Raw genomic sequence first — 54590 nt, 5'->3', positions numbered from 1 at the left:
GCACTGCCAGTGCTTCGGCGTGCGCCGCGGCTACCTCGGGAAGCGAGAGCTCGCGGTCCACGACCTTGCGGATCGTGGGAAGGTCCAGTCCCAGCTCGCGCAGGGTCCGCACGAGGTCCAGGCGTGCGACGGCGTCGATGCTGTAGAGGCGGTAGCCGGCCGGGCTACGGTCCGTCGGCGCCACGATTCCGCGATCGGAATAGAACCGGATGGTCTTGACCGTGAGACCGGTCCGCCGAGCCAGCTCGCCGATCGAGTAAAGCGTGTCGCCGTCCATGCCACCACCTTTGTGTCTCCCCCTAGTGGAGACTCAAGTCCATTCGATTGCCAGTAGCCAACCAGCATGGGTTGCTGAACGGCGGTCATCTGGCCGGGAGCTGTCGCATTCGACCGAGAGTCCAACGTTCGACAGGGCTCGAGTCGTCCGATGTCACTACTCCTGCACCTGAACGACAACTCCCTTCTCCAGTAGAGCAGTTAGAGCGGCACTCCCCTTGCGCGCCGTCGAGAATCGTTCAACAATCCTCCAAGGTGCAGGTTCTGGCGATCCATGGGGCCACATCACGGCCTCATGCCTGGGACAGGGGGATGCGATGAGTGTCGCGCGCGAGGGCATGCGGTTCGGGGGGTGGGTCGTGGGCGGGGTCGTCGCGCTCGCGGTGCTGTACGTGATCGGCGCCTTCGCCTTCGGGAGTGCGGCCTGGGTGACCGCGCCGTTCCGAGGAGACGTCGACGAACGCGAGCGGACCGTGGCGTCCGGTGCGTTCCGGCTGAGCACGTACGAGACGTTCTTCGATCTGTGCGCCGCCGTCCAGAACGCCGAGGGGACGATTCTGGCGCTCCAGGAGGAGCGGGCGGCCGCCTCGCCCGTACGCAGGGGGCAGATCGACCAGTCGATCACCGCGCTGCGCGCGTCGCGGATCGAGTCCGTCAACGAGTACAACGCGAAGGCCGCCCAGGAGCACCGCACGCCGTTCCTCGACAAGGGCCTGCCGTACCGCCTCGACGCCGGTGCGACGAAGACGACCTGCGCCGCCTGAATCCCGACATCTGACGTCGGATGCCGGATGTCGCATGCCGGATGTCGCATGCCGGGAAGGAAGGGACTCTCTGCCATGCACACGATCACGCGCATTGCCGCTACCGCCTGCTCCGCCCTCGCCCTCTGCCTCACTCTCGCCTCCTGTTCCGAGTCCAGCCAGGACAAGGAGGCCCAGGCCAAGCAGGAGGGCTACGACCATCTCGTCGCGCAGCAGCCGGCGGGCCGGATGGAGTACTCGCCCACCCGCGAGTCGATCAACCAGTGGGTCAAGACCTGGGGCAAGCGCGGCAAGCTCTCGTACGTCTACATCCAGAACGCCAAAGGCGAGTACGGGTACTTCGTGATGAAGGGACTTCCCGTGCCGCGCTGCAAGATGCTCACCCCGACCGAGCGCGTGGAGCGGGGCGAGAGCTGGTCGGCGGTGCTGCCGCAGCCCGGCATGGACGGCACGTACACGACGGGCTCCACCTGCAACGCGTACTACGGCTTCGACGCCACCACCGGCGCGTACATGGAGTTCACCGTCGGCACGAACCAGTCCTTCTTCCTCTTCGACCGGCCCATGGCACTGCCGGAGTACGCCGGCGCCACACGGCTTGGACCCACCTCCATGAAGGACGTCAAGTCCCCGCACTGACAGGAGCCCCCATGCCCTGGTGGAAGCGTCGCCGGACCTTCCATGGTCCGTTCTCGGTCGTCGACCGTCTGCAGGAGCGTGCCGACGAGCTGGCGCTCGCGCGTCCCGGTACGCCCAAGGCGCTGGCCGCCGCGCGGGACGCGGTCGCCGCTGCCGAGAAGCACGCACAGGACGAACGCCGTCGCGGGACCGGTGTGGGCCGCTCCGGCCAACGGCGGCTCGCACGAGCGCTGTGGCGCGAAACGTCCGCGCTGCTCGTCGCCGAGCGGGGACGCGAGACGGAGCGTCCGGCCCTGCGATGCTGGGACACCTGCACCCTGCTCCTGGATCTGCGCTTCGTCAGCGAAGCGACGGTGGCCGACGAGCTCACGGGAGAGGTTGTCGGCTACCTGGGAGTCCTCACCGCCGCCCTCGCCGAGCTCGGACGGCATGAGGACGTGCCGCGCCTGCTCGCGGCCGCGGAAGCCGCGGTGGCGGAGACGAACGGGCCGCGCACCGAGCAGGCGCGGGCACGTCTCGCCGTCTACCCGCTCGCGATGGCCGCCGACACCTACGCCGCCGCCAGGATCGCGGGCCAGTGGCCTCTGGTCGCCCTGGAGGCGACCCGGGCGACGTCCGCCGGACGGCAGGCTGTCGAGACCCTCCGGCGCCACTCCGCCGAAGGTCCGACCGAGATCGTCGAGTTCGCCCGCGCACTCCAGCTCGTCGGCCGGCTGCTGCTCGTCGCCGAACGGGTCGAGGAGTCCGCGACCGTGCTCGACGAGGCGATCGCCGCCCTCTCCGGCTGGGCCAGGCGCGGGCCCGCCCTCGCCGCCTTCCTCCAGGGCCTGCGCGCGGAGCGTGCGGGGCTGGACGACGTCCTCGCCCGGCGGCGGAGGTGACGAGAGCCTCCGTACGCACGGGCGCCCGTTCTCCACGGCTCCTGCCTAGACTCGTGGCCATGGCCCAGTCCCCCGCCGCCGACGTCGACTCCTACCTCGCCGCCATCACCGGTGAGCGCGCCCCCGCGCTCGCCCGGCTGCGGGAGCTGTGCCGGACCGAGCTGACCGGGTTCACCGAGTCCATCGCCTACGGCATGCCCGTGTACGCCCGCGACCGCGACGGGACCGCGGAGATCGCGTTCGCCAGCCAGAAGCAGTACATCTCCTTCTACCTGATGCGTTCGGACGTCGCCGAGGCCTTCGCCGACCGGCTCGCCGGCCAGGACATGGGCAAGAGCTGCCTCCGGTTCCGTCGGCCCGCCGCGATCGACTACGACCTCATCCGCGATCTTCTGGCGGCCGTGGCCCGCACGCCGGGACCCGTCTGCTGAGTCCTCGCGCTGGACCCGCCCGTCGTCGGATCGCCAGGGCGTTCGCCCTCCTGCATCCGGCTCCTTGGCCCCCGTCGTCCCGGGACGAACGGCCGGTCGCGTCGGTCCCTCCGCACGGCAGAGTGCGAGCATCGGCACGCCGAACCTGTGAGGTGGCCTCGCCCATGCGAGCAAACGCGGGGTTCCGGTACGCCGTGGGGCGCTCACTGCCCCTGCTGCTGATCTCCCTCGCCGCCGGGCTGGACGTGTGGACGCCCGACGAGGAGCGCTTCGACCGGTTCCTCTTCGCCGCTCCGGCACTGGCCGCGGCGACGTGGAGCGCCCTCAGCACGGCGGCCACCGGCCTTCTGGCCATGGTGGTGATGGCGGTCCTGGCCGCCGCACGCGGGCTCGACTTCACGCCCGGCGTGGTCGCCAACGAGGTGGTCCTGGCCGTCGTGACGGTCGCCGCGGCCTGGTCCAGCCACATGCGTCAGGAGCGTGAGGCCGAGCTCCGCGCGGTCTCCACCGTCGCCGAGGTACTCCAGCACGTGGTGCTGCGACCGCCCCCCGAACGGCTGGGCGACATCGATCTCCGCCTGCTGTACGAGCCCGTCACCCCGCCCGCCCGGATCGGGGGCGACTTCTACAAGGCGCTGAGCGTGCCCGGTACACCCGCCTGGTCGTCCAGGTCGCCGACCCCACGGCGACCGTCGCCCTCATCGAGCGGGCCGTCACCGCCGGGGCCGCCCGCTGACGGCCGGCCCCGTACACCCGGACTAGGCCGCGCCGCCGTCGCCGGGGCGGACCAGGCCCGTTTCGTAGGCCAGGATCACCAGTTGGGCGCGGTCGCGGACGTCGAGTTTGGCGATGGCCCGGGTCACGTGGGTCTTGGCGGTGAGCGGGCTGATGAAGAGCTGCGCGGCTATCTGGTCGTTGGACAGGCCGGTGGCGATCAGGCGGGTCACCTCCCGTTCCCGGGCGGTGAGCACCGCGAGTCGTTCGGCGGTGTCTCCGGCGGGGGCCGGGCGGCCGGCGAACTGTTCGATCACGCGGCGGGTGACGCTCGGGGAGAGCAGCGCGTCGCCGGCGGCCACCGCGCGGACGGCCTGGCGGAGGTCGTCCGGTTCGGTCTCCTTGGTGAGGAAGCCGCTGGCGCCCGCGCGCAGGGCCGCGAAGACGTACTCGTCGGTCTCGAAGGTCGTGAGGACGATGACCCGGCAGTCCGGCAGGTCGGGGTCCTCGACGATCGTCCTGGTCGCGGTGAGGCCGTCCATGCCGGGCATCCGGATGTCCATGAGGACGACGTCGGGGCGGAGCGCGCGAGCCGCACGGACGGCCTCGTCGCCCGTACCCGCCTCGCCGACGACATCGATGCCCTCGGCTCGGGCGAGGAGGCTGGTGAATCCGGCCCGTACCAGGGCCTGGTCGTCGGCGAGGAGCACCTTGATCGTCATGGGTGCAAGCCTGGCACGGGAAGGGCCGCCCGTACGACCCATCCGGCGCCGTCGGCGCGCGGTCCGGCGAAGAAGTCGCCGCCGAGGGCTCGTACCCGCTCGTCCATCCCCCGTATTCCATGACCGGGTGCGTGCGGTTTGTGGGGCTTGTGTGGTGTGTGCGTCGGGAGGCGACTGCCGTCGTCGGTGACGGTCACCTGCACCTGCCCGTCCCGCCCGTGGTCGTACCGGACCGTCACCTCCGCCCATGACGCCTCCGCGTGGCGGGCGGTGTTGGTGAGGGCCTCCTGGACGATCCGGTGGACGGCCAGGGAGACCGGTGCGGGGATGGAGGCCAGGTCGCTGCCGGACGTCTCCAGGCGTACGTCCAGTTCCGTCGACCGCATCCGGTCGACGAGCGCCGAGAGCTCCGGCACACCCGCCGCCGGGGTGTGCGGGGCCTCCCCCGGCGCGCGCAGTACGTGGACGAGCGCGCGCAGATCCCGTACCGCTTCCGTGCGGACCTGCTGGGCCGTCGTGAGCGCGGCCCGCGCCTCCTGCGGTGAGTCCTCCAGCGCCTCGACCGCGACGCGCAGCTGGATGCCGACGACGGTGAGCGTGTGCCCGACGACGTCGTGGAGTTCGCGGGCTATGTCGAGCCGCGCCTCCGCGATCCGCCGGCCGGCCTCCAGGTCCTGTTCCCGTACGGCTCGCAGCAGGCGCTCGTCCCGTTCGGCGCGCCAGCGCAGGCGGTCGCGGTAAGCGGTCGCGGCAGCGAGGAGCACCGCAAGCCAGAGAGTCTCGGCGCCCAGGGAGCCGAGGGCCTCGCGCGGCGCGGCACCGCCGACCGTCATGTCCCAGGTCGCGGCGAAGGCCAGTTCGGCGAGGCCGACGCCGGCGGCCCACAGCAGGCCGGGGCGGCGGCCGGGACGGTCGTCGGCGGCCAGCGTCGCGTACGCGGCGGACACCGGCCACACCCAGCCGACGTCGGTCAGTCCGGCGGTCCGGAACACGACGACCGCCTGGACGCTCAGCAGCAGCACGGCAAGCGGCCACCTGCGGCGCGCCAGGAGGAGCAGGCCCAGCCACAGGGCGAGCGGCAGGGCTCCGGCGACGTCCAGGCGGCCGCCGAGCCGGGCGGTGCCGGCCAGGACGGCGGCGACGGTGCCGGCCGCGAGGAGCCAGTCGATGGTTCGGGCAGCATGCGGGCGGGGAGTCGTACGGACGGTGGTGGTGGTGGCGCCGGATGCGAGGGATGCGGGGGATGCGGAGGATGCGGGGGCCTCGGTAGCAGGGGCGGCGGGTCGGTCCATGCGGTGATCATGCACGACGGGCTTTCCGTCCCTCCTCGTCACGGGTGGACGTCGCCACTACGGCGAGGGCGACCCACCCCAAGTCGGCGGCGAGCACGAGCCTTTCGACCAGGCCGACGAGCGTGGGCGCGCCGCCCAGGCCCAGCGACGGGCCGCCGTCCATCACGTCGACGAGGAAGACGGCGAGTGCCGCCGTGGTCGTGACCGACGCCGCGGTGAGGACGGTCAGGGCCGTACGGAGCCCGGGCCGCCGGGCCGCGAGCGCCTTGCGGAGCAGTACGGCGGCGGTCGGCAGGGCGGCGAAGGCGAGGAACGCGGCGTTGCCGTGGACGAGTTCGGACGTGGAGGGACGGTGCCAGTGACCGGGCGGGTCCGCCGGGAAGAGGCCCGCGACGAAGATGCCGACCGTCCAGACGCCGAGCGCCATCCGGCCCGCCCGCCGGTGCGTGCCGGCCAGCCGTATGACGAGGAGGGCGGAGGCGGCCGCGACGGCCAGGAGCGCCGCCGGGAGCAGCCAGCCGGCCGTACCGTGCACGTACCGGCTGAGCGTTTCGCTCACCAGGTCGTATCGCGGGTTGAGTGCCTCCACCGCGACCATCGCCAGGGCTCCCGCGCCGAGCAGCGCGAGCGAGGCCCGCGCTCCCCACGTCAGGGCCGAAGCCGTAGTCGAAGTCGAGGGCGTGTACGTCGCCGTCATGTCGTCCTCCTTGGAGTCGTTGTCGTTCCGGTGATCCAGAACCTACGGAGGAGGAGGCGCGGTGACGTCGTCCCGACGAGGTCATCCCGCCGTACACCACATGGTGTGCCGCACGAGGCGGGTACACCGTTCGGTGTAGTCGCGCGTCGTGCGACGCCTATGCCTACGTCTACCGCTGTTCCCAGGCGGTCCGCGTGAGCTCGTACTCGACTTCGCCGTGTTCCGATCCCTCGATCGCGTCCGGCCAGTCGCCGGTGAAGTTCCGGAGGAAGGACAGGCCCGACTTCTCCATGACGCGGCGGGAACGGGTGTTGACGGCCATCGTGTTCGCCGTGACCCGCTCGACCGCCAGTTCCGTGAACCCCTTGTGGATCAGCGCGCGTGACCCCTCCGTGGCGTAGCCGTGGCCCCAGGACGCCCGGTTCAGGCGGTAGCCCAGCTCGACCACGGCGGGGCTGTGCTCGTCCAGCGGCCGGAACTCGAACCAGCCCAGGAAGGTGCCGGTGGTCTTCTCCTGGGCGGCCCAGTAGCCACGGGAGTTCCAGCACGGGTAGTCGCGCATGAGCGCCGGCAGGACCCGCGTCTCGATCGCCTCCCGGGTGGTGGGACGTCCTCCGTTGATGAAGCGCATGACGTCGGGGTCGTCGTCCAAGGCGAGCAGGTGGTCGGCGTCGGCCGTCGTGAACGCGCGCAGGAGGAGTCGGTCGGTCTCGAGGAAGGCAGTCATCCCGAGATCCTCATCGTGGGAGGTCCGTGCCTGCCACCCAATATCCCGGCTCCGCCCGTCAGCCCGCCCGTCAGCCCGGTAGCCAGCCCGGTAGCCAGCTCGGTCGCGTCAGAGGAATCCGAGCACTTCGGCGAGTGCGGCGGGACGCCGCTCCACGGGGAGTGGATCCACCAGGTGGACCCGGCACCCGAGTGCCCCCGCACCGACGTCCGCGACTCGGTCGTCTCCCACCATGAGCGCGTCGCCCGGCTCGACTCCGAGCGCCTCGCAGGCCGCCTGGAAGATGCGGGGATGAGGCTTCTCCATCCCGCACTCGTACGAGAGGACGTACGCGTCCACGAGGTCGTCGATACCGTGTTCGCGGAAGACCGGGCGCAGGTCCCAGCCGATGTTGCTCACTACAGCGACCGGGATGCCTCGCGCACGCAAAGCACGGAGGGTCTTCTCGGTGTCGGGATACGGTCGCCACGCCTCCGGCATGCGAGAACGGTCGTAGAGCGCGTCCGCCAGGTCGGGCACGAGCAGGTCGGGCAGCGGGAGGTTGGCCTCCCGGACCAGGGAGGTGTACGCGGCCCGGTGCCGGTCGGCCGTCAGATCGCGCTCCCGCCACAGGGTCTCCAGGTGGGGCGGCACGCGGCGCGGCGGTACTCCTCCGGGCTGCGCCCCGAACTCCTCCAGCCGCGCCGCGTACGCATCGAGGTCTTCACCGGACACCGCCAGGCCGGCCCTCGCCGTCACCGCACCGAGCCACCGCACGGCCGGTTCGATACGGAAGAGAGTTCCGGAGAAGTCGAACATCACGCCCTTGGTCATGCCGTCGATCTTGACCGTACCGACGGAACGACGGCAACCCTCAGGGCGAAGGCGGCCGTGGCAACCGCGCGTTGTGGCGCCTGACGGGCCGCCATAGACTCACACGGCCCGGTAAGGACATGCGAACGGAGTGTTCCCCCCATGCCCAAGGTCACCGCGATCGCCCTGCTCAAGGCAGCCCCCGGCGCCGAGGACAAGGTCCGCGAACAGGCCCTGTCCCTGGTCGCGCCGTCGCGGGCCGAGCCGGGGAACATCAGCTACCAGGCGTACGTCCACCCCGAGGACCCGAGCGCGTGGCTCGTCTTCGAGGAGTGGGAGGACCGCGCCGCGTTCGAGGCGCACCTGTCGAGCCCGCATCTCACCGAGGCCCTGGCGGCGGGGCCGGGGCTCCTGGTCGCGCCGCCGGCCGAGCACGTGTTCACGGACGCTTCCGTGGAGTGATCCTCGCCTTCGCCTCTGTCCGTAACGGCCCCGCACCCAACGCCGACCAGGCCCGGCGCCGGCACGCTCACCTGGGTCATGCCCTCAGGTCCTCCGTTGCGGGCAGACACTCGGCGAGCAGGTCGACGACGTCGCGCCAGGCTCGCCGCGCGTGCTGCGGGTGGTAGCCGACGCCAGGGACCGTGGGGTGGTCGACCGGCGGGTGGTGGAAGGCGTGCAAGGCGCCTCCGTAGACCGTGAGGCGCCAGTCGACGCCCGCGGCCTGCATCTCGGCGGTGAACGCGTCCCGCTGCGCGGGCGGCATGATCGGGTCTTCCGACCCGACCCCGGCCCACACCGGGCAGCGAATGCGCGCCGCCTCGCCCGGTCGGCCCGTGGTCAGCGCGTTGACTGTCCCGATCGCGCGCAGGCTGGCGCCGTCGCGGCCGAGCTCCAGCCCGACGGCGCCCCCGGTGCCGTAGCCGACGACGGCGATCCGGTCGGGGTCGGTCCGCGGTTCGCTGCGCAACACGTCGAGTGCCGCATGGCCGATGCCCCGCATCCGGTCGGGATCAGCGAGCAGCGGCATGCAACGGGCCAGCATCTCCTCGGGGTCGCCCAAATAGCGCCCGCCGTGAAGGTCGAAGGCCAGCGCTATGTAGCCCAGTTCGGCAAGAGCGTCGGCCCGGCGGCGCTCGACGTCGCTCAGCCCCATGCCCTCTGGCCCGATCAGCACAGCAGGCCGGCGGTCGACACCGGCCGGGAGCGCGAGGTGCCCGATCATCGTCAAACCGTCGGCCGGGTACTCGACCGTACGCGTCGTCATCGTCGTCGTCACGAGACTGGACTGTAGTGATCGTCGATCCCGGTCCGGCCGGTGTTCCGCCACTGGCAGAACTCAACACGACCGCCAGCGGCGCCGAGCCGAATGGGCGATGGGGGCCGGGAGCTTGGGGCCGCGCGCGGGAGGGGATCTCTCGTGATCGAGGCGCCGACGCCCATGGAGCGCGTGATTCGATCGTCACCACTCTTGATTCACTCGCCAGCATGAGGCATCGTGCTTGATGCACGCCTCCAGGTCGCTGCTCCGGCAGGAGGCCATCCCGCCGTCGCCGTACCCGAGGACCCTCATGCCGCAGGACGAGTTCCGCACCTTCGACTTCTTCGCGGAGGGTGCGCTCCCCGTACCGCAGGTGACTCGCGAGCAAGCGGAACGCGTCGGCGCCGAACTGCTCGGTCACGCCGTCCGTGCCGAGGAGCTGGGCAGTCAGCAGGACGCCAACTTCCTCCTCCGCACCGCCGCCACGACCGATGACGACGGCGGCACGGTCCTCGCCGTTCTCAAGGTCGCCAATCCCGCGTTCGGTGTCGTGGAGGTCGAGGCGCAGGACGCCGCCGCCGACCTGATCGCGGCCGCCCACCCCGAGCTGCGCGTCGCCACCGTCCTGCGCCGTCCCGACGGCTCCCCCCGGCGGACGACCGTGGACACGGGCGGCGTGCCCGCCGTCGCGCGGCTGCTGCGCCACCTGCCCGGCGGCTCGCTCTCCGGACCCCGGCACCTGTCCCCCGACACCGTGGCGGCCATGGGTACGGTCGCCGCCCGGGTCAGCACCGCCCTGCGCGACTTCCGGCACCCCGGGCTCGACCGTGTCCTCCAGTGGGACCTCCGCCACGCGGGCCGGGTCGTCGACGCCCTCATCGGGTACGTCGGCGAGGACGACCAGCAGACCGCCGTGCGGGCCGCGGCCTCCGAGGCCCGCGCGCGGGTCGCGGAGCTCGCCGACGCGCTGCCCATGCAGGCCGTGCACCTGGACCTCACCGACGACAACCTGATCCGGGCCACCGGGTCGCGGCGGCCCGTACCCGACGGCGTCATCGACTTCGGCGACCTCACCACCAGCTGGGCCGTCGGCGAGCTCGCCGTGACCCTGTCCTGCCTCCTCCACCACGACGGCACCGAGCCGCACCACGTCCTCCCCGCCGTCCGCGCCTTCCACGCCGTCCGGCCGCTGTCCGCCGCCGAGGCGGAGGTTCTGTGGCCGCTGGTGGTCCTGCGCGCCGCCGTCCTCGTCGCCAGCGGGCGGCACCAGGCCGCCGTCGACGGCGGAACCAACGCGTACGTCGCCGCCGCGCTCGCACGCGAATCGCATGTCTTCGAGCAGGCCACCGCCGTCCCGCTGCCCGTGATGACCCACCTCCTCAAGGACGCGATCGGCCTGGCGGACACGCCCACCGCGACGACCGGCACGTCACCACTCCCGCTCCCGCTCCTGCGGGACCTGCCCGCCGACCGCGTCGCCCTCGTCGACCTGTCCGTAGACGCCGACGCCATGGACCACGGGGCCTGGCTCGACGCCGGCGCCGAGGAACGGCTCACGGCGGCGGCCCTCGCCGACGGCGCGGCGGCGGCCGTCACCGGCTACGGCCAGGTCCGCGTCACGCGGACACCGGCGCTGTCGGCCGTCTCCCCCGCCACCGTGCCCACCGGCATCGAGGTCCGGCTTGCCACTGACGACGTCGCACAGGCGCCTGCCCGGGGCACGGTCCTCGCCGCAGCACCGGGTCACCTGGAGGTCACCTGCGGCCCGCACGTCCTGACGCTGGACTTCCCCTCCACCGCGCACCCGTCGGTCGCCGTCGGCTCGTCGTTCGCGGCGGGCGAGGTTCTCGTACGCGTCCCCGCCGCGAGCCCCGTCCGCGTCACGCTGCGCGCTGCCGACGCCCCCGCCGTACCGCCCCTCGTCCGCCCCGAGTACGCCCCCGGCTGGCTGGCGCTCACCGCCGACCCCGCCCCGCTCCTGGGCCTCCCGGCCTCCGGAGGCACGTACCGCGACGACCTGCTCGGCCGCCGCGGCGCCGTGTTCGCGACCGTCCAGGGGCACTACTACGCCGAACCGCCCCTGATGGAACGCGGCTGGCGCCACCACCTGCTGTCCGCGGACGGCCGCTCGTACCTCGACATCGTCAACAACGTCACGCCGCTCGGCCACGCCCACCCCGGCGTCGAGCGGGCGGTGGCCCGCCAGTTGCGGCGGCTGAACACCAACTCCCGCTTCCACTACGCCTCCGTCGTCGAGTTCACCGAGCGCCTCGCCGCGCTCCTGCCCGACCCGCTCGACACGGTCTTCCTGGTCAACTCCGGCTCCGAGGCGGTCGACCTCGGCCTCCGGCTCGCCATCGGCGCCTCCGGCCGCCCCGATGTCGTCGCGCTGCGCGAGGCGTACCACGGCTGGACGTACGCCTCCGACGCGGTCTCCACCTCCCTCCAGGACAACCCGAACGCCCTCGCCACCCGCCCGGAGTGGGTGCACACCGTGGACTCGCCCAACTCCTACCGCGGCCGGTACCGGGGAGCGGAAGCCACCCGCTACGCCCCCGAGGCCGTCGCCGCCATCGACGCGCTGGCCGCGGCCGGCCGGCCGGCCGGGGCGTTCATCGGCGAGACCTACTACGGCAACGCCGGCGGGGTCGCCCTGCCCGACGGCTATCTCGCCGAGGTGTACGCGGCGGTACGCCGTCACGGCGGCCTGGCCGTCGCCGACGAGGTCCAGGTCGGCTACGGCCGGCTCGGGCACTGGTTCTGGGGCTTCGAGCAGCAGGGCGTCGTCCCCGACATCGTCTGCGTCGCGAAGGCCATGGGCAACGGCCACCCCCTCGGCGCCGTCATCACCTCCCGGGCCGTCGCCGACCGCTACCGCGAGCAGGGCTACTTCTTCTCCTCCACGGGCGGCAGCCCGGTCTCCAGCGTCGTCGGCCTCACCGTCCTGGACGCCCTGCGCGACGAGGACCTCCAGGGCAACGCGGTGCGGGTCGGCGGCCACCTGAAGCAGCGGCTCGCGGCCCTGGCCGACCGGTACGCCGTCGTCGGCGCCGTCCACGGATCGGGCCTCTACCTGGGCCTCGAACTCGTCCGGGACCGCACCACCCTGGAACCCGCGACCGAGGAGACCGCCGAACTCTGCGACCGGATGCTCGACCTCGGCGTCGTCGTGCAGCCCACCGGCGACCACCTCAACGTCCTGAAGATCAAGCCGCCGCTGTGCCTCGACACCGCAGCCGCCGATTTCTTCGCGGACACGCTCGACCTGGCGCTCGCGCAGCTGGGCCACGGCCGCTGACCGGGCGACGGCCCCGTACGGCCCTGCTTTGATCCCGGCGCGTGAATGCGGCAAGGTGCTCGGGACGGACAGACATCGGGAACAGCGAGCGGGAGCAGGAGCAGAGAGAGGTGTCCATGGACGAGATCGATCAGGCGATCCTGCGGGAACTGCAGGTCGACGGCCGCATCCCGTACTCCGACCTCGGGCCGAAGGTCGGCCTGTCGCCCTCGGCCGCGCGGCTCCGGCTCCAGCGGCTGATCGACAGCAAGGCCGTCCAGGTCGTCGGCGTGACCGACCCGATGACGCTGGGACAGCAGACCATGGCGCTCCTCGGCCTGCGCGTCGACGGGGACTCGCGGGCGGTCGCCGACGAGCTGTCCCGGCACGACGAGGTCGTGTACACGGTCCTGACGGCGGGCGGGTACGACCTGTTCGCCGAAGTGGTGTGCGACCGTCCCCACGACCTCCTCGACTTCGTCAACGACGTCGTACGCGCCGTCGAGGGCGTCGCCTCCGTGGACAACTTCCCGTACTTCGGGATCCACACCCACCGCTTCCTCTGGAACGCCGGCGCCTGACGTTCCCTCGCCCTCGCCGGTCTTCGGCCACGCAGGAGAATGGCCTTGCCCGCGCAGGCCTGGTCCTCGCATGATCTGCGGATGGACGACACACCGAGCAGCTTCCCGACCGCCCTGCCCGCGTTGCGTTCCCAGGCGCGCGACGCGGGCTTCGCCATGTCCAGCGAGGACCGCACAGGAAGCCTGCTGGCGGCCCTGGCCGCCGCCAGGCCCGCGGGCCGGATCCTGGAACTCGGCACCGGAGCCGGGGAGGGCACCGCCTGGCTCCTCGACGGCATGGACTCCGCCTCCCACCTGACCACCGTCGAACTCGACCCCACCGTCCAGGCCATCGCCCGGGAGCAGTTGGGTGCCGACCCACGGGTCACGTTCGTCGCCCAGGACGGCGGCACCTGGCTGGAGGAGTTCGACGGCGCTCCCTTCGACCTGGTCTTCGCGGACACCTGGCCGGGCAAGTTCACCCACCTCGACCGCGCCCTGGACCTCGTGGCTCCCGGCGGGACCTATCTGATCGACGATCTCCTCCCCCAGCCCGGCTGGCCGGAGGGGCACGAAGTCTCCGTGAAACGCCTGCTGGCAGAGCTGGACACACGCGAGGACTTCCGATGCGTCCGCCTGGCATGGGCAACCGGAGTACTGATGGCAGTACGGACAGCCTGACGCCCTCAGAGGTAATCCATCAGCGTCTCGAAGCCCACGGCGGCGCAGTACTCCGACACACGCCTCTCCGCCTCCTGGTCGCCGTGGGCGACCGCCTGGGACGTGTCGTACAGGATGTGACTGCCCGCGTGGTCGAGGTGCTCCCGATCAACCACCTTCGCCGCGGACATCACCGCCGCAGCGGTGATTACAGGCTCGTTGCCGTATCCCTTCTCGGGCGGATCATGGGTGACCCGCTGCCAAGCCCACAAGTCCCAGCAGTAGTCCTCCCGCCAGGACGCGACCCGTTCCGGGTCGGGCTCCTGCTCGCCGCAGGCCGAGAGGAGCCCCGTCAGGGCCACGACCAATAAGGCCGACACCTTCCGCCTGCCTGTTCTCCTCATGCGCAACACTCCCGTCGACAGCGGTTCGGCCCCACCATGGATCGCAGCCTGCCGGTCAGCCAACTGTTGTGGCTACTCGGCCAGTTCCCGCAGCCACGGATGGCCGGGGTGCACGCGGGTCAGCCAGCCGCTGAGGGCTTCGCGCCGTGGACGGTCGAGGAGCGGCAGGACTCCTTCGAAGTCCGCCTGGTCCTTCGGGCGGGACGCCTTGGCCTTGAAGAGGAGCACCAGCTCCGGTGCCAGGAACGGGATGCCGTCGGAGGTCCGCTCGATCAGGGCGTCGTAGGGCAGTCGCAGGCTCTCGTCGCGCCGGCAGATCCACGTTCCGCCCTCGTGCGGCTCCCGGAAGACGTCGAAGAGGTAGCGGTCGGTCGCCCGATCCCGTACCCAGGTCTGGTGCGTGGCGGCGAGCGCCTCGGCTCCCGGATCGGCCCAGACGCGTCCGGAGCCCACGGCGTCGAACGCGTACTCGGGGAAACGGTCCCGGATCTCCGCGAAGCCGGCGACGGGAACCGCGATCTCCAGGTCGCCGTGGGGCCGCGACTGCCCTCCGCGGAACAGGTCGAGCGCCCAGCCGGCCGCGACGTACCAGGGCGCGTCCGCATCGGCCAGTCGCTCCGCGACCTGCTCCGGCCGCCAGGCGTCCGCCCACCGGGCGTCGATCTCGTCCGGGTCGAGGACGGCGCCGCCCGGCGGCATGGTCTCGGTCATCGGACCAACGTATCCCGTCGGCAGGGGGGTTCGGAGCCCGTCCGGCGTGGACGTACCGGTTCGAGGGGTGTTCCGGTGAAAGCGCGAAACACCGGCACGAGGTCGCCAGGATGGCGGCATGAGCGACGATGCTGAGTGGACGGGAATGGGCGCGGGGGCGTGGCCGTGGCCGGTGTTGGTACGCGAACCGGTGGAGCCGGTGGAAACCCTGCTGGAGGCCGAGCGCGCCGACGCCGCTCGGCGGCACACCGGCGTCGCCGTGCGCGGCCCGCTGTTCGGAGTGGCGGCGAACAGTGAAAGCGACGGACTGCGATGGCGCGTGGTCATCGCGGTCAACGCCGGCTGCCCGCAGCTGGCCCGCGACAGCCTGAACTCCCTGTTCTGGTTCCGGGCGAAGGACGAGGCGAAGGACAGGGCCGAGCGGCGCGCGCTGCTCGCGGCGGTGGCCCGGCTTGAGACCGAGCGCGTCGACGAGCTCACCGTGCTCGGCACCCGGTACCGCGTGGTGCGGGCCGAGGAGTACGCGCGCGTCGACGCGCACGGGCGCATCGAGGCGCCTCGGCCCACCGATCCCGTGCCCCGCGTCATCAGCTGGAACCGTGCGGACCGCGGCCCGGAAATCGACGAAGGCCTCGTCGTGGACCCCGAGGCTCCCGTCAGCCCGCTCCAGGCGGCGGAGCGCCTGGGCATGCGGTCTCTCGCGTACACCGCGAAGAAGTTCCCCCGTCAGGTACGGGAGGATTCCGCGCGGGCCGTGGAGTCGCATCCGGACGTGGTGATGATGCCCGCCGCGTTCCTGGTCGTCGAGAAGGCCGGGAAGGGAAACTGGACACCGAGCAGCGGACTCCACGCCACCGCCCACGACGCCCGCAAGAGCCTCGACTTCAGCTTCACCTGGATGGAACCGCGCCGACGCGGCCTGATCCCCTTCGACACCGACCCCCATGCCGACGCCCGCAGCATCGTGGCCGAGAACTCCAGCGAGAAGGCGGGCGAACTCGCGGCGTACGTCGCCGCCTCGGACCGACTGCGCGAGGGGGTGGTCGACGAGATCGAGCTCCACGGCACCGTGTACCGGATCGGCCGCTCCCGCCGCCTGCTCCGCTGGGGCCCCGACGGCCCGGAGGGCCCCCGCCCGTCCGACGTCAACTCCCAGGACCCCATGGCCATGCATCCGCACATGGACGAGGACGGGGTGATCCACCGGGAATCCTCGGGCTCGGACTCCGGCGAGGACGACAGCGATGACGACTGACGGTCCGCCTCAGGTGCGTCACTACGTCTCAGTGACCTCCGCGGTCTCGTGAGCCGGGGGTCGTGAGCAGGTGGTCGTGCCCGGCCGATGGGGCACGACCACCACCTGAACCTCGTCCTCGTAGACGACCCGTCCCGGGTCGGCAGACCTCAGCGTCTCGCAGTCGACGCCGTGGGCGGTCAGGATCTCCACGTAACCCGGGACCCTGGCGAGGAGATGAGTGGCCGACGGCTTGAACCAGGCCGCCGCGCCGGGGTGGACGGCGTCGTCGTAGACGGTGGGGTCGACGCGTGAGGGGTCGGGGTAGGCGGCGTCGTACCACTTGTTGTTGCTGCGCCGGAAGGACTCCTGCTCGTCGGACAGTCTGCCTTCTCTCGCCAGGTTGTTGACCAGCCCGAACACGCCGGTGAAAGAGCCTCGGCTGTTGGGATGCGGCGACTGGAAGCGGACGTACTGGATGACTGCCTCGTCGGCACCCTCGGTCATGTCCATCGGCGCATCCTCCCATCCCGTCCCTTCGCGCTTCGCGTCTCGGGTCGTCAGCTGCCCTCGGCGAGGGTGTGGGCCACGAGGGCGTTCGCGTGGCCGTGGCCAAGTCCGTGCTCGGACTTGAGCCAGGCGACCAGCTCCATGTGCTTGGTCAGCGGAGAGGAGCGGATGAGGTCCTTCCACTCCGAGATCGGGCGGCCGTACTTCTTCTCGATGGACGGGAAGTAGCTGGCGGGGCCCTTCACTGCGTCGGTCATGGCGTGCTCCGTTCGTGCGGTGGGATGTTGATGATCTTGATTGCGAGGCTGACGCGAACCGTAGTCGGTCGATTAGCGTCCGGCGGTGGGGATCGCCAGGCGTGTTGTCACCGCGCTCAGCCACAGCAGGCCGAGGCCCGCGCCGGTCGTGAACGCCAGGACCGAGGCGGCCGAGGCCATGAAACCGGCGAGTACGACCACGGGGACGATACGGGTCGCGACCGCCCAGGCCCGCAGCCCCCGGGCGGCGAGCGCGCGGGCCAGGACCACGAAGGCGGCGCACAGGGCGAGGTAGCCGACCATCCCGCCGAACATGTGGACGGCGCCGTGCCCGCTCATCACCGTCGCCTCGGGAGCCCCGGCCGGGAAGCCCGCCCCCGCGTCGGCCGGGAAGGCCGCCGCCAGCCAGAAGGAAGCGCCGAAGACGGCGATCAGGGCCGGGCCCCAGGTCCCGCCGGGGCCGCCGCGGAGCACCCGCCGCAGCCCGGTCGCGGCGGCGAGCAACAGCGCACCGGCGAGGAGGAAGTTGACCGTCTGGACCCAGCCCGCCTCCCCGAGCGCGAGCTGGCTGATCGCGTTCCGCGTGAAGTCGAAGCCGTCACGGACCGCTCCCTGAGCGAGTCCGGCCGCCAGGAACAGCGGTCCAGCCGCTACACCGCCGATCAGGGCCCAACGCGCCGAGGCGGCAGTGTCGGGCCGCGAAGCGGGGACGGAGTCGGAGACGGCGGTCGTGAGTATGTCGGTCATGGCGGGGGCCTTCTTCCTCGGTGGGGCGTGGTCACCAGTCACCCCTTATGACCCTCGCCGACGAGGAAACTCATCGCTCCCAACGGATCCCGTCGAAACGGCTTCTCAGCCGAGGGCCAGCCAGCGGATGCCCAGCCGCTCGACCGTCGCCGCCTCCGCCTCCTCCAACGGCTCCCGCCCAGTGGCCTTGCGCAGGAAGCGGGCCCGGCTCCATCCGAGCTCGTCGATGGCGGGGACGTGCTCCGCGCCGAGGAGGAGTTCTGTCACGGCGTCACCGGCCACGGGCGTGAGCCAGGCCTCGCGGCCGAGCGCGTCGGCGAGGTCGAGGCCGTGGACGGCGACCTCGACGACGCGGGTGAGGAGGAACTCCGACAGGAGCATGGCGTCGCCATGGCGGGTCCGCACGGTACGGCCGCCGGGCTCGGCCCGGCACAGCCGGTCGGCCCGCCGCCACGTCGCGTCGAAGTCCTCGGAGGAGGAAGCGAAGGAGGAGGCGAGCCCTGCCCCGCGGTCCTGCGCCAGCGCGATCCGCTTGTCATTCGTCTGCGGCGAGAAGCGGTCGTCCGGACGGTAGTACCGCACGGCGGAGATCTCCGCCTCGTCGGGTGCGGGCGCGTCCAGCATGGCCGGCAGCCAGTCGATCACCACGCAGACGTGCCCGAGCAGGTCCCGTACGGTCCAGGGCGTGCACCGTGTCGGAAGGTCCCACTCGGCCTTGGTCAGGCCGGTGACGGAGTCGCCGAGCGCCTCGCATTCCCGCCGAAAGGCTTCGAGTACCTGGTCATGTCCCACGCCGCGCCGCCTCGCTTCGATTCCGATATCCAATATCCAATGTCCGATCACCAACACGCGCTTCGCGGTAGTCCCGGTTGCGGCTCGTCGGATAATGATCATGACGGCGGAGAGAGCGGAGACGTACGGCATGACGGACACAACGGTCAGTACGACGGCGGAGGAACTGGATTCTCTTCGGCCGGAATTGATCCGCTACTGCTACCGGATGCTCGGTTTCGCCGCCGAGGCCGAGGACGCCGCGCAGGAAGCGCTGGTCAAGGCCTGGCGGAACGCCGGCGGGTTCGAGGGCAGGTCGTCGCTCCGGTCCTGGGTGTACCGCATCGCCACCAACGTCTGTCTGGACGCGCTCGCCGCGGGCAAGCGGCGGGCACTGCCGGTGGACCTGTCCGGGCCGTCGGCCGGTGCCGTGCCGCCCGGAGCCCCGGCAGACGACGCCCTGTGGATCGATCCCCTGCCCGACGGCGGTCCGGAGTCCGTCGCGGAGGTCGCCGAGTCCGTACGGCTGGCCTTCGTCGCCGCGCTCCAGCACCTGCCGCCCCGGCAGCGGGCCACGCTGATCCTGCGGGACGTCCTGGGATTCTCGGCCCGCGAGGTCGCCGACCTGCACGGTTCGACGGTCGCCTCCGCCAACAGCGCCCTCCAGCGGGCCCGCGCCACGCTCGCGGAGCGGCGTACGGGAGGAGAGGGACCTGGCACCCCGGCGCCCGAGGGCGTCCGGCGGGTGCTGGCCGAGCGGTACGCCTCGGCCTTCTCGCGCTACGACATGGAGGAGATGAACCTCCTCCTCCACGTCGACGCCACCCTGTCCCTGCCGCCGTACGCGAAGTGGATGCGCGGCGTCGCCGACATCGCGTCGTGGCTGACCGGCCCCGCCGTCGGCTGCCGCGGATCGCGGCTCGTCCCGACTATCGCGAACGGCTCGCCCGCCTTCGGCCAGTACCGCCCCAACGCGGACGGGGACGGGTACGAGCCCTGGGCGCTCCAGGTCGTCGAGTTCTCCGGCGACCGGATCGCGAGCATCACGGCCTTCCGTGACACCGCGCGCCTGTTCCCGCGGTTCGGCCTGCCGGAGCGCCTCTCCGCCTGACCACATGCCTCTCAGACGTCGTTCGCGTCCGGGTCCGTGGTCATACGGGCCACGTGGAGCGCCAGGTACGAGACCTCGTCCTCGCTCAGGCGCTGGCCCAGGCGGAGTTCGACGATCGTCGCCAGCTGCTGCGCCGTCCGCGTCTCCTCGGGGTAGTGGCGCCGGATGCCCTGTCCGATCGTGGACTCGTGGCCCTTGAGCTGGCGGTGCTGCTCGATCCGTACGAAGAGGTAGCGGACGTGCGTGATGAAGCGGGCCGCCGTCATCGACTCCTGCGCGACCGACAGGCCGTGCCGCTCCCGTACGACGGCCAGCATCTGCTGGATGACCCCCGTCATCGTGTACGTGAAGGAGAGGTCGCCCGTCGCGAAGCCCGCGTTCACGAGGTGCAGCGCCAGGGCGATGGCCTCGGGTTCCTCCAGGCGGCCGTCGACCCGCTCGTTGATGGCCGTGAGGAGGCGCTGCGCCTGCGCGTACTCGGTGGCGTAGAGGGCCTGGACCTCGGCCTGGAGGGGGTACTCGATGACGATGCCGCGCTTGGCCCGCTCCAGCGCCCCCGCCACGTGGTCGGCCACGGCGATGGCGAGGGTCGGGCGGGTCGACTCGCGGCCCTCGATGCCGGCCTCGTCGAGCGCGATCACGACGGCCCGCAGGACCTCCTCGTCGATCAGCGCGAGGACCTCGCTGAGGTGGTCCGGGTCGCGGCCGTCGGCGGGCACGAAGACCCGCACGATCAGGCTGGGGTCGACCGGCTTGCCCTGTCGGGAGCTGAACCCGATGCCCCGCCCCGTGAGGATGACCTCCTGGCCCTTGTCGTCACGCGCGAGGACCACGTTGTTGTTCAGGACACGCAGCGCCTTCAACCCCTACCCTCCCTGCTCGCCCATGGTCCGATTTCTCCCCCATCATCCCGCATCCGTGACACTGCCCGGCGGCGGGTACGAGCTCCGCGAGCCCGTACCCGCCGCCGAACGGGGTGCCGTGCGTCACCGCCGTACCGTCACCACAGGGGTCCCGGCCGTGACGTCCTGTCCAGTGCGGGGCTCGACCGAGGCGAGTTCCGCCGTGTTGGTCACCGTCATCAGGGTGACGGTCGGGTGGTCCGCAGCGCGTACGGCGTCCAGGTCGACCTCGGCGAGGAGGTCGCCGACCGCGACCTGGCTGCCCGCCTCGACGCGGACGTCGAAGCCCTCGCCATTCATCCGTACGGTGTCGATGCCGATGTGGATCAGTACCTCGACGCCGTCGGCCGTGCGGATACCGAAGGCGTGGCCGGTCTCGGCGACGACCATCAGTTCACCGGCGACCGGGGCGACGACGTGGCCGTCCGCCGGTTCGATGCCGACGCCCTCGCCGAGGGCGCGGGAGGCGAAGACCGGGTCCTTGACGTCGTCGAGACCGATCACGTGGCCGGCCACCGGGGCGACGAGCTCGGTGGTCTTCCCGTCCGCCGGGGCGGTGACGGTCGCGGGGGCGGGGGCGGGGGTCGCGGGTGCGGCGGGGGCCGCAGCCGTAGCGGTCGCCGGGGCCGAGGCCTCAGCCGTCCCCGCCGCCTGCGCCGTCTGCGCCGGCGCGCCGACCGTGACGAGCTCGCGCTCCTCGGTCTCCGTCACCGTCGTGCCGTTCTCGGCCGCCTCGACGGCGTCACGCTCGGCGTTGGCGCGGGCGCGGTCCTCGGGGGTGCGGAAGTCGGAGAAGTACACGAGGGCCATCGAGACGAAGAACGCCGCCGTGATCGCGATGACGTAGGTGGACATCGGGGAGAAGACCGGGATGGTCAGGAGGGAGGTGAAGGCGAAGGCCTTGGTGTCCACGCCGCCCATGACGCCGACGATCACACCGCCGACGAGGCAGCCGACGAGCATGCGCGGGTAGATCCGCTTGAAGCGCAGGTGGATGCCGTAGAGCGAGGGCTCGGAGATGCCGCCGAGGAGGCCGGCCGCCAGGGCGCCGGTCGCGGTCTGGCGCATCTCGGCCTCGCGGTGGCGCAGGGAGAGCAGGAGCACACCGGCGGTGGCGCCGAAGCAGGCGAAGTTCCACGCGCCCATGGGGCCCTGGATGAAGTCGTAGCCGAGGGTGTTGATGTTGACGAGCATGAGCGCGTTGAGCGGCCAGTGCAGGCCCAGCGGCACGAGGAACGGGTACAGCAGCGGGATGATGATCGCGAAGACGATCGGGGCGTTGCCGTTGAGCCAGGAGAGTCCCTCGCCGAGGCCGTTGCCGGCCCAGACGCCCATGGGACCGATGAGGAAGGCGGTGACCGGGATCATGATCAGCATGCTGAAGAACGGCACGAAGACCAGGTGCACGGTCTCCGGGAAGATCTTCTGGAGGCCCTTGTAGACGAGGGCCAGCACGGCCACCATCATCAGCGGCACGAAGACCTGGCCGCCGTAGTCGTTCAGCTGCATCGGCAGGCCGAAGACGTGCGCCACGCAGCTCTGGGTTCCCAGGGTCGCGTTCGTGGTGCAGGTGATGCCGGGGATGCCGGAGTCCGGGTTGAGCATGCCGGTGAAGTTCGGGGTCATCACCGCGGCCATCACGGCGGCGCCGACCCAGGGGTCGATCTTCAGTTTCTTGGCCGCGTTGTACGCGACCATGATCGGCAGGAAGTACAGGACCGAGCGCCACATCGCGTCGACGAAGACCCAGGTCGAAGACTTGTCGGCGGCGCGGAAGTCGACGAAGCCGAGGGCGTCGAGGACGGAGGCGATCGCGATGATCAGCGAGGAGCCGAGCAGGACGCCCATGAGCGGGCGGAACGAGTCGGAGAGGTACTCGAAGAAGTTGTCGACGTACGCGTAGCGACCGCGGCCCTTGGCGCGCGCCTCGGCCTTGACGTCGGCGTCGGACTTCGGGGCGGGGGTGCCGCCGCCGCTCATCGTCGGCAGGTTCATGATCTCGGTGTAGACGCGGGCGACGGCCCCGCCGACGACGATCTGGAGCCGGTCGCCGGACTGCGGCACGGTGGCCATGACCCCGTCGACGCCGTCGAGCGCCGCCACGTCCGCCTTGGCCCCGTCGTGGAGCTGGAAACGCAGTCGGGTCGCGCAGTGCGTGAGGCTCTCGACGTTCGCGGCACCGCCGACGCCGCGGAGGATCCGCTCCGCCTGCGTGCCGCCACCGGCTCCAGTTGTGTTCATGACGCGTCCTTGCATCTTCGGGCTTTCGCCGTCCTGGTACTGACCGCGATCTCTCCCGGCAGGATCGGAAAAACAAAAAAGGCCCGGGTCGCGCACACGGCGCTACCCAGGCCTTGCCTTCCCTCAAGCGGTCCACCGCCTTGGCGTCGCGACAGCGACGACGACGGTGTCCTCGGGAAGTAACAATCCTGCGATCGAGATCGATCGAACAACAGATTAGCACCGTGAGCCGTGGCCGAAAACGTCTGTTCTGTGCCGTGCGCCACATCGGCTCAGCGGCCCGGAGCTTCCCGGAGCAACCCACGTGTGAATCGACGCCCGGAAGGGGATCCGACGTCTCGGGGGGGCGGAACGCATGGACGAGATCGGCGCATCACCAAGGCCGGTGCCGCGGGACGAGGCCATACGGGAACGGCGCGGGGCGCTGCGCGGGCTGATCAGCGCCGCCGGGATCACCGTCCAGGACATCCTGTGCTGCGAGGACAGCACGGGGTTCGTCGGGCCCGGGCAGGCCGACGGGTTCACCGTCGTCCTGACGCGGTCGGGCGGCTACCTGCGCCGGATCGCCGGGGAGGAGTTCTTCGTCGACGCGAGCGGCGGCTACCTCACCCGGCCGGGCGACGAACAGCGGGTCGCCCATCCGATCGGCCCCGGTGACCGGTCCACCGAGATCCGGCTCGACGCCGGCCTGTTCGCCGACCGCTTCGACGGCCCGCCGCGGTCCCGCCGGTTCACGGTCACCGGAGCCGCCGACGTCCGCCACCGCGCCCTCCTGGCCGCCGCCCGGCACGGAGCCGACACCTTCGAACTGGGCGAACGGCTGCACCGGTTGCTCGACGACGTGTCCGCCACCACCGGGCACTGGCGCGCGGACACCGCGAGCCGTCCCGGCGCGGCCCGCGCGCACGCCCGGCTGGTCCGCGACGCCTGCGCGGTCCTGGCGGGCGGAGCGCCGGGCCTGCGTCTCTCCCTGGAGGACCTCGCCCGCACGGTCGGCGCCTCCCCGCACCACCTCAGCCGCGTCTTCCGCTCCGTCACCGGCACGACCCTCACCCGCCACCGCAACGACCTGCGGATCCGGGGCGTCCTGCACGCGTTCGAGGAGGGCGAGGAGAACCTGCGCTTCCTCGCGTACGTGTACGGGTTCGCCGACCAGGCCCATCTGACCCGGGTGTGCCGCAGCCGCACGGGGAGCGTGCCCAGCGCCTTGAGAGGTGTTCTGGCGAATCGCGCATGAATGTCCAACGCCCCGACGGAGGGTGCGCCGCAGACTGGCGGCGGCCGGACGCCCCGGCCGGTGCCGTGCCTCCCGCACCTGCCCGGGTGCCGCGCGGCTCCCCGTCTTCCTCCTGGGGGAACGTGACGATGAGCTTCCTGACCAGAGCCGGTACGGCCGTGGCTGCCGCCCTGACGGCCGTCGCGTGCGCGAGCACGGCACCGGGCGCCGCCCCTGACCCGTACACCTCGCCCCCGCACGTCTCGACCTCGCGCGCCTCGACCCCGCACGCCCCCGCCTCGCCCGCCTCTCCCACCACGACTCCGTACGCCCCGCCCTCCACGGCCGACTCGGGCGCCGCGCCGGCGCTCACCGATCCCGGTCCCTGTACGGGACAGGCCGACGTGACCTGCGCCGACCTCACCGTGCCGCTGGACCGTACGGGCGCCGTGCCGGGCACGCTCAGGCTCCAGGTCGCCGTCCACGGCCCGGCCGACGCAGCCAAGGGAACGCTGCTCTTCCTCACCGGCGGCCCCGGCCAGCCGGGCGTCCCCTACGTCCAGCGGATCCGCGAGCGGCTCCCCCGGGCCCTGGCCCAGTACCGGCTGGTGATGATCGACCAGCGTGGCACCGGCGGCGCGGCGATCGACTGCCCGGCGCTCCAGAAGGAGGTGGGCAGCAGCGACACCGTCGCCCCGACGCCCGGCGCCGTCACGGCCTGCGCCGAAAGCCTCGGCGTCCGGCGGGACTTCTTCACCACCGCCGACACGGTCGCCGACCTCGAAGACCTGCGGCGCGCCCTCGGCGTGGACTCCTGGACGGTCGACGGCGTCTCGTACGGCACCTTCACCGCCGGGCAGTACGCGCTGACGCATCCGCGCCGGGTCCGCTCCCTCGTCCTCGACTCCGTCGTTCCGCTCGACGGTGCCGGGGTGCTGTACGAGGACTCCCTCGGCCACAGCGCGCAGGTGCTCCGCACCGCCTGCCGCGAGCAGCGATGCGGGTTCGACCCGGCCCGGGACCTCGCGAAGGTCGTGCGGCGGGACGGCAACGGTGTCGGTGTGTTCAACCTGCTCGTCATCGCCAGCATCATCGATCCGAAGCTCGACAACCCCCGGTTCGGCATCCTCGACGCGCTCCACGCGTCCGCCTCCGGCGACCGGGCCGCTCTCGACGGCCTGGTCGCCGGGTTCTCCGCGCCGTCCGAAGAACCGGCGTCGGAGTTCAGCTCCGGACTGCACGCGGCGACGCTCTGCGCGGACGCGCGCTGGCCGTGGGGTGACGCCTCGGCGCCCGTCGAGGGGCGGGAGCGCGCCCTCAAGCGGGCCGTCCAGCGGATCAGACCGGCCACGGTGTGGCCGTTCGAGCGCGAGACGGCCGGTGCCCAGGGCATCCCCCGGACCTGTCTGCCCTGGCCCGCGTCACGCCCCCACCGGGCCGCGCCCGGGCACACCCTGACCATGCCCGTCCTGTTCCTCGCCGGCGACCGGGACCTCTCGACGCCCGTGCGATGGGCGCGGGACTTGGCGGCGGTGACGCCGAAGGCCGAACTCGTCGTACTGCCCGGGGCGGGGCACTCCACCCAGAACAGGAGCGAAGGGGGTGCGCGCGCCGCCGAGGAGTTCCTGTTGCGGCAGGGGACGCCGGCTTTCTGACCACCCGGGCGGAGTCCTCCCGCGCCCGGACGCCTCATTCGACGGGGTCGCGCCCCTGCCACGTGGTGACGCAGACCTCGTTCCCCTCCCGGTCGGCGAGCACCCAGAAGGCGGGGGCGGCGGCCGCGGAGACGAGCCGCCCTCCGGCGGCGAGTGCCGCGTCGATCCGTCGAGGCGCCTCGTCGTGGGGAACGCTGATGTCGAGGTGGATGCGGTTGCGCTGCGGACGCGCGCGGTCCATCCGCTGGAACCAGACGGCCGGGCCCTGCCGGAGCGGGTCGACGAGGGGATCCTCGGCACCTTCGGCGCCGGCCTCGTCCTCGTACCCGAGGACCGCTTTCCAGAAGGGCCGGATCGCTGCGATGTCCAGGGCGTCGAGGGCGATCTCCAGGATCTGGACGGAGCGCGAGGTGTCCGGTCCCGCTGCCAGCCCTCCCGGTCCCGGCTCCGGTTGAAGGCCGGCCGCGACGGCGGCGGCGGAGATGCGGATCGCGAGCTCGACATCCCGCGTGGTGACCGTCGCGTGTTCCAGCGACTGGAGAGTGAGGACGACCCGGCCAGGGCGGACGTCGATCCAGAGATGACCGTCCGCGTCGTCGCCGCACACCGCGACCGCGTCCGCCGCCAAGCGGACCGCTTCCACCGACGTCCCGGCCGCGACCGCCGTCTGCAGCGCGCCGAGGAGGTAGCGCCAGCCGTGCTCCTCGACCGCCTCCGAGGCCTGCTGACGGGTCAGTTTCCGCTCCGTGGCATGCGTGGCATCCATGGCCCCATCGTCGGGCACGGGCGACCGGCGGACCAGAGCGCACCGGTCCGCCGGATCCGGCGATATCCACTGACAGAAGGTGTCAGTGAACCCGTCCTAGCGTGCTCTCCATGGACAACAACCACCGCATGAGCATCGTCGAACTCCGCCAGTACACCCTGCATCCCGGCACCCGTGACGAGCTGATCGAGCTGTTCGAGCGCGAGTTCGTGACCGGCCAGGAGGAGGTCGGCATCACCCTCGGCGGCCGGTTCCGCGACCTGGACGATCCGGACCGCTTCGTCTGGATGCGCGCGTTCCCCGACATGGCGCACCGCCGGCGGGCACTGGAGGCGTTCTACACCGGGCCGGTCTGGCTTGAGCACCGCGACGCCGCCAACGCCACCATGATCGACAGCGACAACGTCCTGCTGCTGCGCGGCCCGAACTTCCTGCCTCAGCCGGGCGCGCGCGAGGTGTTCGCGACGATCGCCCACCCCGACGACCCGGCCGCGTTCGACGCGTACGCGGCAGAGCGCCTCGGCCCGGACCACGCGCTGCACCGTACGGAGCACGCCGAGAACGACTTCCCCCGTCTGCCCGTCAGGACCGGGGAGGACGTGCGGGTCTGGTTCGGCCGGACCGAGCCGGCGCCCTGGCCGGCCCAGCAGATGCGGCTGGAGCCCGTAATTGCGTCGACAAAGCCCGTCACGCATCGGAAGAGTGGCCGTTCATGACGAGCAGTGAGCTGTGGACCCGCGCGACCGCCGAACGTTACGACGCCGAGGAGGCCGGCTCCTCCTCGGAGGACTTCCTCGCACCGACTCTCGACTTGCTCGCCAAGCTCGCCGGTGACGGCCGCGCGCTGGAGTTCGCCATCGGGACCGGGCGGGTGGGGGTCCCGCTCCGGGAGCGCGGCGTCCCGGTCGTGGGGATCGAACTCTCCGAGCACATGGCGGCGGTGCTGCGCCGTAAGACCGACGAGGACACGCTCCCGGTGGTCCTCGGGGACATGGCCACGACCGTCGTCCCGGGTGAGTTCACCCTCGTCTATCTCGTCTACAACACCATCTCGAACCTGCTCACCCAGGACGAGCAGGTCGAGTGTTTCCGCAACGCCGCACGGCATCTGGAGCCCGGTGGCCGGTTCGTCATCGAACTGGGCGTACCGCCTCTGCGACTCCTCCCTCCCACCCAGCTCGCGGTGCCGTTCGACGTGTCCGACGGACACATCGGCTTCGACACCTTCGACCTGGTCGAGCAGATCCTCGTCTCGCACCACCTCACCCGGGAGGGAGACGGGGAGGACGCCACGTACCGCCGCGAGAACTCCCGGCACCGGTACGCCTGGCCCGCCGAGCTCGACCTGATGGCGCGGCTCGCGGGCCTTGAGCTCGAACAGCGCGTGGCGGACTGGGAGGGTTCCCCGTTCACCCAGGACTCCACCAAGCACATCTCGGTGTGGCGCAAGCCGGCCTGAGGACACCCAACGCGGAGTGTGATATCACCACCACTGTGCGTCACCTAGACTTGCCCGCGTACGGGTACACGGGCAAGTCAGGGCTTGGGGACGGCGATGAGCGACGGAACGAACGACGATGTCCTCCCGATCGGCGCGCAGGTCCAGGCGCAGGCCCAAGCGCAGGTCCGGGCGGAGGCGGTCCGGCTGGCCGCGTCCGGCATCGACGGCGTGGCCATGACCTGGGTCGACAACAGCGGCATCACCCGGGTGAAGGGCGTGCCGGTCGAGCGGCTTCCCGAGGCGGTGGAGCGCGGGGTCGGGATGTCGCCGGTGTTCGACGTCTTCCTCCTCGACGACTCGATCACCGAGAGCAGGTACGTCGGCGGGCCTGACGGCGACCTGCGCCTCCACCCCGACCTCGGTCGTCTCACCGCGCTCGCCGCGCAGCCCGGGTGGGCGTGGGCGCCCGCCGACCGCCACGACCAGGAGGGCGAGCCGCATCCGTGCTGCCAGCGGCAGTTCGCCCGCCGGATGACCGAGGAGGCCCGCGCCGCCGGTTTCGACGTGCGGATGGGCTTCGAGACGGAGTGGGTCGTCCTGCGGGAGACCGGGGACAGCGGTGGCGGTACGCCCGCCTACCCGACCGCCGGCCCCGCGTACGGGATGACGCGGCTGGTCGACCTGTCCGCGTACCTCGCCGACGTCCTCCGTACCCTGCGGGACCAGGACGTGCCCGTGATGCAGGTCCATCCCGAGTACGCGGCGGGCCAGATGGAGCTGTCGGTGGCGCCCGCCGACCCGGTGACGACGGCGGATCTGGCCGTCCTCGTCCGGGAGACCGTGCGGGCGGTGTCCCTGCGCCACGGCCTGACGCCGGTGTTCGCGCCGGTCGCGACCGCGAGCGCGCTCGGCAACGGCCGGCACCTGCACACGAGTCTGTGGCACGACGGCCGGAACCTGTGCCGTGAGGGGCCCGGCGCCGCCGGCATGACCCGGGACGCCGAGGCGTTCTTCGCAGGAGTGCTCCGCGAGCTGCCCGCCCTGATGGCGATCGGCGCGCCCAGCGCCGCCAGTTACCTGCGGCTGCGGCCCAGCCACTGGGCGGGGGCCTTCCACTGCTGGGGCGTGGAGAACCGCGAGGCCGCGCTCCGGTTCATTCCGGGGCCGTCGGACGACCCGTACACCGCCAACGCCGAGGTGAAGTGCTTCGACCCGGCCGCGAACCCCTATCTGGTCACCGGCTGCGTAATCGCGGCAGGGCTCGCGGGGGTACGGGACGGGCTGCGGCTTCCGTCACCGGTCGCCGGGGATCCAGCGCATCTGCCGTCGGTCGACCGCCTGCCGCCCTCGCTGCCCGAGGCGCTCAAGCGCTTCCAGGATTCCGAAGTGCTCCGCTCTGCGCTGGGCGATCCCCTCTTCGAGGCCATCGGCGCGGTGCGCCGCGCGGAGGCCGAACTGTTCGCCGACTCCACGCCCGAGGAACTGATCGCCGCCGTACGCCACGCCTACTGACCGCAACGCCATCGAGGAGAAACCGTGATCCCGCCCGAGCAGCTCACCGACCCCGCCGTTCGCGCCTTCGTCATCGCCCTCAACTCCGGTGACCGCGCGGCCTTTCATGCGGCGCTGACCCCTGGCGCGACGATGTCCGACGACGGCTCGGAGCGTGACCTGAACGACTGGACCGAACGGGAGATCTTCTCGTCCGGTGGGCACATGGATGTCGAGTCCGAGTCCGACGGCGGACGCTCCCTCGTCGCGGACTACCGCAACGACACATGGGGCTCGATGCGCACCGCGTGGCGGTTCACCGTCTCCGACGGTCGCGTCAGCCGCTTCGAGACCGGTCAGGCCTGAACGGAGGCGGCGCTGGGCACGCGGGGGGTCCCTCGCTCACGCTCCACGTGGCGCCGGCCGCGGCGATGCCGGCGAGTTACCGGTGAATTCCCCGGCGCGGCCGACGGGTTGGCACACTCCGGCTGGTCCGGTCCGAAGCCGCGTCCACGTCCGCGCCCGCCTCGCGGGGTGGCGCGGGCGCGTCGCCGGAGACCCGCCGCAACCACCCACCAGGAGTGCCGCCCTTGAGTACCGCCGTCATCAGTCCGATCGACATCGCGGGCCCGGTGGGCAAGCTGCTCCACCGGCGCCCGCTGCAGAACGCCACGGTCATGCAGTCCTTCGGCATCGACCCGGTCACCGGCGAGATCTACGTGCTCCAGATCATGGAGGGCGGCCTCAGGCTCGCCGGCGAGGCCGAGGCCCTGCCGTGGGCCACGCGCAGCACCAACGGCGACCTGTGCGTGACCCGGCTCAGTCCGTCCGGGGCGATCACCGGGTACATGTACCTGCGCGGTTTCGGGCACGGCGTCAACCTCGGTGTGGACAACCGGAACGGCGTCGTCTGGCTGTGGACGGAGACGGCCTCCTCCCCGAACGGCGAGAACGACGGCTTCGGCACCGCCGTCACCAGCTTCCGTTTCGCCTCCGGCACGATCCTGGACTACGGCAGCACGGCGCACACCACCCCGTACCGGCCGACCGCCAACGCCCGCGGCGTCACCCCGACCATCGACCGCAGCGCCAACGAGCTCGTCCTCCGCTTCAACCTCAGCGGGGTCATGACGTTCGACCGGTACGACCTCGCCAAGGCGACGGCGGGCGAATGGGTCCCGCTCCAGCGCCTCTCCGTGACGCTGCCGCCGGAGGGCACCGACTTCCAGGGGTACGCGTCCCACGCCGGCGTCCTCTACACGCTCCAGGGCAAGAGCCTCGGCGCGGTGCCGCTCCCCGGGAACACGTACATCACCGCCATCGACTGGGCGACCGGCGCCATCCTCGACCGGCGGCACATCACCGCCGGGCCCGGCCTGCCGTGGCGCGAGGCCGAGGGCATGAACGTGTCCGTCCGCGGCGGCGTACCGTACCTGCACTTCGGCTTCGCCTGCGAGGATCCGGGTCCGCGCACCTGCACGATCCTGTCGCTGTCCGGCGCTCCCGAGGTCGACGGGGTCAAGGTGCTCACCGACTGGCAGCCGATCACCCTCGCGTCCGGGGTGAGCGTCGACCAGAACGCTCCCCGGGGGCGGCTGATCAGCGTCGCCGGCACCACCACGCTCCAGCTGAGCGGAGGGATCAAGGGCAGTTTCGACGCCGACGCGGTCATCGGCTACCTCCCGGACTCCCTCACCCCGAGCATGACCGCGCGCGCCGGCGTGCCGCGCAACAACAACGGCGGGTACGCGGCCGCCCGCGTCGAGGCGGGGACGGACCGCGAGCTGCGTCTCTACGGCGGCCGGTCGATCAACGTCATCACCTGGGTCCAGCTCGACAGCTTCAGCGCCGCCTGGAGCTAGCCCCCGGCTTGTCCCTCGTCTGCCCCCTGTCCTTGTGTTCTTGAGGAGTACTCGTGTCCCAGCCCCAGTCCCGTAACCGGCGCAGCATCCTCGGTGCCGCCCTCGCCCTCCCCGCCGGGCTCGCCGTCGGCGGTCTCGCCACGGCCGCTCCCGCCGCTGCCGCCGAGGCCGGCGTCACGGCCGACCCGTGGGTCGACCTCGCCCTGGAGCCCGGCATCACCCCGACCGCCGGGGCGACGCCTCAGGTCCGCGTCGTCACGATCGCCGGCACCGCGTTCCTCCAGGCCCGGGGCCAGATCACCGGTTCCTGGACCGCCGACACCAAGATCGCCACCCTGCCGGCCGGCTTCCCCCTCCCGACCTGGTACGTACGCGCCACCGTGCCCCGCAACAACAGCCAGGGCATCAACGCCTGCCGCTTCGAGATCAACCCCGCGGGTTCCGTCACCATCTACGGCGCGAACACGGGCAACCCGATCACTTGGGTCCAGCTCGACTCCGCGCAGGCGATCTGGCGCTGAGCCGGACGATTCATGGGCCTTTCGGCCCCTTTCGCACCCGGGCGGCGCGGTGACACCGTGGGCACCGGCGCCCACGGCCGGGGACGCCCTCTCCACGCGCAAGCGCAGTTAGGCTAGCCTTGCCTGACAGTTCGGCGCGGGGCCGGGTTCCCGGGGACCCCAGGCCGCACCCACAGGACGGAACAAGGACGAGGCGTCATGAGCAAGATCGCGATCACCGCGGCGACCCTCTACGCCATCGTGCTCCTCCGCGCGGGCGGGACGTTCGCGCTCGGGTGGCTCACCGCCGCCGGGGCCCGGCGCAGCCGGTTCGCCGCCCGGATGACCTCGCCGAAGTTCCAGCGCGTCGAGCAGGCGATCCAGCGGTGGGGATCGCCCGTGGTGGCGGTCTCCTTCCTGACCGTCGGCTTCCAGACCGCCGCCAACTTCCTCGCCGGCACGATGCGCATGCCCCTGCGCCGGTACCTCCCCGCCCTGTTCCTCGGCGGAGCCGCGTGGGCGCTGATCTACGCGACCGCCGGTCTCGGCGTGCTCGCGGTCCTGGGCCGCCTCTTCGCCGAGCAGACGGCCCTCGGCGTGGCCGCCGTGGCGCTCCTCGCCCTCGCGGTGTGCGGGACGGTGCTCTACCGGCGCCGACGAACGGCGTCGGTCACCAGGACCCCCGGCACTCCCGGCACACCCGCGACCGAGGAATCCTGAGCAATCCCCGAGCCGCCGGAACGCCTCAGCAGGACTCCTCCACGTAGAGGAGGACGCGGCCGTCCTCGGAGCGGAAGTCGAAGGCCCGGTACCGCCAGTGTTCGGCGGGGTGAAGCTCGCGCTTGATCAGGGCCCACGCCTCGGCGCGGCCTTCGGCGGGCACGGAGCGCAGGGTCTCCCCCGCCCCCTCCCCGATGATCATCTCGTCCGCACCCTTCACCAGACGCTTCGCCAGGCGGACGTCCAGCGGACCTCTGCTCTTCGTCCACCGAAGGCCGTGCCGGTCGAGGATTTCGCCCGAACTCGCGGGCGACAGTGTGCGGGGGCCATGATCGAGTTCCGCTGCGGACATGCACCCAGTCTGACGTCCTCGGTAGGCGCCAGCGACGAAGGGGTGGCGGCGGCGGACGGCTGGACGTCGGCCACCGGTCTTCTGCGCGCCTGCGGCTACCGGAACGTTCCCAGGCGCCCGGCGCGCACCACCATCGAGCGCGCGGCGCTGGAGGTGGCGTTCGCGACGCCGGGCACGGTGTTCCGCAGGAGCTTCGGGAGCGAGGGGCCGTGGGTGCCGCACCGGCCATGAGCGGCCCACAGTCCCGGCTACGGCCACGGCTACGGCTACGAGGCCGGGCGCCTCGGGGCGCTCGCGGTGCCCGACTCCCGTCCGCTCAGTTCGGCGTCCAGGGTCTCCTGCGCCAGGCGCATCGCGTCAGCGTACTTGGGCTCGGACATGCGCTGCCATGCCTGGTCCGGTGCGACGTCCTCGACCCGGCTGGTGACCCACCAGATGTTGCCGAACGGGTCCCGTACACGTCCCCCGCGGTCGCCCCACGCGCTGTCGATCGTCTCGGTGACCACCTGCGCCCCGTGGGCGACGGCGGCGGCCATGGCGGCGTCCGCGTCGGGGACGTACACCCGGAGCAGCGACGGCATGACCAGCCAGTCGGGCCGTCGGTCGAAGGCCAGGACGACCGTGTCGCCGACACGGATCTCGCCGTGGCCGATGGTCCCGTCCTCGACCGGGACCCGCGCGAGCTCCTCGCCGCCGAAGGCGGCGGTGATGAAGTCGAGCAGTGCGCCGGTGTCGTCGGTAACCACCCACGGCGCGACGCTGGTGTAGCCCTCGGGTGCGGTGCGGTTCATGGCTCTCGTCCCTCCGTCGTTTCCGGCTGAGAAGACGACGGTAGAGGCGAACCAGGTCAGATGAGGTCCTAGATGCGCGTCCCACGCCGGCCGCCCTGGTCGTCGGTGGCGGCGACCGCCCGCGTACCCTCGGCACATGGCTGGGATGCGGGGACGCGAGGAAGGGCGGCGGCCTGGACCGGGGCGCCCGCGCGAGGAGCGGGTGGACCGGGCGGTGCTGGACGCCGTCGTCGCCCTGGTGGCCGAGACCGGCCTCGCCTCGGTCACGATGGACGCGGTCGCCCAGCGGGCCGAGGTCAGCAAGCCCGCCATCTACCGGCGCTGGCCCACCAAGCAGGATCTGCTCATCGCCGCGGCCGAGTCGCGCGTCGGTCAGCTGTCCGTCCCGGACCTGGGCGACTTCCGTGCCGAGCTGCGGCTCGTGCTGGAAGCCCGCGCGGAGGCGTACCGGGCGCCCGGAATCGACCGGCTGATGGCCGCGGTCATCGGGGCGGCGGCCGAGGCGGGGGCCGTGCGGAGCGCGTACGGCGCCTACTCGGCCCGCGTCATGAGCGAGACCCGCGCCATCCTCGACCGGGGCATCGCCCGGGGGGACGTGCGGCCGGACGCCGATGTCCGCGCCGTGGCCACGATGGTGGCCGCGCCTCTCGTGTTCCGCCTGGTCGGGGAGATGGAAGCTCCCGACGCCACGCTGGTCGACACGGTGGTCGAGCTGATCGCGCGCGGCGTGGCCGTCCAGCCTTGATCCGAGGGCGTCCCACACCCTGTCGAAACTGACCCTGGCATACCCCTTGCCCTCGCACATTCTCATATCGATACTCCCAGTAACGAATTCCCGGTCGTCGCCGTCACCACCGTCGTCGCCGTCGTCACTGTGGAGGTATCCCATGGCCATGTCCGCCACCCAGCCCCAGCCGGTCCTCGACAAGCCCCTGCTGCGCTACGGAAGGCGCACCCTGGAGCGCACCGCCCCGGGCGCCGAGCCCTTCGCGTACCAGCGGATCGACATCACTCCGCTCACCCCGCACATCGGCGCCGAGATCACCGGCGCCGACCTGACCCGGCCGATCGGCGAGGAACTCGCCACCGAACTCCGTCAGGCCCTGCTCGAGTGGAAGGTCGTCTTCTTCCGCGGCCAGCACGACTTCACCCCCGAGCACCACCTCGCCCTCGCGGCCGTGTGGGGCGTGCCGGAGGCCAACCCCTTCTTCCCCGCGAGCGAGACCGCCGGCGTCTCCCGGCTCGCCAAGGACGCCACGGCCGTCGGCCAGGAGAACATCTGGCACAGCGACCACTCGTTCATGGCCGCGCCCGCCCTCGGCTCCGTCCTGCGGGCCGTCGAGACGCCCCCGTCCGGCGGCGACACTATGTGGGCCGACATGGGGGCCGCGTACGACAACCTCTCCGACGAGCTCAAGGCCCGGATCGACGGACTCACCGCGGTGCACGACTGGGTTCCCAGCTGGGGATCGACCATGACGCCGGAACAGATCGCCCACTTCCGGAAGTCCCTGCCCGCCGTCGAGCACCCCGTGGTCGTGCGCCACCCGGTGTCCGGCCGCAAGGTGCTCTACGTCAACGAGCCCTTCACCACGCACGTCGTCGGGCTCTCGGAGAAGGAGAACCGCGAACTGCTCGACGAGCTCGTCCTCCAGGCGCGGATCCCCGAGTACCAGGTGCGCTTCCGCTGGCAGCCGGACTCGATCGCGATCTGGGACAACATCGCGGTCCAGCACTACGCGATCAACGACTACTACCCGCAGCGGCGCGTCATGGAGCGCATCGCCGTCGCGGGCCGCCCCCTGTCCTGACCGCCGATCCCCGAGCACACGCGCCCGCCCCCGTCATCCCTTCCCCGGAGGTCTCCGTGGCAGCCCCCGACACCTCGGTCCCGCCCCTCGCGCGGGCCGTCCGACCGGCCTCTCGCCCCGGCGTCCGCGCCTGGGTCGTCACCGGCATGCTCGTCGTCTTCATGATGATCAACTTCGCCGACAAGGCCGTCTTCGGCCTCGCCGCCGACGAGATCCGCTCCGATCTCGGCCTGTCCGCCACCGACTTCGGCCTGGCGAACAGCGCCTTCTTCCTGCTGTTCTCCGTCGCGGCGGCCGGCGTCGGACTGCTCGCCGACCGGCTGCCCCTGAGGTGGCTGCTCCTCGCCATGGCCCTGATGTGGTCCGTGGCGCAGGTGCCCGCAGCCCTCGGGGGCGGGCTCGCCGTCCTCATCGGCACCCGCGTCGTGCTCGGCGCCGCCGAGGGCCCGGCCTTCCCCGTCGCCCAACAGGCCGCCCTCTCCTGGTTCCCCAACGACCGGCGCAACCTCCCCGGGGCCCTGGTCACCCTGGGCGTCACCCTCGGCGTGGTCACCGCCGCGCCGGGACTGTCCTGGGTCATCCAGAACCACGGCTGGCGTGCCGCCCTCTGGGTGGTCGCGGCACTGGGACTCGTGTGGTCCGCGGGGTGGCTGGTGTGCGGCGCCGACGGACCGTACCGCGACGGCATCGAAGCCCGTACGCGTGGCACCCGTACGCGCGACGCCGGTCCGTCGCCCGTAAGCTCCGCCTCCCGGGCATGGCCCGCGTACCGGCGTGTCTTCGCCAGTCGTACGTGGATCGGCACCACCGCCGCGTACTTCACCAGCTACTGGGGCGTGGCCCTCATGCTCGTGTGGCTGCCGTCCTACCTCAAGAACGGGCTCGGCCACTCGCCCGAGGCCGCCGGACGGCTGGTGGCCCTGCCGTGGGCACTGGGCGCCGTGGTGCTGCTCGGTCAGGCCGCCCTGACAGGGTGGCTCATGCGGCGCGGAGTGGGGAGCCGCTGGGCGCGTGGCCGGGTGGGGGCCGCGCTGCTCCTCGTGGGCGCGCTCGCCTTCCTGGCCGTTCCGCTCGCCGAGGGCACCGGGGCGAAGACCGCCCTGCTGGTCGTCGGTTTCGGCTTCGGCGGGTCGTTCGCCACCGTCGCCGTGACCACGGTCGCCGAGCTCGCACCGGCCTCCCGTCGCGGCGGCGCACTCGGCACGATGAACGCGGTGGTGACCACCGCGGGGCTCATCGCGCCGACCGTCGTCGGCCGGATGGTCGACGCCCAGGGGCCCGCCGGGTACCAGACCGCGATCCTCGTCTCCGCCGTGCTGCTGCTCGTCGGGGCCGCCTGTGCCTTCGTCCTCGTCGACCCGGCCCGCGACGCGGCCCGTGTCGGGGCCGACACCGAGGCCGATGCCGATGCCGATGCCGACACCGACGCCCCCGCTACGGCGACCGCCACCGCCGATGCCTGACCGCCCTTCCTCGCCCTTCCTGATCCGCGTCCGCGCGCGGTCCGTTCAAGGAGTACGACCATGAGTCCGTCCGTTCTCGGCGCCGAGTCGCTGGACGCCGCCGTCGCCGAGCTGCGGCAGGGGGCGCACACGTGGGCGGCCACCCCGCTCGCCGAGCGGATCGCCCTGCTGGAACGCCTGCTGCCGCGTGTCGCGGAGGAGGCCTCGTCGATGGTCGCCTCGGCCGCCCGCGCCAAGGGGTACGGCCCCGACTCGCCGTGGGCCGCCGAGGACTGGGCGGGCGCCCCGTGGGCCCTGGCGCAGACCGCGAGCGCCTACCTGCGGGTGCTGCGCCGCATCGCCGCCGGCAAGGAGCCCGTCGACAGCCGTGCCGTGCGGGAGGTCAGGGGTCGCACGGTCGTCGACGTCTTCCCCGCCACCGGCTGGGACACCCTGCTCCTCAACGGATTCACGGCGAGGGTGTGGACCCGTCCGGGCACCACACCGGACCGGGTCCGTACGCGCGCGGCCGGGCTCTACCGCGGCCGCACGGCGGACGCCGGTGTCGCGCTGGTCCTGGGCGCGGGGAACGTCGCGGCGATCACCGCGCTGGACATCCTGCACAAGCTGTACGTGGAGGGCCAGGTCGTCCTCGCCAAGATGAACCCGGTCAACGCCTATCTGCGCCCCGCCTTCGAACGGGTCTTCGCCGAGTTCGGGGACCGCGGCTGGGTGCGTTTCGTGGACGGCGGCGCCGCCGAGGGCGCGTACCTCGCCGACCACGAGGGGGTCGACGCCATCCACGTCACCGGCAGCGACCGCACGCACGACGCGATCGTCTGGGGCACGGACGAGGGGGCCGATGAGCGCCGCAGGGCGGACACGCCGCGGAACACGAAGCCGTTCAGCAGTGAACTCGGCGGGGTCAGCCCCTGCGTCGTGGTGCCGGGCCCGTGGTCCGCCGCGGACTACCGTTTCCAGGCCGAGCACATCGTCACCAGCAAGCTGAACAACTCCGGTCACAACTGCGTCGCCAGCCAGATCCTCGTTCTTCCCCGCGACTGGGAGGGGTCCGACCGGCTCCTCGCCGAGATCCGCCGGATCCTGCGCGAACTGCCCGCCCGTACCGACTACTACCCGGGCGCCGACCTGCGCCTCGCCGCCGTGCGTGCGGCCCACCCCGAGGCGGAGAGCCACGGTGACGGCGACGCACGGCTCCTCGTACCCGACGTGACCGTCGACGACGGCACGAGCGACATGATGCTCAGCGACGAGGTCTTCGCCAGCGCCCTGGGGGTCGTGCGCCTCCCGGGCGCCACCCCCGGAGCGTTTCTCCGCGAGGCCGTCGCGTTCGCCAACGACCGTCTCCCGGGCACGCTCGGTGCGACGCTTCTCGTCCACCCCCGGACCGAGAAGGCGCACCGCGCGGAGGTCGACGCGGCCGTCGCCGAGCTGCGCTACGGCACGGTGGGCGTCAACTGCTGGTCCGCCATCGGCTTCCTGCTCGGGTACACGCCCTGGGGCGCCTACCCCGGGCACACCCGGCAGGACATCGGCAGCGGTGTGGGGTTCGTCCACAACGCCTTCATGCTGGCCGACGACGACATCGAGAAGACCGTGCTGCGCGCTCCCTTCGCTCCCGCCCCCCGGGGCCTGTTCACCGGTTCGGCGTCGTTGTCTCCCCGGCCGCCGTACTTCGTCACCAACCGCACCGGGGCCACGACTCTGGAGCGGTTCACCCGCTTCACCGCGGCTCCTTCGGTCGCACGGCTCCCCGGCATCTTCTCCTCCGCGCTGCGGGGCTGACACGCTCGTCCCGCGCCCCCTTCGTTCCCGCTCCCCTCGGAAGGACCCCTTCGTGAACCTCTCGGAGTTCCTCAGCCGCAGCGCGGCCCTGCACGGCTCCCGCGTCGCGGTCGAACTCGGCGACGCGTCGCTGACCTACGCGGCCCTCGACGAACTCGCCGGACGGACCGCCGCGTTCCTCACCGCCCGTGGCATCCGGCCCGGGGACCGGGTGGGCGTCATGCTGCCCAACCTCCTGGAGTTCCCGGTCCTCTACTACGGAGCCCTGCGGGCCGGGGCGGTCGTCGTGCCGATGAACCCGCTCCTCAAGGCACGGGAGATCGCGCACTACCTCCATGACTCCGGTGCCGCCCTCCTCTTCGCCCACGAGTCGCTGGTGGCCGAGGTGGCGGCGGGCAACAGCGCCGCCGGCGGCGCCACCGACGTCGTCCCCGTCGCGCCCGGTTCGCTCACCGAGCTGCTCGCCGACCACACCGTCCCGGTCACACGGCCGGCCGGCGAGGACGAGGACACCGCGGTGATCCTCTACACCTCCGGCACGACGGGCCTGCCCAAGGGCGCCGAGCTCACCCACACCAACCTGATCCGCAACTCCGAGATCGCCGCGACGTCGTTGTTCGACCTCACCGCGGACGACGTCGTCCTGGGCTGTCTGCCGCTGTTCCACGCCTTCGGCCAGGCCGTCGCCATGAACACCGCGATCAGCGTCGGCGCCCGCTTCACCCTGCTGCCCCGCTTCGAGCCCGCGCTCGCCCTCAAGGCGATCGAGGACCGTCGGGTCACGCTGTTCGCGGGCGTGCCCACGATGTACGCGGCCATGCTGGGCGTCCACGCCCAGGGGGCGGACGCCTACGACGTCTCGTCGCTACGGCTGTGCGCGTCGGGCGGCTCGTCGCTGCCCGTCGAGGTCCTGCACGGCTTCGAGAAGGCCTTCGGGTGCGCGGTCCTGGAGGGGTTCGGGATGTCGGAGACCTCCCCCGTCGCCTCCTTCAACCACCCGGACCGGCCGCGCAAGGCGGGCTCGATCGGCACGCCGATCGAGGGAGTCGAGATGCGGCTGGCCGATGTCCGCGACGGCGTCGGGGAGTTGTGCGTGCGCGGGCACAACGTCATGAAGGGGTACTGGCGCCGCCCCGAGGCGACCGCCGAGACGATACGGGACGGCTGGCTGTTCACCGGGGACCTGGCCCGCGTCGACGAGGAGGGCTACTACTCCATCGTCGACCGCAAGAAGGACCTCATCATCCGCGGCGGTTACAACGTCTATCCCCGGGAGATCGAAGAGGTCCTGTACGAGCATCCGGCCGTCGCCGAGGCGGCGGTGGTAGGCCTGCCGGACGAGGTCCTCGGGGAGGAGGTCGGCGCGGCCGTGGCGCTGCGCCCCGGGGCCTCGGTCACGCCGGAGGAGCTGCGCGCGTTCGTGCGGGAGCAGGTCGCCGCGTACAAGTACCCGCGTCACGTCTGGCTGGTGGACGCGCTGCCCAAGGGGGCGACGGGGAAGATCCTCAAGCGGGAGGTGGCGGAGACCCGCCCCTGACGGTCCCGCAAGCTACTGGCCCCCCTCCGGCTCCGCCAATGTCGTCACCGAGGCGCGCTGCTCGCCGGCCGAGCTCGGAGCGGGGACAGCTCGACACCGTGCCGGCCGCCTCGTCGCCTAGGCTGGGGCGCCATGATCGTATGGCTCAACGGAACCCACGGCGCCGGGAAGACGACCACCAGCGCCTTCGTCCAACGGCTGATCCCGGACTCGCGGGTGCTCGACGCCGAGAAGGTCGGCGAGACGCTCATGGACATCACGCCGGGGCTGCCCCGGACCACGAACTTCCAGCACTGGCCGCCGTGGCGGCCGCTCGTCGTCGAGACCGCGCGGCAGGTGCTCGACTACACCGGCGGCACGCTGGTGATACCCATGACCGTCCTCGTCGAGGAGTACTGGCGGGAGATCAGCGCGGGTCTCGCGCGGTACGGCATTCCGGTACGGCACTTCGTGCTCCACGCCGACCAGGAGACGCTGCGGGCGCGGATCGCGGGCGACACCGTCGTCGGCCCGGACTCGCCGTTCCGGCTCCAGTACCTGGAGCCGTACGCCGAGGCGGCCCGGACGTGGCTGCACGCGGAGGCGGAGGTCGTCGACACCACGCACCTGACGCCCGCCGAGGCCGCCGCGCTGATCGCGAAGGCCGTAGCGTGAGTGGGGTGAACGAGACGAGGCGGACGAGCGAGGGCGGCCAGGGCCTGGCAGCCGCGCAGCGGGCGCACTGGCAGAGCACGTACACCGCCCACCCCGGCATGTACGGCTCCGAGCCCTCCGCCCCCGCCGTCCACGCGGCGCGGATCTTCCGCGCCTCCGGGGCCGAGCGGGTCCTTGAGCTGGGCGCGGGGCACGGGCGCGACGCCCTGTTCTTCGCCCGCGAGGGGTTCGCGGTCCAGGCGACCGACTTCAGCCCCGTCGGCCTGGGCCGGCTCCGCGCGGCGGCCGAGGCGGAGGGCCTGGCCGAGCGGGTGAGCACCGCCGTCCACGACGTACGCGATCCTCTCCCCTTCCCTGACGCGTCCGTGGACGCGGTCTTCGCCCACATGCTGCTGTGCATGGCCCTGTCGACGCGGGAGATCCACGCGCTCGTCGGTGAGGTCCGCCGCGTGCTGCGGCCCGGCGGGACCTTCGTCTACACCGTGCGGCACACCGGCGACGCCCACTACGGCGGCGGCGTGCCGCAAGGGGACGACATCCACGAGCACGGCGGTTTCGCCGTCCACTTCTTCTCGCGGCAGCTCGTCGACGCGCTCGCCGAGGGCTGGACGCTCGACGAGGTGCACCCGTTCGAGGAAGGGGATCTGCCGCGCAGGCTGTGGCGCGTCGCGCAGAGCTCGCCCAGGCTTTATTCTTAGAAGAACAAATCCTTGTGGAGTCTCGCGTGAGGAGGTGAACGGTGAGCACGCCACCCGCACCCCTCCCCGCGACCGCCCGCCTGCTTTCCGTCGTCCACCGGTACGGTCCGCTCTCCCGCGCGGAGGCGACCAACCGTTCCGGTCTGGCGCGCAGCGCGGCCGGCGTGGCCGCCGAGCGGCTCGCCGCCGCCGGGCTCATCGAGCTCGGCGAGCACCGCACCGCCGGCCTCGGGCGGCCCTCGGTCACCCTGAGCGCCGCCGAGGACGGGCCCGTGGCCGTCGGGATCAAGATCGAGGCGCACGGCATCCGGGCCGTCTGCTACGCGCTGGGCGGCCGGCGCGAGGCCACGCACACCGACACCGTGCCGCTCCTCGGCATGGGCGCCGACGAGGTCTCCGCGCGGATCGCCGACGCCGCCGACGTGGTCCTCGGCGCCCGTCGCGAGCGGTGCGTGGGCGTCGTCCTCGCCTTCCCGGGCATGGTCGACACCACGACCGGAACCGTCCTGACGTCCCTCTCCCTCGACTGGGAGGGACCGGTCCCGCTGGCGGCCCTCGTCGGCGAGGCCCTCGACGAGCGGCTCCCCGGGCTCGGAGCGGCGGTCGGCTCCGCGTCGGTCGGCCTGGTGCGCGACTCCTCCGCGACGGCCGTCGGCCTCTGCGGGGAACAGCCCGGCGAGCGTACGTTGGTGGTGGTCGGCGAGTACGACGGCGTCGGCGCCGCACTCGTGGGCGCGGACGGCGACGCCGAGGCCCTGGAGCTGGGACACGTACCGGTCGATCCGGCCGGAGCTCCGTGCCGTTGCGGGGCCCGGGGCTGCCTGGAGCTCTTCGTGAGCGGCGAGGCGCTCGCCCCCGTACTGACGGCGCACGAGGACGGCGGCGATCCCGCCGCCCTGGAAGCGGCGGCCGAGCGTCTCGGTGTCGCGCTCGTCGGCGCCCTCAACACCGTCGGGCCGCGGGCCCTGGTCCTCACGGGACTGCTCGGGCAGCTCGCCGCGGCGACCCCGCAGGCCATGGACCGGGCGCTGGCCGCCTCGGTCGCCGCGCGCGTCCGCGGAACGGCGTACCGGGTGACGCAGGACCCCGACGCCGCCGTACGCGGCGCCGCCGAGCTCGCCCTCCGGCCGCTGCTCGACAACCCGTCCCGCTGGCGCCGCCCCGAGCGGACCGGGTAGGCGCGCGGCCCCTTCCTCGTACTCCTGCGGCCGGCTTCCCTCCCCGACACCCCCGACACGGCAAGGAACCCGATGTCCTCGACTGACACCTCTCCCTTCGCGAGCGGGGTCTCGCTCTACCTCGCCCATCAGGACGTGGCCGAGGACGCCTGTCGGCAGGCGTTACGGATCGGGGCGACGGACGCGTTCATCTCGCTGCACATGCCCGAGGACGACCGCGCCTCCTTCCCCGTACGCCTGCGGGAGCTCACCGCTCTCGCGCACGCGCACGGCCTGCGCGTCACCGTCGACATCTCGCAGCACGCGCTCCCCGCGCTCGGCCTCACCCCGGCGACCGCCGCGGGGATCACCGCGTTCGGGGTCGACGCGATCCGGATCGACTTCGGTCTGCCCGACGAGGACATCGTCACGCTCTCCCGGAACATCCCCGTACGCCTCAACGCCTCCACCATCACCCCCTCCTGGCTGGAACGCCTCCTCGCCCAGGGCCTGGACACCGGCCGCGTCGAGGCCTGGCACAACTTCTATCCGCGCACCCACACCGGCCTCGCCGCCAAGCTGGTGGCCGAGCGCAACGCGATGTGGCGGCGCCACGGCTTCCGTACCGTCGGCTTCGTCCCCGGCGACGGCGTGCTCCGCGCGCCCGTCGCCGCCGGGCTGCCCACGGTCGAGGCGCACCGCGGGCGCCACCCGCTCGCCGCCGCACACGAGTTGGCCGCGCTCGGCTGCGACGCGGTCCTCGTCGGCGACCCCACGCTCGCCCCGCGCACCGCCGACCAGTGGGAGGCGTGGCACGCCCGGGGCGAGGTGGATCTGACCATCCGCGCAGAGGACGGCTCAGACAGCATCACGGACGGCGTCACGGACGAGATCGCCTCGCCGGAGGTACGGGCCCGGCTCGGCGTCCCGGACCGCGAACGGACCGACCCCGCCGCCCAACTCGTACGCCTGGAGGGGTCACGCCCCGCCTTGTCGGCGCTGCCGATCGCTCCCACGGCACGAGCCACCGCTCACCGCCCGCGCGGCACGCTCACCGTCGGCAACGACCGGCTCCCCCGCTACCGGGGCGAACTCTCGATCAGCCGCACGGACCTGCCGCCGGACCCCACCGTCAATCCGATCGGCTCCGTCATCCCCCGCGACCTGCCCCTCCTCCCGTTCATCGGCCCCGGCACCCCGGTCCGGCTGAGTCCGCTCCGGCCCCCGGCAGGTCAGGTCTGAGCAGGCCCGCAGGGAGCGGGGCGTCGAGCCAGGCGTCCATGCGCTCCCACTGCGCGTCGATCCATTCCGCGATTCTCGCGGGAGTGCGGGGTACGTCGGCAGCGGGGGTGTGCCACCAGTGCACCCGGACCCGGCCCGGGACGCGGGGCGGGCAGCAGGTGCGGTACGCCCAGCCCACCAGGTCCTCCAGACCCTGATGTCCGACGACGAGGACATCCGCGTCGACGGCCTTGCGCAGGGCAGTGACGACACCGGCGTGCTGCGGGGGCAGGACATGCCGCAGCCCGGCTGCCCACTCCGCGCGCGCGTGCATCCCGCGCGTGCGGAGTTCGGCCAGCGCGCGGGCCCGGCGCCGGGCCGTGATGTTGGTGCCCTCCGGGAAGACGGCCAGGGCCTGGGCGGCGGTGAGCGTCGCGGCGCTCTCGGCGACGTACTGAAGGGCCCGCTTCCGGCCTGCCTCGTTCCAGTAGAACTGGCGCGCCTCGGTGGGCCGGACGAGCAGGCCGACGGCCGGGTCCGTGAGGGCCCGGAGTCGCCCGGGGCAGACCGGTCTCCTCCCCAGGACTCCGGTGGCCAGGTGGAACAGGAGGTGGGAGTTGAGGGTTCCGGCGTGGCGGAGGAGGACGACGACAGGCCGGTCCTCGGCCGGGCGCGGCAAGTCCTCGGGCACGTCCAGGGACATGCCCGCCCGGCGGAACCCGTCGCCGAAGAGACGGGCGCCGAGGCCCGAGAACGCCCCCAGCGCCGTGTCACGGGTCCCGGCGCGCCCGGTGAGCGCGAGGGCCAGGGCCGGGAGCTCGAAGGTGGTGAGGTACGTGACGGCGAGGCGGGCACTGCGGGCAGCGGCGCGGGAGCGCGTACCCAGATCCGGTGGGCCCGAAAGGCGCGGCATGGAAATCCCCTTCCCGGCTCAGAAAATGATCACTATCCGAGCCGGGGGCACGTAAACCCGCTCACCTGGACATCACGCCTTCGGCCGAGTCGAGTGAAATGCGACTGGACCGATTGGTCGCGGAATTCCGCTCGCACCATCCGCCTGCCGCACTCTTCACACGCTCGGCGCATTCCTGCACGCGCCCGACTGGACACGCTGTTAACTTCACTCGTGTCCACGCCCTTTTCCCATCGGAGAATTCACGGGAAACAAAATCTCCGCATTACGGGTCGCCATTGTCCGCTCGCATTTCCGTCCCTTCCAGCAAAAGGATTCAGCATGTTCGAGGCTGTCAGAGGAATCGTCGCCGAGATCGTCCAGCGCCCCGCGGAGGAGATCACCAGGGAGTCGACATTCGCGGACCTGGAGCTGGACTCGCTCGCCATCGCCGAGTTCGCGGTCGCCTCGGAGAACCGCCTCGACGTCGTCGTCGACATCGACGCGATCAGTCGCGTCGACACGATCGGCGAGCTGTCCGACCTCCTGTCGGAAGTCGCCGGAGTCGCTGGAGCCGCCGGAATCGCCTCGTGAGTCTGCCCGTCGCCGTCACCGGCCTCGGGCTCGTCACCCCGGCCGGCATCGGCGTCGAGGAGTCGTGGCGGGTCATCCGCGAGGGCCGGGGCACCCAGGCCGCCGAGGTACCGGAGCTGAAGACGGCGACGACGCGGACGGCCTGCCGTGTCCCCGGATTCGACGGAGCGGAGCTCCTCGGGATGCGGCGGGCCCACCGGCTCGACCTGTTCTCCCAGTTCGCCCTGGTCGCCGTCCGGGAGGCCCTCGCCGACGCCGGCCTCGACCCGGAGTCGTGGGACGGGACGCGGGTCGCGGTCGTCATGGGCAATTCGACCGGCGGCCTCGCCTCGCTCTCCGACGCCCACGAGGCCTTCGCACAGGACGGACCGCGCGCCGTCCCGCCCCTTCTCCTGCCCTTGTACCTGCCCAACATGGCGGCCGGCCAGGTCGCCATCGAGTTCCACGCGCTGGGCCCCTGCCTGGCGGTCTCCACGGCGTGCGCCTCGGGCGCCACCGCCCTGGGCACCGCCCGGGACCTGCTCCTCGCCGGCCGCTGCGACATCGCCATCGCGGGCGGCACCGAGGCGCCGCTCACCCCGCTCTGCGTGAGCGGCTTCGCCAACCTCGGCGCGCTCGCGTCCGCTCCGGACCCGAGCACCTCGTCGCGTCCCTTCGACGTCACCCGCGACGGTTTCGTGATCGCCGAGGGAGCCGGTGTCGTCGTCCTGGAACGCGAGGCGGACGCCCGCGCCCGCGGTGGTCGCGTACGGGCACTGCTCGCCGGGTACGGGGCCTCCGCCGACGCCCATCACCCCACGTCCCCGCACCCCGAGGGCAGGGGGCTCGCCCTCGCCCTGCGCGGCGCGCTCGCGGACGCCGGTCTGTCCGGCTCCGACATCGACCACGTCAACGCCCACGGGACCGGCACGCCCCGGGGTGACGCCGCCGAAGCGGCCGTACTCCGAGAGGTCGTCGGTCAGCCCGTCGTCACCTCCGTCAAGGGGGTCACGGGCCACGCCCTGGCAGCGGCGGGCGCGATCGAGGCGGTCTGCACGGTGCTCTCCGTGGAGACGGGAGAGGTGCCGCCGACCGCGAATCTCACCGAACTCGACCCGCGCATGGACATCGACGTGCCCCGGACCGTCGTCCGGCGGCCGGTCCGTGCCGCCATCAGCACCTCCATCGGCTTCGGCGGCCAGAACGCCGCCCTCGTAATGACCTCCGCATGAGCGCTGCCGACGGCCGCTGTGCTCAGTCAGAGAAGGAAGAAGCGAAACGATGAGCGAACGACCAGGCGGACCGGTGGCCTTCGTGTTCGGCGGCGGAGGAGTGCGCGGCGCGCACCAGGTCGGGATGGTGCGGGCGCTGCTCGAAGCGGGCATCACTCCCGACCTGATCGTCGGCACCTCCATCGGGTCCGCCCTCGGGGCGGTCCTGGCCTCCGATCCCACGCCCCGCGGGTGCGACACCATGGACCGCCTGACCGCGGCCCTCACCGAGACGGGGGCAGGGCGGCCCACGCTGCGCAGTGCGGTGCGGCACACCCTCCGTCGCGACGGCTGTCTGATGTCGAACGAGGCGCTGGGCGAGATGATCGAGGGCATCCTCGGCCGTGGTGCCCGCTTCGAGGACCTCGCCGTGCCCTTCCAGGCATGCGCGTCCTCCATCGAACGCGCCACCGCCCGCTACTTCGACTCGGGACCGCTGGTGCCGGCCGTCCTCGCCTCCTGCGCGCTGTCCGGCCTCTTCCCGCCGGTGGAGATCGGCGGCGAGCACTACATCGACGGCGGCGTGGTGGAGACCGCCCCGATCGGTCGCGCGATCAGCTGGGGCGCGCGGACCGTGTACGTCCTGAGGCTCAAGCAGTGGGAGCCCGACCTGACGAAACCGCGCTGGATCTGGCAGGCGGGGAAACTCTCGTACGAACTGGCGCGCCGCTACCACCTGGGGCAGGCGCTCAACCAGGGCCGTGACGACGTCGTCGTCCACAACCTGCCCAGCGGCGAGGACACCCTCCAACTGGACGGCGGGCTGCGGTTCAAGAGCGGGGAGAGCGCCGAGACCCGCCGACGCCGCTCGGACGAGGGGTACCGGCGCACCAAGGCGTACCTCGCCACGGTGGCGGGTGGCCGACGGGTGGAGCAGACCTCGGTCGTCGGCCTGGGGAGCGTACGGTTCCCCACGCGCGCGGAGGCGAGCGCGACGGGACCGGTTACGAGTACGCCGACCTCGGCTTCGGCCACCCCGTTCCTCCGAAGCAAACTCGACCGCTTCTTCCGACTGGTCGACCGGAACGGGAACGGGTGGGCCAGCGAGGCGGACCTGCTCGCGATGGCGGACCGCTTCCACGCGGCCTTCGCCCTTCCGCCGCGAAGGGACGACGGACTCCACGCCGCCCTCGGCGACTTGTGGAAGGCGCTCTGTCACGCCGACGGCGTCGACCCGGCCGGCACCCTCGACCGGGCGGGCTTCACCGAAGGCCTGCACCGGGTCGCCCTGTCCCCCGCGCTGTACGACTCCACGGTCCTCCCCGTCGTCGCGGCGGTCATGGACGCGGCGGACCGCGACCGCAACCGGCTGCTCACCCCGAAGGAGGTGACCGTCCTCCTCGGCGCGCTGGGCGTCGCGGAGCGGCACGCCGTCCCGGTCGGCCGACGGCTCGACACCAACGACGACGGCGTGGTCACCCTCGACGAACTCGCCGAGGCCTTCCACGTCTTCTTCACGGCCCCGGAGCCGGGCGCGGCGGGCAACGACCTCTTCGGGGGCGCGGATCCGGCGGCCTGAGGGACTGATTCCTCCCATGCCTTGAAGTCGTTGCGGTTTCCGGCGAGGGGCCGGGGAGCCATGACGGGCGCCTCAGGCAGGGGCACGGCCCGCACGGAGGCCGTGGTGACCAGCTTGATTCCGCGACAACGGGAGGTGTCAGTAGGCCAGGACGACGCAACCGCTCTCGCCGGGAAGGCTTTCGGTGTGCTGGTGGGCAAGACCGTTCGCGGAGCCCGATCCGCCGGCTCCGCCGCTGCCCGCACCGACTCCACAACTGCTCGGCGGAACGGCCCCGGGAGCGCCGCCGGTGCCCCCTGCCCGGGTATCAGCGTTCGCTGCGGCGCCTGCCTGGCCCGTGTAAAGGTCGGCGAAGCTGCCGACGCACCAGCTCATTCCGCGATCGCCTCCTGCGCCTCCGGTCCCGGGAAAGGCGTTCGCGCTGTGGTGCCCGCCGACACCGCCCTGCGCACTGGCGCCGCCGGCTGTGTCGTTGACCGTGACGGCGGAGTTGCCACCGGATGCGCCGTCTCGGTCCAGGCCACTGGCCGGCCCGCCAACGCCGCCGGCGGCGACGGTGATCGTGATCCTGTCACCGGGCTTGACGGGCAGGAAACAGGAGGAATTCGCTCCTCCGCCTCCACCACCGCCGCCTGGCTGGGCCGTGCCGTCCCCGAACGCGGGGCCGGGTCCAACGCCGCCGCCCCCACCACCCCCGCCGGTCAGGCTCACCGCGACATAGGTCACGTCGCTGGGCACCGTGACGGTGTAGGTTCCCGGCGTGCTGTAGGTCCGCGTCTCAAGGGCGTGGGCGGGAGCGGCGGTGACCAGGGACTGCAGCACCCCAGCCATCACCATGAGACCCACGACCCCCGCTCGCGTACGGCAGATGGAGCGAGGGCAGGGCCGGCGCCGCGCGCCGGGGAGGGCGACCATATGCAGTACGTCTCCTTGCGTATCCATCCTGTCAGTCGAGGCCACACCGTAGGGCTTCAAGGCTCGGCCGGACGGCGGTGACGGACCGGTTCACCCGTACGAGCTCCCAGCGCGGTGCCCCCATGGGCGCGCGAGACCGCGTCCCGAACCGCCATGCCATCGGATGACACGGCTCGGCCAGACGAGTGACAGCTGCCGCCGCAAGCCGCTGCCGGCGGAACCGGTGTTCCAAGATCAGTCCGCCGCCGTCTCCGGCGGCAGCTGCTCTCCACCGCGTCTGTGCCGTGTGATCGGATCGACCACGGCTGTTCGAGGAGTCCCACGTCATGCGTTCACGTGTCATCGCCGTCACGGCCGCCGCGCTCGCGGCCACCGCAGCGCTCGCGCAACCCGCCCATGCCGCCCCGCTCGTCGACGGGGTCTACCGGTTCGCGGCTCTCACGGACGGCAAGTGTCTGGTCTGGCCCAAGTCGCACGCGAGTGTCGGCGTGGTGTCGCTGGGCGACTGCGCGGAGACCGCGTCCACCTCGGCGAACTGGCAGGTGCTGCGACGCCCCGACGGAATGATGGAAGTCTCCCCGTCGGGCTCGGACCCGCGCACCTGTATGAAGGTGACGTCGTACCACGGCGTGTCGGTCACGAGCTGCGGTGACCGGTACGCCGAGTGGAGCGTCTCCTACGGCTCCGACGGGCCCGGCAGCGTGGTGTGGGCCGACATCGAGCACACTCCCGCCGACTTCTCCCCCTCGTTCGGAAAGATCGTGGACGATCCCGGCGTGAACGGCCGGATCGTGGTGAGGCACGCCCCCATCGAACCGCACTACTGGGCATTGCAGCCGGCCGGATAGGAGCCGTAGGGCCGTCGCTGTCTCGGACGCCCGATGACGCTTGAACGCAAAGGCGACCACTTCCTCGCCTTCACCAGCACCGCCCGCACACTCGTCCGCAACCGCAGACTGACGACGTGGCCACTCCTGCGATGTGTCGACGTAGGCAAGGTGGAGCCCTGCAGACCGTGCAGCGGAAGAGCATGGCGGCCCCAGACTCGCCCAGGTGGGTCAGAAGCTGCTCAAGTCGGGTCTGGTCCCGCCGGCCGTGGGGGCACATCTCGGTCCGCAGTCGGGCGAGGGCGTCCGGACGCGCGGCCGGCTCTGAACATCCGGCCTCACCTACGAAGGCGGCTGCGGTCTGGCAAGGGACGAACCGGTGGGGATCCTGCGGGGCACGGAAGCCGGGAGTGCGGCGGGTGACCTCATGCACGACGTCTTCGCCGGCTCCGTCGAGCCCGACGGAGCCGGCGAACTCGCCCGCGAACCGTTCAGCCGCGCTTCCCTCCGCCATACACCACAGACAAAAACGCCCGCCACCTCGCGGGTCGATATGGAAGGTCGCTGAGTAGATCCCGCCCCTGTCACACTGGCGGCAGGGGGATACCTCGGCCGCCTCGCGGATGATCGGGCCGGATCAAGGAGCGGTGTCCGAAGGGGCCTCAGGAGCTTTGAGGAGCCCTGAGGATTTCTTCAGGGACCGCTGACCGTCAGCGGCGATACTCGGGCCCATGCGCATTCCGGTGATCGAGCACGAGGAACGGACGGCCGCCTTCCTGCGGTGCGGTCTCTCCGCCGCCGTCGGTACCGTCCACGTGGTCCACGACGGCTTCGAGACCGTGCGGGGCACCGGCTTCAAGGTGAGGGCCCGTGGCTAGGCCCTGCGCGCCCCGCCAGGCCCGGGCCGCCGGGGTCGCGGCGGCTCTGGCCGTCGTGGCGGTCGTGTGTGGGCTCGTGTATGCGGACAGCATGGCCGGACCAGTCAGGCTCAATCCGCTCGATGGCCGCCCGCCCCTTCGGATCGGCGCTCAGATCGAACTGGTCTCCGCCTGGGGCGCGGAGAGCGGGGCGGCGATCGTCGCCGCCGTCTGCTGGTGGGCCGGCCGGGGCACTGCCCTCTGGGCACGGCTCCGGGGCTCGGTGGTCGCGGCGGCAATCACGTACTACGTCTACGACGCGGGCTGCGAATGGGTGGGACGGGCGAACCAGATCGACCCCATCCACGTCGCCGACGAGGCGCTCCGCTATGGACTCGGGTTTCTCGCACCGGCAGCGGGAGTTCTCGTGGCGGCGGCCGTGTGGGCGGCCTCGGCCGTCCGCGTCCGCGGGCTCTCCCTGGGGGCACGGTTGATGACGGCCGCCGCCGTCACCTCAGGAGTTCTCACCCTCGGCATCGTCGCCCTGCTCGACACCACCCGCAACAACTCGAACGGCGCCGAGAGCGTCTTCGGTGTCGCCCGCACCACGGGGGTCCCGCTCGTCATGCTCCTCACCGGAGCCCTGGTGTACGCCACGGTGGCCCGCGCCATGCGGCCCGTCGAGGCGATCAGCCGCGAACTCGCCGACATCACCGGCCAGTCGCTCGACCGCAGGGTTCCCGTCCCACCCGGATCCGACGCGATCTCCGAACTGGCCCGCACCACGAACGCGACGCTCGACCGGGTGGAGGCCGCCGCCACCCGGCAGCGGGAGTTCACCGGCGACGCGGCGCACGAGCTGCGCAGTCCGCTCGCGGCGCTCCGCGCCCAGCTCGAATCGGCCCTGCGGCACCCCGAGTCGGTCACGGATTGGCAGGAGGTGGTCACGGCGGCGACCTCCGACGTCGTCCGCCTCCAGCGCCTGGCCGACGACCTGCTGCTGCTCGCCTCGCACGGCTCGGTCGCCCCGGTCCGCGAACCCGTCGACCTGGCGGCCCTCGCGGAGGACCTGGTCCGCGAACACCAACACCTGCCGGAAGCGGCCGCGTTGCGACTCCGGTGCGAGGTCCCCGACCAGGCGGTCCTGGCGGGCAACCCCGTCCATCTGGACCGGCTGATCCGCAACCTCCTCGCCAACGCCTGCCGTTACGCGCGGACCGAGGTGACCGTCACCGTCTCCGTCACCGGAACCGTGGTCAGCGGCGAACCCGGGCTCGTCGTGACCGTCCGGGACGACGGCCCCGGCATCCCGCCCGCCGACCGGGGCCGCGTCTTCGACCGGTTCACCCGCCTCGACCAAGCCCGCTCGCGCAGCACCGGCGGCGCCGGCCTCGGCCTCCCCATCGCCCGGGACCTGGCCGCCTCCCACGGTGGCACCCTCACGGCCGAGGAACCCGACGGCCCCGGCGCCCTCATGGTGGCCCGCTTCCCGGCTGCCCGGGCATGACCAGGTTCAGTGACCCGCAGGCGGGGAGGGCGGGGAGGGCGGGCTTGTTCCGCTCACTCTCTCAACGACCCGCGGCAACCTCGGCCGTCGGCGCCGACGCGGTGTCGTGCAGGCCGAGGCGCAGGTGCTCGACGTGGTACAGGGCCTGGTCGAGGAGTTCGGCGACGTGGTTGTCGTACAGCGAGTAGACGATGGACCGTCCCTGCCGTTCGCCGGTGACCAGGCCGAGGTTGCGGAGCAGGCGGAGCTGGTGGGAGCAGGCTGAGGCTTCCATGCCGACGGCTTCGGCGAGGTCGCCGACCGCGCAGGGGCCTTCCTGGAGGCGGGCCAGGATGTAGAGCCGGGAGGGGGTGGCGAGGGCCTGGAGGGTCGCGGCGACGTCGGCGGGTCCGACCGCGTCGAGACGTTCGCGGGTGCTGGTGTTGTTGGTGGAGGTCTCGCGTCCGTGGCCCATGACGACCATCATACCGACGACACCTGAAGAGCTGTTCAGATGTTCCTGTACGGTGGTGCCCCTGCCCGTCCTCCGCCCGTGAAGGGTTCCTTCGTCATGCCTTCTGTCCTGGACGGCCGGCGCACCGCGCCAGGCGCCGCCACCGACGGCACCGCCGCTACCACCGCCACGCATCCGGTTCCGCCCCGCCGCCGGACCCGCCTCCTCGCGCTGCCCGAGGCCCGCTGGGCCCTCGCATCGCTGGTGCTGTTCGTGCTCGCCCTGCCGGTGTACCTGCTCGACGGCCCGGCATGGCTGTGGGGCGCGCTGTTCGCCGCCACCTACGTGACCGGCGGGTGGGAGCCGGGCTGGGAAGGACTCAAGGCCCTCAAGGACCGGACCCTGGACGTCGACCTCCTGATGGTCGTCGCCGCGCTCGGGGCGGCCGCCATCGGGCAGGTCCTGGACGGTGCGCTGCTGATCGTGATCTTCGCGACCTCCGGTGCCCTGGAGGCCGTCGCCACCGCCCGTACCGCCGACTCCGTACGCGGACTCCTCGACCTCGCCCCCGCCACCGCCACCCGGCTCCTGGCCGACGGCACCGAGGAGACGGTCGACGCCGGGACGCTCGCGGTCGGCGACACGATCCTGGTGCGGCCCGGTGAGCGGGTCGGCGCGGACGGAGTCGTACGCGACGGGGCGAGCGAGGTCGACCAGGCCACCATCACCGGTGAACCGCTCCCGGTCGCCAAGCGCGCCGGGGACGAGGTGTTCGCGGGCACGGTCAACGGCACCGGCGCCCTGCGCGTACGGGTGGAGCGCGACCCCTCGGACTCGGTGATCGCCCGGATCGTGCGGATGGTCGAGGAGGCTTCCGAGACCAAGGCGCCCACCCAGCTGTTCATCGAGAAGATCGAGCAGCGCTACTCGCTCGGCATGGTCCTCGCGACCCTCGCCGTCTTCGCGGTCCCGCTCGCCTTCGGCGACAGCCTCGACGCGGCGCTGCTGCGGGCGATGACGTTCATGATCGTGGCCTCGCCGTGCGCCGTGGTGCTCTCCACGATGCCGCCGCTGCTCTCCGCCATCGCCAACGCGGGGCGCCACGGCGTGCTCGCCAAGTCCGCCGTCGTCATGGAGGGCCTCGGCCGGACCGACATCGTCGCCCTCGACAAGACGGGCACCCTCACCGAGGGCACGCCGCACGTCACCGACGTACGCCCGCTGCCCGGCGGCGGGCTGGACGAAGCCGCGCTCCTCGCGCTCGCGGCGTCCGCCGAGCACCCCAGCGAACACCCGCTGGCCCGGGCCGTGGTCGGCGCGGCGCGCGAACGCGGGCTGACGCTCTCCGAGACCGAGGGATTCGCCGCCACTCCGGGCCGGGGCGTCACCGCCACGGTCGGCGGGCACACGGTCACGGTCGGCGCGCCCGAGCTGTCGCCGGCCGGCGACAGCGACAGCGGCGTCGGCCACGGAGCCATGACCGTGGTGGCGGAGCTGGAGGCGGCCGGGAAGACCGCCGTCGTCGTCCTGCGCGACGACGTGCCGGTGGGCGTCCTGGGCATCACGGACCGGCTGCGCCCGGACGCGGCCGCCACGGTCGCCGCGCTCACGCGCCTGACCGGCCGCACTCCCGTCCTCCTGACCGGGGACAACACACGGGCCGCCGGGCGCCTCGCCGCCGAGGTCGGCATCACCGACGTACGGGCCGGACTGCTGCCGCAGGACAAGGTGGCCGCCGTGCAGGAATGGGAGGCGCAGGGCCTCCGGGTGCTCGTCGTGGGTGACGGGGTCAACGACGCCCCGGCCCTGGCCGCCGCGCACGTCGGGATCGCGATGGGCAAGGCCGGTTCGGACCTCGCTCTGGAGACCGCCGACGCCGTCGTCGTCCGCGACGAGCTGGCCACCCTTCCCTCGGTCGTCGACCTCTCCCGTACGGCGCGCAAGCTCGTCGTCCAGAACCTGGTCATCGCGGGGGTGTTCCTCACCGTCCTGGTCGCCTGGGACCTGATCGGCACCCTTCCGCTGCCCCTCGGGGTCGCGGGCCACGAGGGTTCGACGGTCATCGTCGGCCTCAACGGCCTGCGCCTGCTGCGCG

Annotated in this window: 57 protein-coding genes (2 of these 57 running past the window's edge); 35 read left to right on the top strand and 22 right to left on the bottom strand. The window is 72.2% G+C overall.

The window, feature by feature from the left end:
* Positions 1-277, bottom strand: the 5' end (the start) of a protein-coding gene (locus ACFC0Z_RS05890; protein WP_376433119.1) for a MerR family transcriptional regulator. 662 nt of this gene lie to the left of the window's left edge; the window shows 277 of its 939 coding nt (coding positions 1-277); the start codon lies at positions 275-277; its stop codon lies beyond the left edge, outside the window.
* A gap of 316 nt (positions 278-593) precedes the next feature.
* On the opposite strand from ACFC0Z_RS05890, the gene ACFC0Z_RS05885 reads away from it, so the two are divergent.
* The 4 genes from ACFC0Z_RS05885 (at position 594) to ACFC0Z_RS05870 (ending at position 2991) form a co-directional block, all read left to right on the top strand.
* Positions 594-1040, top strand: coding sequence for a hypothetical protein (locus ACFC0Z_RS05885; RefSeq protein WP_376433118.1), 447 nt, complete (start codon positions 594-596; stop codon positions 1038-1040).
* 75 nt (positions 1041-1115) lie between these two features.
* Positions 1116-1679, top strand: coding sequence for a hypothetical protein (locus ACFC0Z_RS05880; protein ID WP_376433116.1), 564 nt, complete (start codon positions 1116-1118; stop codon positions 1677-1679).
* 11 nt (positions 1680-1690) lie between these two features.
* Positions 1691-2560, top strand: a complete 870-nt coding sequence (locus ACFC0Z_RS05875; RefSeq protein ID WP_376433114.1) for a hypothetical protein — start codon at positions 1691-1693, stop codon at positions 2558-2560.
* Between the two features lie 59 nt (positions 2561-2619).
* Positions 2620-2991, top strand: a complete 372-nt coding sequence (locus tag ACFC0Z_RS05870; protein WP_376433112.1) for an iron chaperone — start codon at positions 2620-2622, stop codon at positions 2989-2991.
* A 758-nt stretch (positions 2992-3749) separates the two neighbouring features.
* Here the strand turns inward: ACFC0Z_RS05870 and ACFC0Z_RS05865 are convergent.
* The 5 genes from ACFC0Z_RS05865 to ACFC0Z_RS05845 all read right to left on the bottom strand — a co-directional run bounded on the left by ACFC0Z_RS05865 (position 3750) and on the right by ACFC0Z_RS05845 (position 7956).
* A complete protein-coding gene (locus ACFC0Z_RS05865; RefSeq protein ID WP_376433110.1) occupies positions 3750-4427 on the bottom strand; it encodes a response regulator in 678 nt (225 codons plus the stop codon).
* Complete coding sequence (locus ACFC0Z_RS05860; RefSeq protein ID WP_376433108.1) at positions 4424-5719, bottom strand: sensor histidine kinase; 1296 nt, start codon at positions 5717-5719, stop codon at positions 4424-4426. The genes ACFC0Z_RS05865 and ACFC0Z_RS05860 overlap by 4 nt, the downstream gene beginning before the upstream one ends.
* A gap of 7 nt (positions 5720-5726) precedes the next feature.
* Positions 5727-6416 (bottom strand): DUF998 domain-containing protein, encoded by a 690-nt coding sequence (locus ACFC0Z_RS05855; protein ID WP_376433106.1) that lies wholly within the window; start codon positions 6414-6416, stop codon positions 5727-5729.
* A 169-nt stretch (positions 6417-6585) separates the two neighbouring features.
* Complete coding sequence (locus tag ACFC0Z_RS05850) at positions 6586-7143, bottom strand: GNAT family N-acetyltransferase (protein ID WP_376433104.1); 558 nt, start codon at positions 7141-7143, stop codon at positions 6586-6588.
* A gap of 108 nt (positions 7144-7251) precedes the next feature.
* Positions 7252-7956: an HAD family hydrolase gene (locus tag ACFC0Z_RS05845; protein ID WP_376433102.1), complete on the bottom strand. Its 705-nt coding sequence runs from the start codon at positions 7954-7956 to the stop codon at positions 7252-7254.
* Positions 7957-8097: 141 nt separating this feature from the next.
* Between ACFC0Z_RS05845 and ACFC0Z_RS05840 the strand changes: the two genes are divergently transcribed.
* Complete coding sequence (locus ACFC0Z_RS05840; RefSeq protein ID WP_376433100.1) at positions 8098-8397, top strand: putative quinol monooxygenase; 300 nt, start codon at positions 8098-8100, stop codon at positions 8395-8397.
* A 76-nt stretch (positions 8398-8473) separates the two neighbouring features.
* Here ACFC0Z_RS05840 and ACFC0Z_RS05835 read toward each other — a convergent pair whose 3' ends face one another.
* Positions 8474-9202 (bottom strand): dienelactone hydrolase family protein, encoded by a 729-nt coding sequence (locus tag ACFC0Z_RS05835; RefSeq protein WP_376433487.1) that lies wholly within the window; start codon positions 9200-9202, stop codon positions 8474-8476.
* A 304-nt stretch (positions 9203-9506) separates the two neighbouring features.
* Here ACFC0Z_RS05835 and ACFC0Z_RS05830 point away from each other — a divergent pair, with 304 nt between their 5' ends.
* The 3 genes from ACFC0Z_RS05830 (at position 9507) to ACFC0Z_RS05820 (ending at position 13714) form a co-directional block, all read left to right on the top strand.
* Entirely contained in the window at positions 9507-12494 is a 2988-nt protein-coding gene (locus ACFC0Z_RS05830; protein WP_376433485.1) for an aminotransferase, read from the top strand.
* Between the two features lie 116 nt (positions 12495-12610).
* Positions 12611-13054 carry an Lrp/AsnC family transcriptional regulator gene (locus ACFC0Z_RS05825; protein WP_376433098.1) on the top strand — a complete coding sequence of 148 codons (444 nt, stop codon included), beginning with the start codon at positions 12611-12613 and terminating at the stop codon, positions 13052-13054.
* An 81-nt stretch (positions 13055-13135) separates the two neighbouring features.
* The gene (locus ACFC0Z_RS05820) at positions 13136-13714 is read left to right on the top strand and encodes an O-methyltransferase (RefSeq protein ID WP_376433096.1); all 579 of its coding nucleotides are present in this window, start codon (positions 13136-13138) and stop codon (positions 13712-13714) included.
* 5 nt (positions 13715-13719) lie between these two features.
* On the opposite strand, the gene ACFC0Z_RS05815 is transcribed toward ACFC0Z_RS05820, so the two are convergent.
* Positions 13720-14160 (bottom strand): hypothetical protein, encoded by a 441-nt coding sequence (locus ACFC0Z_RS05815; protein ID WP_376433094.1) that lies wholly within the window; start codon positions 14158-14160, stop codon positions 13720-13722.
* Positions 14161-14169: 9 nt separating this feature from the next.
* A complete protein-coding gene (locus ACFC0Z_RS05810; protein WP_376433092.1) occupies positions 14170-14808 on the bottom strand; it encodes a nucleotidyltransferase domain-containing protein in 639 nt (212 codons plus the stop codon).
* 118 nt (positions 14809-14926) lie between these two features.
* On the opposite strand from ACFC0Z_RS05810, the gene ACFC0Z_RS05805 reads away from it, so the two are divergent.
* Entirely contained in the window at positions 14927-16063 is a 1137-nt protein-coding gene (locus ACFC0Z_RS05805) for a DUF5954 family protein (protein ID WP_376433090.1), read from the top strand.
* Between the two features lie 21 nt (positions 16064-16084).
* Here ACFC0Z_RS05805 and ACFC0Z_RS05800 read toward each other — a convergent pair whose 3' ends face one another.
* From ACFC0Z_RS05800 to ACFC0Z_RS05785, 4 genes are all read right to left on the bottom strand, one after another.
* Positions 16085-16555 carry a hypothetical protein gene (locus ACFC0Z_RS05800; protein ID WP_376433088.1) on the bottom strand — a complete coding sequence of 157 codons (471 nt, stop codon included), beginning with the start codon at positions 16553-16555 and terminating at the stop codon, positions 16085-16087.
* Positions 16556-16602: 47 nt separating this feature from the next.
* Positions 16603-16809: a DUF4287 domain-containing protein gene (locus tag ACFC0Z_RS05795; RefSeq protein WP_376433086.1), complete on the bottom strand. Its 207-nt coding sequence runs from the start codon at positions 16807-16809 to the stop codon at positions 16603-16605.
* A gap of 72 nt (positions 16810-16881) precedes the next feature.
* Positions 16882-17556: a DUF998 domain-containing protein gene (locus tag ACFC0Z_RS05790; RefSeq protein ID WP_376433084.1), complete on the bottom strand. Its 675-nt coding sequence runs from the start codon at positions 17554-17556 to the stop codon at positions 16882-16884.
* A gap of 105 nt (positions 17557-17661) precedes the next feature.
* A complete protein-coding gene (locus ACFC0Z_RS05785; protein ID WP_376433082.1) occupies positions 17662-18348 on the bottom strand; it encodes a maleylpyruvate isomerase family mycothiol-dependent enzyme in 687 nt (228 codons plus the stop codon).
* A gap of 100 nt (positions 18349-18448) precedes the next feature.
* Between ACFC0Z_RS05785 and ACFC0Z_RS05780 the strand changes: the two genes are divergently transcribed.
* Complete coding sequence (locus tag ACFC0Z_RS05780) at positions 18449-19438, top strand: sigma-70 family RNA polymerase sigma factor (RefSeq protein WP_376433080.1); 990 nt, start codon at positions 18449-18451, stop codon at positions 19436-19438.
* 11 nt (positions 19439-19449) lie between these two features.
* Here the strand turns inward: ACFC0Z_RS05780 and ACFC0Z_RS05775 are convergent, their stop codons facing one another.
* Together ACFC0Z_RS05775 and ACFC0Z_RS05770 are read right to left on the bottom strand one after the other, a co-directional pair.
* Complete coding sequence (locus ACFC0Z_RS05775) at positions 19450-20301, bottom strand: PRD domain-containing protein (RefSeq protein ID WP_376433078.1); 852 nt, start codon at positions 20299-20301, stop codon at positions 19450-19452.
* Positions 20302-20424: 123 nt separating this feature from the next.
* Positions 20425-22581 carry a glucose PTS transporter subunit IIA gene (locus ACFC0Z_RS05770; RefSeq protein ID WP_376433076.1) on the bottom strand — a complete coding sequence of 719 codons (2157 nt, stop codon included), beginning with the start codon at positions 22579-22581 and terminating at the stop codon, positions 20425-20427.
* A gap of 355 nt (positions 22582-22936) precedes the next feature.
* Here ACFC0Z_RS05770 and ACFC0Z_RS05765 point away from each other — a divergent pair, with 355 nt between their 5' ends.
* On the top strand, positions 22937-23818 hold the full coding sequence (locus tag ACFC0Z_RS05765) for a helix-turn-helix transcriptional regulator (protein ID WP_376433074.1): 882 nt from the start codon (positions 22937-22939) through the stop codon (positions 23816-23818).
* A 128-nt stretch (positions 23819-23946) separates the two neighbouring features.
* Entirely contained in the window at positions 23947-25452 is a 1506-nt protein-coding gene (locus ACFC0Z_RS05760) for an alpha/beta fold hydrolase (RefSeq protein ID WP_376433072.1), read from the top strand.
* A 34-nt stretch (positions 25453-25486) separates the two neighbouring features.
* Here the strand turns inward: ACFC0Z_RS05760 and ACFC0Z_RS05755 are convergent, their stop codons facing one another.
* Complete coding sequence (locus ACFC0Z_RS05755; protein ID WP_376433070.1) at positions 25487-26218, bottom strand: VOC family protein; 732 nt, start codon at positions 26216-26218, stop codon at positions 25487-25489.
* A gap of 110 nt (positions 26219-26328) precedes the next feature.
* On the opposite strand from ACFC0Z_RS05755, the gene ACFC0Z_RS05750 reads away from it, so the two are divergent.
* From ACFC0Z_RS05750 to ACFC0Z_RS05720, 7 genes are all read left to right on the top strand, one after another.
* Positions 26329-26934, top strand: a complete 606-nt coding sequence (locus ACFC0Z_RS05750; protein WP_376433068.1) for an NIPSNAP family protein — start codon at positions 26329-26331, stop codon at positions 26932-26934.
* Positions 26931-27677 carry a class I SAM-dependent DNA methyltransferase gene (locus ACFC0Z_RS05745; protein WP_376433066.1) on the top strand — a complete coding sequence of 249 codons (747 nt, stop codon included), beginning with the start codon at positions 26931-26933 and terminating at the stop codon, positions 27675-27677. Before ACFC0Z_RS05750 ends, ACFC0Z_RS05745 begins: the two co-directional genes overlap by 4 nt.
* Positions 27678-27773: 96 nt before the next feature.
* Complete coding sequence (locus ACFC0Z_RS05740) at positions 27774-29171, top strand: glutamine synthetase (protein WP_376433064.1); 1398 nt, start codon at positions 27774-27776, stop codon at positions 29169-29171.
* A 24-nt stretch (positions 29172-29195) separates the two neighbouring features.
* Entirely contained in the window at positions 29196-29516 is a 321-nt protein-coding gene (locus tag ACFC0Z_RS05735; protein ID WP_376433062.1) for a nuclear transport factor 2 family protein, read from the top strand.
* Between the two features lie 224 nt (positions 29517-29740).
* On the top strand, positions 29741-31012 hold the full coding sequence (locus ACFC0Z_RS05730; RefSeq protein WP_376433060.1) for a hypothetical protein: 1272 nt from the start codon (positions 29741-29743) through the stop codon (positions 31010-31012).
* Between the two features lie 53 nt (positions 31013-31065).
* The gene (locus ACFC0Z_RS05725) at positions 31066-31533 is read left to right on the top strand and encodes a hypothetical protein (RefSeq protein ID WP_376433058.1); all 468 of its coding nucleotides are present in this window, start codon (positions 31066-31068) and stop codon (positions 31531-31533) included.
* A 198-nt stretch (positions 31534-31731) separates the two neighbouring features.
* Complete coding sequence (locus ACFC0Z_RS05720) at positions 31732-32232, top strand: DedA family protein (protein ID WP_376433056.1); 501 nt, start codon at positions 31732-31734, stop codon at positions 32230-32232.
* A 25-nt stretch (positions 32233-32257) separates the two neighbouring features.
* Here the strand turns inward: ACFC0Z_RS05720 and ACFC0Z_RS05715 are convergent, their stop codons facing one another.
* The gene (locus tag ACFC0Z_RS05715) at positions 32258-32584 is read right to left on the bottom strand and encodes a hypothetical protein (protein WP_376433054.1); all 327 of its coding nucleotides are present in this window, start codon (positions 32582-32584) and stop codon (positions 32258-32260) included.
* A gap of 266 nt (positions 32585-32850) precedes the next feature.
* Positions 32851-33375, bottom strand: coding sequence for a VOC family protein (locus ACFC0Z_RS05710; protein WP_376433052.1), 525 nt, complete (start codon positions 33373-33375; stop codon positions 32851-32853).
* A 136-nt stretch (positions 33376-33511) separates the two neighbouring features.
* On the opposite strand from ACFC0Z_RS05710, the gene ACFC0Z_RS05705 reads away from it, so the two are divergent.
* From ACFC0Z_RS05705 to ACFC0Z_RS05665, 9 genes are all read left to right on the top strand, one after another.
* Positions 33512-34120 carry a TetR/AcrR family transcriptional regulator gene (locus ACFC0Z_RS05705; RefSeq protein WP_376433050.1) on the top strand — a complete coding sequence of 203 codons (609 nt, stop codon included), beginning with the start codon at positions 33512-33514 and terminating at the stop codon, positions 34118-34120.
* A 142-nt stretch (positions 34121-34262) separates the two neighbouring features.
* Positions 34263-35186 carry a TauD/TfdA dioxygenase family protein gene (locus ACFC0Z_RS05700; RefSeq protein WP_376433048.1) on the top strand — a complete coding sequence of 308 codons (924 nt, stop codon included), beginning with the start codon at positions 34263-34265 and terminating at the stop codon, positions 35184-35186.
* Positions 35187-35242: 56 nt separating this feature from the next.
* Positions 35243-36649 (top strand): MFS transporter, encoded by a 1407-nt coding sequence (locus ACFC0Z_RS05695; RefSeq protein ID WP_376433046.1) that lies wholly within the window; start codon positions 35243-35245, stop codon positions 36647-36649.
* 60 nt (positions 36650-36709) lie between these two features.
* Positions 36710-38434, top strand: a complete 1725-nt coding sequence (locus tag ACFC0Z_RS05690; RefSeq protein WP_376433044.1) for an aldehyde dehydrogenase family protein — start codon at positions 36710-36712, stop codon at positions 38432-38434.
* Positions 38435-38486: 52 nt separating this feature from the next.
* The gene (locus tag ACFC0Z_RS05685) at positions 38487-39971 is read left to right on the top strand and encodes a long-chain fatty acid--CoA ligase (RefSeq protein ID WP_376433042.1); all 1485 of its coding nucleotides are present in this window, start codon (positions 38487-38489) and stop codon (positions 39969-39971) included.
* Positions 39972-40103: 132 nt separating this feature from the next.
* Positions 40104-40625 (top strand): AAA family ATPase, encoded by a 522-nt coding sequence (locus ACFC0Z_RS05680; protein WP_376433040.1) that lies wholly within the window; start codon positions 40104-40106, stop codon positions 40623-40625.
* 5 nt (positions 40626-40630) lie between these two features.
* Complete coding sequence (locus ACFC0Z_RS05675) at positions 40631-41323, top strand: class I SAM-dependent methyltransferase (RefSeq protein WP_376433038.1); 693 nt, start codon at positions 40631-40633, stop codon at positions 41321-41323.
* Between the two features lie 41 nt (positions 41324-41364).
* Positions 41365-42501, top strand: coding sequence for an ROK family protein (locus ACFC0Z_RS05670; protein WP_376433036.1), 1137 nt, complete (start codon positions 41365-41367; stop codon positions 42499-42501).
* A 72-nt stretch (positions 42502-42573) separates the two neighbouring features.
* Positions 42574-43722, top strand: coding sequence for a MupG family TIM beta-alpha barrel fold protein (locus tag ACFC0Z_RS05665; RefSeq protein ID WP_376433034.1), 1149 nt, complete (start codon positions 42574-42576; stop codon positions 43720-43722).
* Here the strand turns inward: ACFC0Z_RS05665 and ACFC0Z_RS05660 are convergent.
* Positions 43661-44614, bottom strand: a complete 954-nt coding sequence (locus tag ACFC0Z_RS05660; RefSeq protein WP_376433032.1) for a hypothetical protein — start codon at positions 44612-44614, stop codon at positions 43661-43663. The two genes, ACFC0Z_RS05665 and ACFC0Z_RS05660, sit on opposite strands and share 62 nt — an antisense overlap.
* A gap of 321 nt (positions 44615-44935) precedes the next feature.
* Between ACFC0Z_RS05660 and ACFC0Z_RS05655 the strand changes: the two genes are divergently transcribed.
* From ACFC0Z_RS05655 to ACFC0Z_RS05645, 3 genes are read left to right on the top strand one after another with little or no spacing between them, the layout of a single operon-like run.
* Complete coding sequence (locus tag ACFC0Z_RS05655) at positions 44936-45187, top strand: acyl carrier protein (RefSeq protein WP_376433030.1); 252 nt, start codon at positions 44936-44938, stop codon at positions 45185-45187.
* Positions 45184-46398: a beta-ketoacyl-[acyl-carrier-protein] synthase family protein gene (locus ACFC0Z_RS05650; RefSeq protein ID WP_376433028.1), complete on the top strand. Its 1215-nt coding sequence runs from the start codon at positions 45184-45186 to the stop codon at positions 46396-46398. The genes ACFC0Z_RS05655 and ACFC0Z_RS05650 overlap by 4 nt, the downstream gene beginning before the upstream one ends.
* Positions 46399-46447: 49 nt before the next feature.
* Positions 46448-47956 carry a patatin-like phospholipase family protein gene (locus ACFC0Z_RS05645; RefSeq protein ID WP_376433026.1) on the top strand — a complete coding sequence of 503 codons (1509 nt, stop codon included), beginning with the start codon at positions 46448-46450 and terminating at the stop codon, positions 47954-47956.
* A 138-nt stretch (positions 47957-48094) separates the two neighbouring features.
* Here ACFC0Z_RS05645 and ACFC0Z_RS05640 read toward each other — a convergent pair whose 3' ends face one another.
* Positions 48095-48778 carry a hypothetical protein gene (locus tag ACFC0Z_RS05640; RefSeq protein WP_376433024.1) on the bottom strand — a complete coding sequence of 228 codons (684 nt, stop codon included), beginning with the start codon at positions 48776-48778 and terminating at the stop codon, positions 48095-48097.
* Between the two features lie 419 nt (positions 48779-49197).
* Here ACFC0Z_RS05640 and ACFC0Z_RS05635 point away from each other — a divergent pair, with 419 nt between their 5' ends.
* Positions 49198-49719 carry a hypothetical protein gene (locus ACFC0Z_RS05635; RefSeq protein ID WP_376433023.1) on the top strand — a complete coding sequence of 174 codons (522 nt, stop codon included), beginning with the start codon at positions 49198-49200 and terminating at the stop codon, positions 49717-49719.
* Positions 49720-49789: 70 nt separating this feature from the next.
* Here ACFC0Z_RS05635 and ACFC0Z_RS05630 read toward each other — a convergent pair whose 3' ends face one another.
* Positions 49790-50251, bottom strand: a complete 462-nt coding sequence (locus tag ACFC0Z_RS05630; RefSeq protein WP_376433483.1) for a CbrC family protein — start codon at positions 50249-50251, stop codon at positions 49790-49792.
* Positions 50252-50429: 178 nt separating this feature from the next.
* Between ACFC0Z_RS05630 and ACFC0Z_RS05625 the strand changes: the two genes are divergently transcribed.
* The gene (locus ACFC0Z_RS05625) at positions 50430-50576 is read left to right on the top strand and encodes a hypothetical protein (RefSeq protein WP_376433021.1); all 147 of its coding nucleotides are present in this window, start codon (positions 50430-50432) and stop codon (positions 50574-50576) included.
* A gap of 91 nt (positions 50577-50667) precedes the next feature.
* Entirely contained in the window at positions 50668-52062 is a 1395-nt protein-coding gene (locus ACFC0Z_RS05620) for a sensor histidine kinase (RefSeq protein WP_376433019.1), read from the top strand.
* A gap of 61 nt (positions 52063-52123) precedes the next feature.
* Here the strand turns inward: ACFC0Z_RS05620 and ACFC0Z_RS05615 are convergent, their stop codons facing one another.
* Positions 52124-52516 (bottom strand): ArsR/SmtB family transcription factor, encoded by a 393-nt coding sequence (locus tag ACFC0Z_RS05615; RefSeq protein WP_376433017.1) that lies wholly within the window; start codon positions 52514-52516, stop codon positions 52124-52126.
* A 96-nt stretch (positions 52517-52612) separates the two neighbouring features.
* Between ACFC0Z_RS05615 and ACFC0Z_RS05610 the strand changes: the two genes are divergently transcribed.
* Positions 52613-54590 carry the 5' portion of a heavy metal translocating P-type ATPase gene (locus ACFC0Z_RS05610; protein WP_376433015.1) on the top strand. The gene runs 86 nt beyond the window's last position, so only the first 1978 of its 2064 coding nucleotides appear in the window; the start codon lies at positions 52613-52615; the stop codon falls past the right edge of the window.

It is taken from the genome of Streptomyces sp. NPDC056144, from assembly GCF_042264145.1.
In the GTDB taxonomy this organism is placed as follows: domain Bacteria; phylum Actinomycetota; class Actinomycetes; order Streptomycetales; family Streptomycetaceae; genus Streptomyces.
This window is presented reverse-complemented; position numbering and strand designations above follow the sequence as displayed.

What these genes read in the sequence shown, in the direction of transcription:
- ACFC0Z_RS05885 (WP_376433118.1), top strand. Translation starts at nt 594, where the DNA reads ATGAGTGTCGCGCGCGAGGGCATGCGGTTCGGGGGGTGGGTCGTGGGC.
- ACFC0Z_RS05880 (WP_376433116.1), top strand. Translation starts at nt 1,116, where the DNA reads ATGCACACGATCACGCGCATTGCCGCTACCGCCTGCTCCGCCCTCGCC.
- ACFC0Z_RS05875 (WP_376433114.1), top strand. Translation starts at nt 1,691, where the DNA reads ATGCCCTGGTGGAAGCGTCGCCGGACCTTCCATGGTCCGTTCTCGGTC.
- ACFC0Z_RS05870 (WP_376433112.1), top strand. Translation starts at nt 2,620, where the DNA reads ATGGCCCAGTCCCCCGCCGCCGACGTCGACTCCTACCTCGCCGCCATC.
- ACFC0Z_RS05865 (WP_376433110.1), bottom strand. Translation starts at nt 4,427, where the DNA reads ATGACGATCAAGGTGCTCCTCGCCGACGACCAGGCCCTGGTACGGGCC.
- ACFC0Z_RS05860 (WP_376433108.1), bottom strand. Translation starts at nt 5,719, where the DNA reads ATGGACCGACCCGCCGCCCCTGCTACCGAGGCCCCCGCATCCTCCGCA.
- ACFC0Z_RS05855 (WP_376433106.1), bottom strand. Translation starts at nt 6,416, where the DNA reads ATGACGGCGACGTACACGCCCTCGACTTCGACTACGGCTTCGGCCCTG.
- ACFC0Z_RS05850 (WP_376433104.1), bottom strand. Translation starts at nt 7,143, where the DNA reads ATGACTGCCTTCCTCGAGACCGACCGACTCCTCCTGCGCGCGTTCACG.
- ACFC0Z_RS05845 (WP_376433102.1), bottom strand. Translation starts at nt 7,956, where the DNA reads ATGACCAAGGGCGTGATGTTCGACTTCTCCGGAACTCTCTTCCGTATC.
- ACFC0Z_RS05840 (WP_376433100.1), top strand. Translation starts at nt 8,098, where the DNA reads ATGCCCAAGGTCACCGCGATCGCCCTGCTCAAGGCAGCCCCCGGCGCC.
- ACFC0Z_RS05835 (WP_376433487.1), bottom strand. Translation starts at nt 9,202, where the DNA reads ATGACGACGCGTACGGTCGAGTACCCGGCCGACGGTTTGACGATGATC.
- ACFC0Z_RS05830 (WP_376433485.1), top strand. Translation starts at nt 9,507, where the DNA reads ATGCCGCAGGACGAGTTCCGCACCTTCGACTTCTTCGCGGAGGGTGCG.
- ACFC0Z_RS05825 (WP_376433098.1), top strand. Translation starts at nt 12,611, where the DNA reads ATGGACGAGATCGATCAGGCGATCCTGCGGGAACTGCAGGTCGACGGC.
- ACFC0Z_RS05820 (WP_376433096.1), top strand. Translation starts at nt 13,136, where the DNA reads ATGGACGACACACCGAGCAGCTTCCCGACCGCCCTGCCCGCGTTGCGT.
- ACFC0Z_RS05810 (WP_376433092.1), bottom strand. Translation starts at nt 14,808, where the DNA reads ATGACCGAGACCATGCCGCCGGGCGGCGCCGTCCTCGACCCGGACGAG.
- ACFC0Z_RS05805 (WP_376433090.1), top strand. Translation starts at nt 14,927, where the DNA reads ATGAGCGACGATGCTGAGTGGACGGGAATGGGCGCGGGGGCGTGGCCG.
- ACFC0Z_RS05800 (WP_376433088.1), bottom strand. Translation starts at nt 16,555, where the DNA reads ATGGACATGACCGAGGGTGCCGACGAGGCAGTCATCCAGTACGTCCGC.
- ACFC0Z_RS05795 (WP_376433086.1), bottom strand. Translation starts at nt 16,809, where the DNA reads ATGACCGACGCAGTGAAGGGCCCCGCCAGCTACTTCCCGTCCATCGAG.
- ACFC0Z_RS05790 (WP_376433084.1), bottom strand. Translation starts at nt 17,556, where the DNA reads ATGACCGACATACTCACGACCGCCGTCTCCGACTCCGTCCCCGCTTCG.
- ACFC0Z_RS05780 (WP_376433080.1), top strand. Translation starts at nt 18,449, where the DNA reads ATGACGGCGGAGAGAGCGGAGACGTACGGCATGACGGACACAACGGTC.
- ACFC0Z_RS05770 (WP_376433076.1), bottom strand. Translation starts at nt 22,581, where the DNA reads ATGAACACAACTGGAGCCGGTGGCGGCACGCAGGCGGAGCGGATCCTC.
- ACFC0Z_RS05765 (WP_376433074.1), top strand. Translation starts at nt 22,937, where the DNA reads ATGGACGAGATCGGCGCATCACCAAGGCCGGTGCCGCGGGACGAGGCC.
- ACFC0Z_RS05760 (WP_376433072.1), top strand. Translation starts at nt 23,947, where the DNA reads ATGAGCTTCCTGACCAGAGCCGGTACGGCCGTGGCTGCCGCCCTGACG.
- ACFC0Z_RS05755 (WP_376433070.1), bottom strand. Translation starts at nt 26,218, where the DNA reads ATGGATGCCACGCATGCCACGGAGCGGAAACTGACCCGTCAGCAGGCC.
- ACFC0Z_RS05750 (WP_376433068.1), top strand. Translation starts at nt 26,329, where the DNA reads ATGGACAACAACCACCGCATGAGCATCGTCGAACTCCGCCAGTACACC.
- ACFC0Z_RS05745 (WP_376433066.1), top strand. Translation starts at nt 26,931, where the DNA reads ATGACGAGCAGTGAGCTGTGGACCCGCGCGACCGCCGAACGTTACGAC.
- ACFC0Z_RS05740 (WP_376433064.1), top strand. Translation starts at nt 27,774, where the DNA reads ATGAGCGACGGAACGAACGACGATGTCCTCCCGATCGGCGCGCAGGTC.
- ACFC0Z_RS05720 (WP_376433056.1), top strand. Translation starts at nt 31,732, where the DNA reads ATGAGCAAGATCGCGATCACCGCGGCGACCCTCTACGCCATCGTGCTC.
- ACFC0Z_RS05715 (WP_376433054.1), bottom strand. Translation starts at nt 32,584, where the DNA reads ATGTCCGCAGCGGAACTCGATCATGGCCCCCGCACACTGTCGCCCGCG.
- ACFC0Z_RS05710 (WP_376433052.1), bottom strand. Translation starts at nt 33,375, where the DNA reads ATGAACCGCACCGCACCCGAGGGCTACACCAGCGTCGCGCCGTGGGTG.
- ACFC0Z_RS05705 (WP_376433050.1), top strand. Translation starts at nt 33,512, where the DNA reads ATGGCTGGGATGCGGGGACGCGAGGAAGGGCGGCGGCCTGGACCGGGG.
- ACFC0Z_RS05700 (WP_376433048.1), top strand. Translation starts at nt 34,263, where the DNA reads ATGGCCATGTCCGCCACCCAGCCCCAGCCGGTCCTCGACAAGCCCCTG.
- ACFC0Z_RS05690 (WP_376433044.1), top strand. Translation starts at nt 36,710, where the DNA reads ATGAGTCCGTCCGTTCTCGGCGCCGAGTCGCTGGACGCCGCCGTCGCC.
- ACFC0Z_RS05680 (WP_376433040.1), top strand. Translation starts at nt 40,104, where the DNA reads ATGATCGTATGGCTCAACGGAACCCACGGCGCCGGGAAGACGACCACC.
- ACFC0Z_RS05665 (WP_376433034.1), top strand. Translation starts at nt 42,574, where the DNA reads ATGTCCTCGACTGACACCTCTCCCTTCGCGAGCGGGGTCTCGCTCTAC.
- ACFC0Z_RS05660 (WP_376433032.1), bottom strand. Translation starts at nt 44,614, where the DNA reads ATGCCGCGCCTTTCGGGCCCACCGGATCTGGGTACGCGCTCCCGCGCC.
- ACFC0Z_RS05655 (WP_376433030.1), top strand. Translation starts at nt 44,936, where the DNA reads ATGTTCGAGGCTGTCAGAGGAATCGTCGCCGAGATCGTCCAGCGCCCC.
- ACFC0Z_RS05645 (WP_376433026.1), top strand. Translation starts at nt 46,448, where the DNA reads ATGAGCGAACGACCAGGCGGACCGGTGGCCTTCGTGTTCGGCGGCGGA.
- ACFC0Z_RS05635 (WP_376433023.1), top strand. Translation starts at nt 49,198, where the DNA reads ATGCGTTCACGTGTCATCGCCGTCACGGCCGCCGCGCTCGCGGCCACC.
- ACFC0Z_RS05625 (WP_376433021.1), top strand. Translation starts at nt 50,430, where the DNA reads ATGCGCATTCCGGTGATCGAGCACGAGGAACGGACGGCCGCCTTCCTG.
- ACFC0Z_RS05620 (WP_376433019.1), top strand. Translation starts at nt 50,668, where the DNA reads ATGGCCGGACCAGTCAGGCTCAATCCGCTCGATGGCCGCCCGCCCCTT.
- ACFC0Z_RS05615 (WP_376433017.1), bottom strand. Translation starts at nt 52,516, where the DNA reads ATGGGCCACGGACGCGAGACCTCCACCAACAACACCAGCACCCGCGAA.